The organism is Acinetobacter sp. AR2-3 (assembly GCF_001878775.1).
GTDB lineage: Bacteria > Pseudomonadota > Gammaproteobacteria > Pseudomonadales > Moraxellaceae > Acinetobacter > Acinetobacter lwoffii_D.
This window is the reverse complement of record NZ_MJIQ01000029.1, coordinates 1-57,671: the sequence shown is the minus strand read 5'-3', so window position 1 is coordinate 57,671 and position 57,671 is coordinate 1. Positions and strand designations below refer to the sequence as shown.

The 57,671-nt window shown below is 38.6% G+C and carries 44 protein-coding genes, 5 pseudogenes and 3 CRISPR repeat arrays (1 of these 52 running past the window's edge); of the genes and pseudogenes, 27 read left to right on the top strand and 22 right to left on the bottom strand.

Annotated elements, in window-relative coordinates:
- From thiL to BFN00_RS03930, 6 genes are all read right to left on the bottom strand, one after another.
- Positions 1 to 287, bottom strand: the beginning of a protein-coding gene (gene thiL, locus BFN00_RS03955; protein ID WP_071850527.1) for a thiamine-phosphate kinase. The gene continues 631 nt to the left of window position 1, outside the view; 287 of the gene's 918 nt are visible here — the first part of the coding sequence; it begins with the start codon at positions 285 to 287; its stop codon lies off the left edge, out of view.
- A gap of 17 nt (positions 288 to 304) precedes the next feature.
- Positions 305 to 754 (bottom strand): transcription antitermination factor NusB, encoded by a 450-nt coding sequence (gene nusB, locus BFN00_RS03950; RefSeq protein ID WP_004280924.1) that lies wholly within the window; start codon positions 752 to 754, stop codon positions 305 to 307.
- 4 nt (positions 755 to 758) lie between these two features.
- Complete coding sequence (gene ribH, locus BFN00_RS03945; protein WP_004280926.1) at positions 759 to 1,229, bottom strand: 6,7-dimethyl-8-ribityllumazine synthase; 471 nt, start codon at positions 1,227 to 1,229, stop codon at positions 759 to 761.
- Positions 1,230 to 1,247: 18 nt separating this feature from the next.
- On the bottom strand, positions 1,248 to 2,363 hold the full coding sequence (gene ribBA, locus BFN00_RS03940; RefSeq protein ID WP_004280927.1) for a bifunctional 3,4-dihydroxy-2-butanone-4-phosphate synthase/GTP cyclohydrolase II: 1,116 nt from the start codon (positions 2,361 to 2,363) through the stop codon (positions 1,248 to 1,250).
- Positions 2,364 to 2,761: 398 nt separating this feature from the next.
- The gene (exaC, locus tag BFN00_RS03935) at positions 2,762 to 4,273 is read right to left on the bottom strand and encodes an acetaldehyde dehydrogenase ExaC (protein ID WP_071850526.1); all 1,512 of its coding nucleotides are present in this window, start codon (positions 4,271 to 4,273) and stop codon (positions 2,762 to 2,764) included.
- A 345-nt stretch (positions 4,274 to 4,618) separates the two neighbouring features.
- Positions 4,619 to 5,581 carry an alpha/beta hydrolase gene (locus tag BFN00_RS03930; RefSeq protein WP_071850525.1) on the bottom strand — a complete coding sequence of 321 codons (963 nt, stop codon included), beginning with the start codon at positions 5,579 to 5,581 and terminating at the stop codon, positions 4,619 to 4,621.
- Positions 5,582 to 5,875: 294 nt separating this feature from the next.
- Here BFN00_RS03930 and BFN00_RS03925 point away from each other — a divergent pair, with 294 nt between their 5' ends.
- Complete coding sequence (locus tag BFN00_RS03925) at positions 5,876 to 7,576, top strand: NAD-dependent malic enzyme (RefSeq protein ID WP_071850524.1); 1,701 nt, start codon at positions 5,876 to 5,878, stop codon at positions 7,574 to 7,576.
- Positions 7,577 to 8,220: 644 nt separating this feature from the next.
- Here the strand turns inward: BFN00_RS03925 and BFN00_RS03920 are convergent.
- Together BFN00_RS03920 and BFN00_RS03915 are read right to left on the bottom strand one after the other, a co-directional pair.
- On the bottom strand, positions 8,221 to 8,946 hold the full coding sequence (locus BFN00_RS03920) for an alpha-ketoglutarate-dependent dioxygenase AlkB family protein (protein WP_071850523.1): 726 nt from the start codon (positions 8,944 to 8,946) through the stop codon (positions 8,221 to 8,223).
- Between the two features lie 15 nt (positions 8,947 to 8,961).
- Positions 8,962 to 9,813, bottom strand: coding sequence for a class I SAM-dependent methyltransferase (locus BFN00_RS03915; RefSeq protein ID WP_071850522.1), 852 nt, complete (start codon positions 9,811 to 9,813; stop codon positions 8,962 to 8,964).
- A 235-nt stretch (positions 9,814 to 10,048) separates the two neighbouring features.
- Positions 10,049 to 11,607: a CRISPR direct-repeat array (repeat unit 37 nt; unit sequence GTCTTAATCCCTTATCTACAGGGAAGTCTGTTCAGAC).
- 821 nt (positions 11,608 to 12,428) lie between these two features.
- Between BFN00_RS03915 and cas2 (BFN00_RS03905) the strand changes: the two genes are divergently transcribed.
- The 16 genes from cas2 (BFN00_RS03905) (at position 12,429) to cas6 (ending at position 26,393) form a co-directional block, all read left to right on the top strand.
- The gene (gene cas2, locus BFN00_RS03905; protein WP_071850521.1) at positions 12,429 to 12,707 is read left to right on the top strand and encodes a CRISPR-associated endonuclease Cas2; all 279 of its coding nucleotides are present in this window, start codon (positions 12,429 to 12,431) and stop codon (positions 12,705 to 12,707) included.
- Positions 12,708 to 12,738: 31 nt separating this feature from the next.
- Complete coding sequence (gene cas1 / locus BFN00_RS03900; protein ID WP_071850520.1) at positions 12,739 to 13,689, top strand: CRISPR-associated endonuclease Cas1; 951 nt, start codon at positions 12,739 to 12,741, stop codon at positions 13,687 to 13,689.
- A 10-nt stretch (positions 13,690 to 13,699) separates the two neighbouring features.
- Positions 13,700 to 13,993: a CRISPR-associated endonuclease Cas2 gene (gene cas2 / locus BFN00_RS03895; protein ID WP_004780541.1), complete on the top strand. Its 294-nt coding sequence runs from the start codon at positions 13,700 to 13,702 to the stop codon at positions 13,991 to 13,993.
- A gap of 88 nt (positions 13,994 to 14,081) precedes the next feature.
- Positions 14,082 to 14,810, top strand: a complete 729-nt coding sequence (locus BFN00_RS03890) for a hypothetical protein (protein WP_004780543.1) — start codon at positions 14,082 to 14,084, stop codon at positions 14,808 to 14,810.
- Positions 14,800 to 15,198, top strand: coding sequence for a hypothetical protein (locus tag BFN00_RS03885; protein WP_071850519.1), 399 nt, complete (start codon positions 14,800 to 14,802; stop codon positions 15,196 to 15,198). The genes BFN00_RS03890 and BFN00_RS03885 overlap by 11 nt, the downstream gene beginning before the upstream one ends.
- Positions 15,199 to 15,248: 50 nt before the next feature.
- Positions 15,249 to 15,776 carry a GreA/GreB family elongation factor gene (locus BFN00_RS03880; protein WP_071850518.1) on the top strand — a complete coding sequence of 176 codons (528 nt, stop codon included), beginning with the start codon at positions 15,249 to 15,251 and terminating at the stop codon, positions 15,774 to 15,776.
- A 17-nt stretch (positions 15,777 to 15,793) separates the two neighbouring features.
- Complete coding sequence (locus tag BFN00_RS03875) at positions 15,794 to 16,426, top strand: AAA family ATPase (RefSeq protein WP_071850517.1); 633 nt, start codon at positions 15,794 to 15,796, stop codon at positions 16,424 to 16,426.
- Between the two features lie 27 nt (positions 16,427 to 16,453).
- Positions 16,454 to 17,593 (top strand): CRISPR-associated ring nuclease Csm6, encoded by a 1,140-nt coding sequence (gene csm6, locus BFN00_RS03870; protein ID WP_143115413.1) that lies wholly within the window; start codon positions 16,454 to 16,456, stop codon positions 17,591 to 17,593.
- A gap of 18 nt (positions 17,594 to 17,611) precedes the next feature.
- Positions 17,612 to 18,865: a type III-B CRISPR module RAMP protein Cmr1 gene (gene cmr1 / locus BFN00_RS03865; RefSeq protein WP_071850516.1), complete on the top strand. Its 1,254-nt coding sequence runs from the start codon at positions 17,612 to 17,614 to the stop codon at positions 18,863 to 18,865.
- 11 nt (positions 18,866 to 18,876) lie between these two features.
- Complete coding sequence (gene cas10, locus BFN00_RS03860) at positions 18,877 to 20,688, top strand: type III-B CRISPR-associated protein Cas10/Cmr2 (protein ID WP_071850544.1); 1,812 nt, start codon at positions 18,877 to 18,879, stop codon at positions 20,686 to 20,688.
- A complete protein-coding gene (locus BFN00_RS03855; protein ID WP_071850515.1) occupies positions 20,685 to 21,872 on the top strand; it encodes a type III-B CRISPR module-associated Cmr3 family protein in 1,188 nt (395 codons plus the stop codon). Before cas10 ends, BFN00_RS03855 begins: the two co-directional genes overlap by 4 nt.
- Positions 21,873 to 21,902: 30 nt before the next feature.
- Positions 21,903 to 22,784, top strand: coding sequence for a type III-B CRISPR module RAMP protein Cmr4 (cmr4, locus tag BFN00_RS03850; protein WP_071850514.1), 882 nt, complete (start codon positions 21,903 to 21,905; stop codon positions 22,782 to 22,784).
- A 10-nt stretch (positions 22,785 to 22,794) separates the two neighbouring features.
- Positions 22,795 to 23,148, top strand: coding sequence for a type III-B CRISPR module-associated protein Cmr5 (gene cmr5 / locus BFN00_RS03845; RefSeq protein ID WP_071850513.1), 354 nt, complete (start codon positions 22,795 to 22,797; stop codon positions 23,146 to 23,148).
- Positions 23,145 to 24,308, top strand: coding sequence for a type III-B CRISPR module RAMP protein Cmr6 (gene cmr6, locus BFN00_RS03840; protein WP_071850512.1), 1,164 nt, complete (start codon positions 23,145 to 23,147; stop codon positions 24,306 to 24,308). Before cmr5 ends, cmr6 begins: the two co-directional genes overlap by 4 nt.
- Before the next feature lie 55 nt (positions 24,309 to 24,363).
- Positions 24,364 to 25,479, top strand: a complete 1,116-nt coding sequence (locus tag BFN00_RS03835; RefSeq protein ID WP_071850511.1) for a Card1-like endonuclease domain-containing protein — start codon at positions 24,364 to 24,366, stop codon at positions 25,477 to 25,479.
- A 5-nt stretch (positions 25,480 to 25,484) separates the two neighbouring features.
- Positions 25,485 to 26,393, top strand: coding sequence for a CRISPR system precrRNA processing endoribonuclease RAMP protein Cas6 (gene cas6 / locus BFN00_RS03830; protein WP_071850510.1), 909 nt, complete (start codon positions 25,485 to 25,487; stop codon positions 26,391 to 26,393).
- On the opposite strand, the gene BFN00_RS03825 is transcribed toward cas6, so the two are convergent.
- The 11 genes and pseudogenes from BFN00_RS03825 to BFN00_RS03775 all read right to left on the bottom strand — a co-directional run bounded on the left by BFN00_RS03825 (position 26,382) and on the right by BFN00_RS03775 (position 40,231).
- Positions 26,382 to 26,948, bottom strand: coding sequence for a hypothetical protein (locus tag BFN00_RS03825; RefSeq protein ID WP_071850509.1), 567 nt, complete (start codon positions 26,946 to 26,948; stop codon positions 26,382 to 26,384). The two genes, cas6 and BFN00_RS03825, sit on opposite strands and share 12 nt — an antisense overlap.
- Positions 26,949 to 26,964: 16 nt before the next feature.
- Positions 26,965 to 27,462: a hypothetical protein gene (locus BFN00_RS03820; protein ID WP_004681133.1), complete on the bottom strand. Its 498-nt coding sequence runs from the start codon at positions 27,460 to 27,462 to the stop codon at positions 26,965 to 26,967.
- Between the two features lie 110 nt (positions 27,463 to 27,572).
- Positions 27,573 to 27,866, bottom strand: coding sequence for a hypothetical protein (locus tag BFN00_RS03815; RefSeq protein ID WP_004681132.1), 294 nt, complete (start codon positions 27,864 to 27,866; stop codon positions 27,573 to 27,575).
- Positions 27,867 to 28,786: 920 nt separating this feature from the next.
- Positions 28,787 to 29,176: a CRISPR direct-repeat array (repeat unit 37 nt; unit sequence GTCTTAATCCCTTATCTACAGGGAAGTCTGTTCAGAC).
- 446 nt (positions 29,177 to 29,622) lie between these two features.
- Positions 29,623 to 30,577: direct repeats of the CRISPR family, unit length 37 nt; unit sequence GTCTTAATCCCTTATCTACAGGGAAGTCTGTTCAGAC.
- A 196-nt stretch (positions 30,578 to 30,773) separates the two neighbouring features.
- Positions 30,774 to 31,076, bottom strand: coding sequence for a CRISPR-associated protein Csx16 (gene csx16 / locus BFN00_RS03810; protein WP_071850508.1), 303 nt, complete (start codon positions 31,074 to 31,076; stop codon positions 30,774 to 30,776).
- Between the two features lie 61 nt (positions 31,077 to 31,137).
- Positions 31,138 to 32,346 (bottom strand): Card1-like endonuclease domain-containing protein, encoded by a 1,209-nt coding sequence (locus BFN00_RS03805; protein WP_071850507.1) that lies wholly within the window; start codon positions 32,344 to 32,346, stop codon positions 31,138 to 31,140.
- A 241-nt stretch (positions 32,347 to 32,587) separates the two neighbouring features.
- Positions 32,588 to 32,736, bottom strand: a pseudogene (locus BFN00_RS15665) (IS3 family transposase); the annotation flags it as partial.
- Positions 32,737 to 32,927: 191 nt separating this feature from the next.
- Positions 32,928 to 35,393 (bottom strand): annotated as a pseudogene (locus BFN00_RS03795) (tyrosine-type recombinase/integrase); the annotation flags it as partial.
- 17 nt (positions 35,394 to 35,410) lie between these two features.
- Complete coding sequence (locus BFN00_RS03790; RefSeq protein ID WP_082180550.1) at positions 35,411 to 36,439, bottom strand: IS701 family transposase; 1,029 nt, start codon at positions 36,437 to 36,439, stop codon at positions 35,411 to 35,413.
- 48 nt (positions 36,440 to 36,487) lie between these two features.
- Positions 36,488 to 37,249: pseudogene (locus tag BFN00_RS03785) on the bottom strand (site-specific integrase); the annotation flags it as partial.
- A complete protein-coding gene (locus BFN00_RS03780) occupies positions 37,233 to 39,560 on the bottom strand; it encodes a hypothetical protein (RefSeq protein ID WP_071850504.1) in 2,328 nt (775 codons plus the stop codon). The gene BFN00_RS03780 and the pseudogene BFN00_RS03785, both read right to left, overlap by 17 nt.
- Positions 39,560 to 40,231, bottom strand: coding sequence for a hypothetical protein (locus tag BFN00_RS03775; RefSeq protein ID WP_071850503.1), 672 nt, complete (start codon positions 40,229 to 40,231; stop codon positions 39,560 to 39,562). Before BFN00_RS03775 ends, BFN00_RS03780 begins: the two co-directional genes overlap by 1 nt.
- A 195-nt stretch (positions 40,232 to 40,426) precedes the next feature.
- Here BFN00_RS03775 and BFN00_RS03770 point away from each other — a divergent pair, with 195 nt between their 5' ends.
- On the top strand, positions 40,427 to 40,690 hold the full coding sequence (locus tag BFN00_RS03770; protein ID WP_071850502.1) for a hypothetical protein: 264 nt from the start codon (positions 40,427 to 40,429) through the stop codon (positions 40,688 to 40,690).
- A 69-nt stretch (positions 40,691 to 40,759) separates the two neighbouring features.
- Here BFN00_RS03770 and BFN00_RS03765 read toward each other — a convergent pair whose 3' ends face one another.
- The gene (locus BFN00_RS03765; RefSeq protein WP_071850501.1) at positions 40,760 to 41,074 is read right to left on the bottom strand and encodes a hypothetical protein; all 315 of its coding nucleotides are present in this window, start codon (positions 41,072 to 41,074) and stop codon (positions 40,760 to 40,762) included.
- A 99-nt stretch (positions 41,075 to 41,173) separates the two neighbouring features.
- On the bottom strand, positions 41,174 to 41,503 hold the full coding sequence (locus BFN00_RS03760) for a DUF4236 domain-containing protein (RefSeq protein WP_005108364.1): 330 nt from the start codon (positions 41,501 to 41,503) through the stop codon (positions 41,174 to 41,176).
- Positions 41,504 to 41,654: 151 nt separating this feature from the next.
- Here BFN00_RS03760 and BFN00_RS16305 point away from each other — a divergent pair.
- The 9 genes and pseudogenes from BFN00_RS16305 to BFN00_RS03715 form a co-directional block, all read left to right on the top strand.
- A pseudogene (locus tag BFN00_RS16305) lies at positions 41,655 to 42,233 on the top strand (class I SAM-dependent methyltransferase); the annotation flags it as partial.
- A gap of 54 nt (positions 42,234 to 42,287) precedes the next feature.
- Positions 42,288 to 42,854: a GIY-YIG nuclease family protein gene (locus BFN00_RS16300; protein ID WP_071850543.1), complete on the top strand. Its 567-nt coding sequence runs from the start codon at positions 42,288 to 42,290 to the stop codon at positions 42,852 to 42,854.
- Positions 42,841 to 43,893, top strand: coding sequence for an HNH endonuclease (locus BFN00_RS03745; protein ID WP_071850500.1), 1,053 nt, complete (start codon positions 42,841 to 42,843; stop codon positions 43,891 to 43,893). Before BFN00_RS16300 ends, BFN00_RS03745 begins: the two co-directional genes overlap by 14 nt.
- A 95-nt stretch (positions 43,894 to 43,988) precedes the next feature.
- Complete coding sequence (locus BFN00_RS03740; RefSeq protein ID WP_071850499.1) at positions 43,989 to 47,264, top strand: helicase-related protein; 3,276 nt, start codon at positions 43,989 to 43,991, stop codon at positions 47,262 to 47,264.
- Between the two features lie 2 nt (positions 47,265 to 47,266).
- Complete coding sequence (locus BFN00_RS03735) at positions 47,267 to 47,947, top strand: DUF4391 domain-containing protein (RefSeq protein ID WP_071850498.1); 681 nt, start codon at positions 47,267 to 47,269, stop codon at positions 47,945 to 47,947.
- A gap of 2 nt (positions 47,948 to 47,949) precedes the next feature.
- Positions 47,950 to 50,667 carry an ATP-binding domain-containing protein gene (locus tag BFN00_RS03730; RefSeq protein WP_071850497.1) on the top strand — a complete coding sequence of 906 codons (2,718 nt, stop codon included), beginning with the start codon at positions 47,950 to 47,952 and terminating at the stop codon, positions 50,665 to 50,667.
- A 24-nt stretch (positions 50,668 to 50,691) separates the two neighbouring features.
- Positions 50,692 to 52,584 (top strand): site-specific DNA-methyltransferase, encoded by a 1,893-nt coding sequence (locus BFN00_RS03725; protein ID WP_071850542.1) that lies wholly within the window; start codon positions 50,692 to 50,694, stop codon positions 52,582 to 52,584.
- Between the two features lie 13 nt (positions 52,585 to 52,597).
- Entirely contained in the window at positions 52,598 to 55,768 is a 3,171-nt protein-coding gene (locus tag BFN00_RS03720) for a type III restriction-modification system endonuclease (protein WP_071850496.1), read from the top strand.
- 109 nt (positions 55,769 to 55,877) lie between these two features.
- Positions 55,878 to 56,741, top strand: coding sequence for a hypothetical protein (locus BFN00_RS03715; protein ID WP_249449781.1), 864 nt, complete (start codon positions 55,878 to 55,880; stop codon positions 56,739 to 56,741).
- A 186-nt stretch (positions 56,742 to 56,927) separates the two neighbouring features.
- Here the strand turns inward: BFN00_RS03715 and BFN00_RS03710 are convergent.
- Positions 56,928 to 57,515, bottom strand: a pseudogene (locus BFN00_RS03710) (ATP-binding protein); the annotation flags it as partial.
- Positions 57,516 to 57,671: the final 156 nt, after the last annotated feature.

Here is a 57,671-nt window from a genome sequence, read left to right as displayed (position 1 = left end):
AGCCAGTCATGATCAATTTGGGGTAGGCTCAATGCGAGTAAAATACTGTGCGGGGTTGCGCCCATCGCGGCAATATCAGATAAATTGACAGCCACAGCTTTCCAGCCAATCGCATGAGGATCGGTATTCATTGGAAAATGGCGTCCAGCAACCAGGGTGTCGGCACAGATGACCAGTTGTTGCTGAGGAGGAGGGGTGAGCAAGGCTGAATCGTCACCGACGCCCAGATCGACAGAATTGGCATTCTTGCGATTGAAATAGGTGTCGATAATCGAAAATTCAGCCATACAACGAATCTACGCTATTAGTTAGACTGCTGTTTTTCTGCTGCACGCAAAGTTGTCGCTAAACGATCCAATACACCATTGATGTATTTATGGCTATCGGCACCGCCAAAATGTTTAGCCAACTCGATCGCTTCATCTAGAACGACGCGATATGGAATCTCAAGATGTTCTTTAAGTTCATATGCACCAAGACGAAGGGTCGCAAGTTCAACACCGTCAAGTGCAGAAAGTTCGCGATCGAGTACCGGGATTAAGAGCGCATCCAATGCTTCATGATTGGCAACCACTTGAGTCAACAATTCATGATAATAGCTCAGATCCACTTTGTGCATGGCATTTTCCACACGCGTACGTGCTTCAATCTCATGCACCGGATTGTGGCTCATTTGCCATTCATAAATTCCTTGTACAGCAAAGCGACGTGCTTTACGTTTTGCTGCATAAGTTGCTTGAAGTGTTTGCGACATAGCGTTAAATAGCCTTTAACAAGTTAACCATTTCAATCGCAGTCAGGGCAGCTTCGCTACCTTTATTGCCTGCTTTTGTTCCAGAGCGTTCAATCGCTTGTTCAATACTGTCCGTAGTGAGTACACCGTTAATGACAGGTAAGCCAGTGTCCAGGCCAACCACGCCTAAACCTTTGGCACATTCGCCTGCAACGAAATCGAAGTGAGGCGTGCTACCACGAATCACGGCGCCAAGCGCGATGATGGCATCGAAACGATCTGAAGCTGCCAGTTTTTTCGCAACTACAGGAAGTTCCCAGGCACCAGGTGCATGAACAACAGTGATATTATCCTCTGATACACCATGACGTTTCAATGTATCAATGGCACCTTCTAACAGATGTTCAACCACAAAGCTGTTAAAACGACCAACTAAAATCGCATAACGGTCTTCGTTCGCGAGATGTAACATACCTTCAATACGGCGAACTGCCATAACAACCTCGATAATTTCTTAAGATGTTTGTTGTGCGGTGATGTATTCCACCACTTCTAAGTTAAAGCCTGACAGGGCATTGAAACGCAATGGAGAGCTGAGCAGCTTCATTTTTTCAACGCCTAGATCACGCAAAATTTGTGCACCCACACCAATGGTCTGATACTGCTGAGACAGTGCAGAATTTGATTTTACATTTTTTGGTGCTTTAAGGGTATCTAATGCTGGACCCAAATCCTGTAAATGGCGTTGACCAATCCAGACCAGTACACCACGATCACTGTTGGAAATTTCTTTCAGGGCGCGATCCAGGTTCCAGGCCGGCTCGCCATCCTGTTTTTTCAGTTTGAGCAAGTCGCGGGTCGGGTTAAAACCATGTACACGCACCGTGGTCACGCCCTCTTTAGGCTCACCTTTGACCAAGGCCAGATGGATATCCGGATTGCCCAGTTCACGATAGCGGTACAGGTCAAAGCTGCCGTATTCAGTCTCAATACTTTGCTGATCGATACGCTCAACCGTCTGTTCATTGGTCATGCGGTAATGAATCAGATCGGCGATCGTCCCGATTTTCAGGCCATGCTTTTCAGCAAACACTTCCAGATCCGGACGGCGCGCCATCGTGCCATCTTCATTGATGATTTCACAAATCACAGAAGCCGGTTCCAGTCCTGCCAAACGGGAAAGATCACAACCTGCCTCAGTATGTCCGGCACGGTGCAATACACCACCTGGTTGCGCCATCAGCGGGAAGATATGTCCTGGCTGTACAATATCTGCCGGTTTGGCATGAGCAGCCACAGCAGTTTGAATTGTGTGCGCACGTTCAGCCGGAGAAATGCCGGTAGAAATGCCTTCAGCCGCTTCAATCGACAGGGTGAAATTGGTCCCGTGCTGGGCGCCGTTGGCATCCACCATCAACGGCAGATTCAACTGCTGGCAACGCTCTTTACTTAGAGTCAGGCAGACCAGACCACGTGCATGGGTGATCATGAAGTTGATGTCTTCAGGACGTACGTGTGTGGCAGCAATCACCAAATCGCCTTCATTTTCACGGTCTTCATCATCCATCAGGATGACCATTTTTCCTGCACGGATATCTGCTACAAGCTCTTCAACAGTATTGAGCGGCATCAACCTTCACCTTCTTTTTTGATCTTGATCAGACCGAATCATGACATTATTGGGTACATAGTCTAACGCTTTTTGCGCAATTTTGCCTATGCTTATTGCTTTCCCTCTAGTAGTTCATTGTTATACACAGTCTTGATAAACATGAAAAGCCGACTTTAAATGAAAGCCTGAGCTTTATGCAGGTTTTTTGAGCAATTAAAAAGCATAAAAAATGAGAAACTTAGGTGAAATCAACATAAGCCCAGACATTAAGGCGTTTTCAGAAAGTATTTTAATTTATTGTCAGTCATTCAATGGAATTCTGGACGAACAATGCTGGAAAATTTTACCTAGTATTAAAATTTTAAAAAATATCAGGTTAAAAGCGAACCGAAGTCCGCTTTTAATCATCAGGTTGTTTAGAAAAAACCTGCCGGTTTGGTTGAATAGCTCACCAGCAAGTTTTTGGTTTGCTGATAATGATCTAGCATCATTCTGTGATTCTCACGACCAATGCCTGATTTTTTATAGCCACCGAAAGCCGCATGCGCAGGGTAGATATGATAACAGTTGGTCCAGACCCGACCGGCCTGAATGGCACGACCGGCACGATAGGAGGTATGTGCTGAGCGTGACCAGACACCGGCACCTAAACCATAAATCGTATCATTGGCAATCTTGATCGCGTCATCAAAGTCTTTAAAGGTGGTCACAGCCAGTACAGGCCCGAAGATTTCTTCCTGGAAGGTCTTCATGTCATTGGTGCCTTTAAAGATGGTCGGTTCAATATAGAAACCTTGACCCACTTCCTGACGTGCTTCACCACCGGTGAGAATCTGTGCGCCCTCTTCACGGCCAGTGGCAATACAACCCAGAATCTTGTCTTGCTGTTCCTGTGAGGCTTGCGCGCCAATCATGGTGTCGGTATCTAGGGGATGCCCGGTTTTAATGCGTTGTACGCGTTCTACCGCACGCGCCAAAAACTCATCGGCAATACTTTCCTGTACCAAGGCACGGGAAGGACAGGTACAGATTTCACCCTGGTTCAGGGCAAACATGGCAAAGCCTTCCAGTGCCTTGTCCAGATAATCGTCTTCCTGATCCATGATGTCAGCAAAGAACAGATTCGGTGATTTACCGCCAAGTTCCAGAGTCACCGGAATAATATTTTCAGTCGCATATTGCATGATCATCTGACCCACTGCGGTTGAACCGGTAAAAGCAATCTTGGCAATACGAGGATTGGTCGCCAGTGGACGGCCGACTTCGACCCCGTAGCCATTGACGATGTTCAACACGCCCGGTAGCAAAATGTCCTGAATCAGTTCAGCGAGCACCAGAATACTGACTGGAGTCTGTTCTGCAGGTTTCAGCACAATACAGTTACCTGCAGCCAAGGCTGGCGCGAGTTTCCAGGCGGCCATCAGAATCGGGAAGTTCCAGGGAATGATTTGTCCGACTACACCAAGCGGTTCATGAAAATGGTAGGCGATCGTATCTTCGTCGATTTCGGAAATGCCGCCTTCCTGGGCACGGATACAGCCGGCAAAATAACGGAAATGGTCAATGGCCAATGGAATATCGGCAGCCAGCGTTTCACGGATCGGTTTGCCATTGTCCCAGGTTTCTGCCACAGCCAGCAGTTCCAGATTTTGTTCTAAGCGATCTGCAATTTTCAACAGAATATTGGAACGGGTGGTCGGCGATGACCGGTTCCATTGTTCTTTGGCTTTGTGCGCTGCATCTAAGGCCAATTCAATGTCTTCTACAGAAGAGCGCGGCACTTTGGTAAAGACTTTGCCATCTACCGGAGAGAGATTGTCAAAGTATTCACCTTTGACCGGAGCGACCCATTCGCCGCCAATAAAATTATCGTATTGTGCTTTAAATTGAATTTTTGAACCGTCAGTATTGGGGTCTGCATAACGCATAATCTATTCCTTTATATGATTGTTAGTGGTGCAGGCTGCGCGCATGTTGCCGATCAAAAAATATAGGCGCTTCTGCATTCAGCTCTACTATAAAGAGGGAAAAAGACGGACGGTTGTTTGTTTACAGGCTTGCTACAAAAGACAATATTTGGAGACAAGCAGTAGAAGAATAAAAGTTATAAATTTTAAATTTTTAAATTTAAAAACAAGGGTTTATAGCACTTATAAACCATCGAAAGATTGGCATATTTTCAATGTGCTTAATTACATTCCAACCTAATAAGGATTCAAAAGAAGCCAAGCAGGAGAAATGAGGGTAAGTTTCATTTCTCCTTCCACGTTTATCTAAAGCCCTTTGTCATGCAGCCATTGAAACAGTTGCTGATAAACCTTCTCACGTACAGATTGCTCTGAAAGTACCAGATCATGTAAACCGTTCTGGATACTTTGAACCGTGACATCGCCTTTAATTTTTTTGGCATATTTTTGAATGTCTTTAATGCCTAAAATCACATCACTGCTTTGTGCGGCTTTGCCCCATTTTTTAGGATATAAAGTCTGATGCGAATGCATGATCAGTACCGGAACATCGAGCTGAACACCGCGATGAATTTCTTTCTGTGCCTCATGAATGGCACGAATAAAACTGATCCGAACCATCGGGTAGCGGGTCTTTTTCCAGTCCAGACTGAAGTCCCATTCGCCTTTTAAATCCTTATGAAGGCTGGTGGCATACCACTTGTTCAGCTCGCTTGGAAATTTAAGATTGGGAAAAATTTTAGCCAGTCTGCTCAATTGCGGGATGCCGAGCGCGCGCTTGATCGGATTCATGTTGAAGTCATAAAACGGACTGTTGACCCAAAGCGCTTTGATTAAAGGATGCTGCGGATGATGTGCCGCATACAAGGTTGTGGTCAGGCCGCCGGTAGAATGACCACAGAGCAGGGCAGCATCGTGACCCTCGGCTGCTATAATGTCGAGTGCCTGGGTAATTTCTGCATCATATTCAGCAAGGTCATACACGTTATAATATTTTTGATGCGGCAGAATCGAACGGCCGTATTTTCTCAAATCCAGCGCATAAAAATCAAAACCATGCTGATTAAAGCGCTCTGCCATTTCGGTCTGAAAAAAATAATCGATAAAGCCGTGAATATATAAAACTGCTTTTTTTGTGGGTTGAGCTGCTTTTTTACGGATCAGGGTTGCTACGACTTTTCCCTCATAATCATCGGGAAATTTTAAGGTCGCTTGCTCATAGCCTATCCCCAAAATATCGGGCTGATAAAGCGGTTGCAGTTCACTCATTTTTATACTCGTTCATCTTATTAAATTTATGCTTTATCCTTGATGAGCTGAGGTTTTTTGTCAAATAGATCTTACTGCCGATTTAAATTAAAAAATACGAATACGGGTTAATTTTAGAAACCGTCCAAAACCTAGGCTGAAAATGAGTGTTATCAGATTATAAAATCCTGCTACAAGTATTATAAATTTGCTAAATGACCTAACAGCTTAAAATCAGGCTAAGCTATATAAAATAAACAAAGTGATGTGACTATTTTGGCAGAACTGCCGAAGATTGATTAGATGAGTTAAATAATGCCCAGAGAAAATTTGAACAGTAAACGCCCTTTATATATTCCTTATGCTGGAAATACTCTGCTAGAACTCCCACTACTCAATAAAGGCTCTGCATTTTCTGAAGAAGAGCGTAGAAGCTTTAACTTGCATGGCTTGATTCCTCATGTCACCGAGACGATTGAGGAGCAAAGTCAGCGTTCTTATCAGCAGTATTGTGCTTTTAGCAGTGATATTAACAAGCATATTTATTTGCGGAATATTCAGGATACCAATGAGACCCTGTTTTACCATCTGATTGAAAATCACCTCAGTGAGATGATGCCGATTATCTATACCCCGACTGTGGGTGAGGCATGTCAGCGCTTTTCTGATATTTATCGCCGTCATCGTGGGATTTTTATTTCCTATCCTGACCGTGATCAGATCGACCAGATTATTCACAATATCAATAAAAAGAACGTGAAAGTGATTGTGATTACAGATGGTGAGCGCATTTTGGGTCTTGGAGATCAAGGCATTGGTGGTATGGGGATTCCAATTGGAAAACTGGCACTCTACACCGCGTGTGGCGGGATTAGCCCGGCTTATACCTTGCCAATTACCCTTGATGTCGGTACCAATAATCAGCAGTTGTTGAATGACCCGATTTATATGGGCTGGCGTGAACCGCGAATCAGCGGCGATGAATACTATGCCTTTGTTGAGATGGTGATTCAGGCGATTCAACAGCGCTGGCCAGATGCCTTAATTCAGTTTGAAGACTTTGCACAGAAAAATGCCATGCCTTTACTGGAAAAATACCGTGATCGAATCTGTTGTTTTAATGATGATATTCAGGGCACCGCAGCAGTGTCTGTGGGCAGCCTGATTGCTGCTTCGCGCGCAGCAGGCAAACTGCTCAAAGATCAGGTGGTTACTTTCCTGGGCGCAGGTTCAGCCGGTTGCGGGATTGCAGAACAGATTATTAAGCAAATGGTTGCTGAGGGCTTAAGTGATGCCGAAGCACGCGCACGTGTATTTATGGTCGACCGCTTTGGTCTGATCACTGAGAATCAGCCGAATTTACTGGACTTCCAGCGAAAACTGGCACAGCCGCTTGAAAATGTAGAAAGCTGGGCAGATGCAGAGAGTATGATTTCTCTACTGGATGTGGTCAAACGTGCCAAACCGACGGTATTGATTGGCGTATCTGGACAGCCAGGTCTATTCACTCAGGAAGTGATTGAAGCCATGGCTGAAAACAGCGTACAACCGATTGTTTTCCCTTTATCTAACCCAACTTCCCGCGTAGAAGCTGTTCCGGCAGACATCTTGCAATGGACCAAAGGCAGAGCATTGATTGCAACGGGTAGTCCATTTGCCCCGGTGAATTATCAGGGACAGATTCATCATATTTCCCAATGCAATAACTCTTATATTTTTCCGGGTATCGGTCTGGGTGTAGTTGCTTCAGGTGCAAAACGTGTCACGGATAATATGCTGATGGCTTCAAGTAATGCCTTAGCGGACTGTTCTCCGAAACTGAAAGACCCTCAGGCGGATTTATTGCCAAATCTGGATTGTTTACAGTCAATTTCGAAGCAGATTGCATTAAAAGTGGCACTTGCTGCGATTAAAGACGGAGTAGCACCGAAAATCAGTGTAGAAGAATTACAGCTAGCAATAGAGCATAATTTTTGGACACCGCAATACCGTGATTATCAGCGGATTACCTTTTAATTGTATTGAAGAGGAACTCTTTATCATGGCCAATTTTTTATGCTAACTAGAGTTCATCTGATGCGTGGGTGAAATATAAAAAGCCCAGATCTTTTGATTAGGGCTTTTTTATTGTCGTAGGGGTGCCATGGTCACACCTTGGTTATAAAATCAGAAAGTACTTTAAGAATTTTTTATTGAGTGAAATAAAAATGAAAGGATCATTTAAAGAAAATAACATCAGCATAAAAAAATCCCCGATCTTTCGATCAGGGCTTTTTTAGAATCTGGAGCGGGAAAGGAGACTCGAACTCCCGACCCCAACCTTGGCAAGAGTCACCGACATAAAATGCATTAAATTACATAATTAGTATTTTAATAAACCCTATATATAACAGTTACATAGGGTTTTTATTTTTGTGTGGTGTAATTTAAGGTAGGGTGGGTACTTTTATTTTTGGTCACTAATTTATTGTGATATTCAACAATAATAACCAACATATAATTTTTGTTTTTAAGGGTATTTTACTATTTGGTAAAATTTTATTGATGGTGTTTATCATAAAGATAATGAGGAATGAACTCAGTGCCAATTTAAACGGATTCTTCTAACGCTTATTTGAAAGTCCAGATTGAATGGCAGCAGCTTTTAAGATGAGCTGCTCTTATAAGATATGTCGAAACGTCATGTTTAATCGACCATCTTTAATTTTGGCTTGTTTAGGGACACTATGCTGCCAGAAGTGTTGTAGCTCTCCATGCATAATCAATAAATCACCATGAGCTAAACGAATTTCAATTTTATCTTCATGATCATCATTACGACGCAATAAGAAACGACGAGATTCACCAAAGTTCAGTGATGCAATAGTTGGGTTTAGTCCCAATTCTTTTTCGGCATCAGTATGCCAAGAAATATAGTCTTGACCACTTCGATACCAATTTAATAACACACTATTAAATGGAGTGTCGCATACGGTTGCTAACTGTTGTTTCATCCACAGTAAAGCTGAGTTCCAAGGATTAGGGTGTAATAATATGCCTGAATATTTATAGGCTTTTCCTGTATCTCCATACCATGCAGATATGCGAGGTAAGGTGTGAGATTTACCATACATTTTGATGGTGTCTTGATGCCATTGGATATTTTTCCAATCAATTTGATTAATATCTTGTACCTGATGCCAATTGGTATGATTCCAATCATATTGGCTATTTTCAAAAAATACAGCCAATGTTCGATCAGCTATTTTTTTTTCAATAAATTGAGGAATGTAGCGTAAAGTTCCATGTGGCACTTCGATATCATACCCACGTCCACAAGGACTGGGTTGCATTGGATATGTCTGCTGACTAAACAAAACTTCTGGTTCATTAAACAGATTATTCATATTGATTAGCTCCCATTAAATACATGCAGCATAGGCACGAATCGGTGCTGGGCGTTCCTGTATGCATCGGCTATTTAAGTTATATTCCGTAATACGGACTGTACCATGATGATTGAGGTAAAGTTGTTGAGGAGAAAGTAGTTGATGAAATGTATCGAAGCCCTTATTTCCTGTAATAAAGTCTGGGCTTACAGCATAAACATAGTGTTTGCTATGGCGTGCATATTGTTTCATTTCATGGCATAAGTGACTCATGCTGAATTGCACACTTAAATACATGTCTAATACATTGCTCAGTAAATGAATACTTGGCAATTGATTTATATTGGCGGCCATAAAATCTGGTTCCAGTTCATCTAGAGTGCAGGCATGATGGATGATATTCAGCTTAATATCGTGATGTTGGGCTTTCTGCGTAATCCAGTGTGATGCACGTGCTAATGCAGCAGCAGAAGGTTCCACAAGAATGACATCCAAACGATCGATGCTATAGCCTTGATCCAACACGTATTCAATCCAAGCCAATGTGGCAATACCTTGCCCACATCCATAATCGACGATGCAGGCTTGAATAGGAATATGCTTTTCAAATGTACTGTATTGAAAACTATGAGCAAATACAGCTTGCATGCGCAGATAATGTCCCCAACCATAAAGTGCCATATAGCTGATTAAGTCATCAGAATGATGTAGAGGGTTCTTTGCACGAGCTGTCTTTTTACTGAACTGATGGTAGTCAAATTGTGGTTGTAGATTATTTTGAAAGAAATCAACATGCTCTGCACAGAGTTGTTCAAAGTCGTGTGCCAGAAAAGATTGTAAAAATTGATCTTCTTGTTGTGCTTGGAATTTGAGGAGAGCGTTCATTTATAGTATCCAAAGTCATGATGTCTTTGAATACAAGATAGAGCGCTTTGGTCATAAATTTAGATTTCATAAGCTTATAGTGTCAACGGCATTCTAAAATTGACCCCTCTTAACTTATAAATGGCAAAGTAAAATTGACCCCTTTGATCGGGTAGTCTGTTCAGACTTAAACCAAGATTTACTTAAAGCAAAAGTATTCGTCTTGCACTCGGGCAAAGCAGTGCTTTGCTGATCCTCGTTCATCCCTTATCTACAGGGAAGTCTGTTCAGACGAAGATGAGTGATAATTGTGCCACCAATGGCATTGTCTTAATCCCTTATCTACAGGGAAGTCTGTTCAGACTAGATAAGATCCAAAAGAAACGTGAACTAGAATTGTCTTAATCCCTTATCTACAGGGAAGTCTGTTCAGACTTAGCAACGACGAGCGCATAATGACACTCGTAAAGTCTTAATCCCTTATCTACAGGGAAGTCTGTTCAGACCTTTCAGCTCTTTTCGCTTCTATCGATTCAAACAGTCTTAATCCCTTATCTACAGGGAAGTCTTTTCAGACTAATCATCATCGCTAAATGCTTACCAAAGATCTGGTCTTAATCCCTTATCTACAGGGAAGTCTGTTCAGACAGATGAAAATGCCCGAATATCGCCCCTGCTTGAGTCTTAATCCCTTATCTACAGGGAAGTCTGTTCAGACTCATCGCCGAGTTCGCATCACTTAGCCGCCAATAGTCTTAATCCCTTATCTACAGGGAAGTCTGTTCAGACTCTTGTCGGGAGAATCTCATGTTTAAACAATCCGTCTTAATCCCTTATCTACAGGGAAGTCTGTTCAGACATACAGGAACAACTCATGGAGGAATCGCCAACAGTCTTAATCCCTTATCTACAGGGAAGTCTGTTCAGACTATATAGAACTAATATGGTTGGCGGTGAAGCTACAGTCTTAATCCCTTATCTACAGGGAAGTCTGTTCAGACATAACCCACACATCCGCAATAATGTTCAGAACTGTCTTAATCCCTTATCTACAGGGAAGTCTGTTCAGACATGTTCGAGAATATCGTAGCAACTACGCACCCGTCTTAATCCCTTATCTACAGGGAAGTCTGTTCAGACTTAAGATAGTATTTTCTCAGACCTCATTGTTTGTCTTAATCCCTTATCTACAGGGAAGTCTGTTCAGACACACACGGGGGGAGAGCATCTGTGGTTATGACGTCTTAATCCCTTATCTACAGGGAAGTCTGTTCAGACTAAACTAAACAGGAATGCTGCAAGGATACTAGAGTCTTAATCCCTTATCTATAGGGAAGTCTGTTCAGACGTTTCCAGAATGGCGAGCTGCAAGCCCTACTTATGTCTTAATCCCTTATCTACAGGGAAGTCTGTTCAGACAAAGCGCGAGTGGTTGATGACACCGAGGAAAAGGTCTTAATCCCTTATCTACAGGGAAGTCTGTTCAGACTTCGATATCCCGATGATTGACAGCCGCGCATTGGTCTTAATCCCTTATCTACAGGGAAGTCTGTTCAGACCTTAGCTGCGCATCACGCACATCCTCCGGCATCGTCTTAATCCCTTATCTACAGGGAAGTCTGTTCAGACCAATTAGGTACTGATGGTCTGTTACACACATTCTTGTCTTAATCCCTTATCTACAGGGAAGTATCTAAAAAAGATACTATCGAGGGTTCACGTCTAACTCAAGCGAAGCTTTCGTCTTGCACTCGGGCAAAGCAGTGCTTTGCTGATCCTCGTTCATCCCTTATCTACAGGGAAGTCTGTTCAGACCGTAGTTTTGGTAAACCTTTAAGCCAAGTACCGTCTTAATCCCTTATCTACAGGGAAGAATCTAAAATAGATACTATCGAGGGTTCACGTCTAACTCAAGCAAAGCTTTCGTCTTGCACTCGGGCAAAGCAGTGCTTTGCTGATCCTCGTTCATCCCTTATCTACAGGGAAGTCTGTTCAGACCGTAGTTTTGGTAAACCTTTAAGCCAAGTACCGTCTTAATCCCTTATCTACAGGGAAGTCTGTTCAGACGAAGCAGAAATCGTTCTTAAGATTCGTGCAATTTGTCTTAATCCCTTATCTACAGGGAAGTATCTAAAACAGATACTATCGAGGGTTCACGTCTAACTCAAGCAAAGCTTTCGTCTTGCACTCGGGCAAAGCAGTGCTTTGCTGATCCTCGTTCATCCCTTATCTACAGGGAAGTCTGTTTAGACTACTATTTTTGTAAAGATGGGTATGTCATCGTGTCTTAATCCCTTATCTACAGGGAAGTCTGTTCAGACCTTCAACCGTGAACGCGAAGTGCAGTTACAGGTGTCTTAATCCCTTATCTACAGGGAAGTCTGTTCAGACTCTACCTCTATTTTTTTCTTTTGTAAAGCAAAGACTTATAGAGGCTAAATATTTCAAAGTATGTATCAGTAAAGTTGCTGTATGATAAAATGTTTCACAATTATTCTTATTAATATAAAAATCAATGATATAGGTTGGTTTTCTGACTTTAAGGTTATCAACCTGAATTTCGTAAGCTTGCATTTTATCTACTATCTCATTTTTTAGGTTTAGGGTGACAGTCAATCCTCCAAAGTGAGATTGATATGCGTAGTTATCTTGGTATGTATGATGTGAGTTGTCCGCGCCGTAGAAGCACTTTATTTCGAATACTGAGTGCGTATGGAATTCATCAGCAGAAGTCAGTATTTGAATGCAGATTGAACTCAGATTTTAGGCTACAACTTATTCAGCAACTAGCTGTTTTGCCAAATGATACCTTTCAACGAATTGTGTTAATACAAGTTTATCCAAATCATCCAGATAGCATCATGTTAGGTGCAGCTAAACAGCACCCTGCAAGTCATTGCTTATATATTGCTTAAATTATTATACTTCATATAGGACAAATTGATCATGCAAACTTTATATATAGATCGCCGTGATACAAAACTCGATATAGATCGGGAAAGAATATTAGTACACAGCCCTTCGTTACCTAAACCTTTATCTATTGCATTTGCTTATCTTTCTTCTATTGTAATAAGCGCTAAAACTCAATTACATAGTCATGTTCTACTCGCATGTGCGAGTCGAGGAATTCCAGTGATTATTCTTGATCCTAGAACTTGTGAATCACATGCACAGTATATTCCCCCCTCAAGTAAAGTTGTGCATCGTAAAATTAAACAGTTTGAGGTATTGGATCAAGATGAGCGTAGGCTAGGGTATGCCAAGCAATTGGTCTATGCTCAAAGCATACAGCAGTTTAAACTGATAAAGTACTGGTTCAAAACACATCAGATTGAAGCAAAATTACAAGAACAGATCATTGAACGAATTAAAACGATTATCACAATGATCAATGCTTGCCAAAGTCTTGAACAGTTGCGTGGACTGGAAGGGGCAAGCGCTAAGATTGTTTTTTATGTAATGTCACTCATTGCTCCTGCATGGGCTAAATTCCAAGGCCGTAACCGTAGACCACCCAAAGATCCGATTAATGTACTGCTGTCTTTATCTTATAGTTTAATTTATGCCGAATGTACTCGCGCTTTAACTGCGCATGCCCTCGACCCGATGCTAGGCTTTTACCATGAACCAGTACATGGGCGTTATTCTTTGGCATGTGATCTTACTGAGCGTATACGATGCGATATTGAAAAATGGGTCATGCAATTACTGTTCAATGAGCAATTGAGGCCCGTGCATTTTGCCTCATCTGAACAATACCCTTGTGTTTTAAACAAAGAAGGACGCGCAATTTTTTATCCTTTATGGGAACGACGTTTTCAGGTATGGAAGAAATATATTCGAATGAATGCATCCCAATGGGCAAAAACGATTGATCAGTGTGTTCCGTGTTGAGTCAAGTCTTATGTCAGCAAAGCGAATGCATTGGATTTGTAGCTATGATATTTGCCACCCGAAGCGCTTGAGAAAAGTGCATCAGACCTTGTCGAATCAAGGCATTTCAATTAATTACTCAGTCTTCTATTTAGCATTAAGTATCACTGAGTTTAAACAGCTGATCAGAAAGATAGAAAGGATGATTACTGTTGAAGATGATGTGCGTTTTTATAAGAGCATGCCTCTGCACCGAGCAGTGGTGTTGGGTAGAATAAGTCCTTCAGGTATTCAATTGCTAGGTCCGCAGGGGCAATCTCTATAATTTATAACACTGTAAGCTTGTGAAATCTGAGCCAAAACTAAATTAATTATTAAATAGCTTCACCAACGATAAGAACAAGGTGAAGCACATGATGAAGACTAAAGCACAAGATTTATTACACAGCTATGCAACACAGCTAGATCAGTTTTTTGCTGTTCATCAGGATGCCAATACAGCTTTATCTGATTGGCTTGCTTCACACTTTTCTAATACACAAATGATCGAATTGCTAGAAGCAATTTTAAAAGATACGTCTAGCTTGAAGCAGATTTGTCAGCGTTCATATCAGCATGGAAATGGCTTTCTTAAAGTGGTGTTGTTGGACCGTGGCTATAAATTACGTCTACACATTTGGTTTGCGGGTCAATCATGTGAAGAAAATATTCATGATCACCGCTGGAGTTTTTCGTCTCTCATCTTGGCAGGTTCATTAAAAAGTGAGATTTGGAAAGATCATGCAGAAGGTCAGGTGTTTCAAGAATATGAATATCATGCTGCGACTGCTGAACGGTCTGCTTTTAAAACCGAAATGGGATGTCAGCCATTACAGTTAGATCATGTTCAATTGAACACAGTCGGTGATCATTATGTCATGCCAAAAGGCAAGCTTCATCGAATTATCAATCCTGGACACCAATTGGTTGCAACCATGATGTGCAGTGCCCCAACCGAACAAGGCACAACACGCTTAATTCCGATCCATGCAGGGATTGATCCAAATATTCAGCCGCCAAAAGCCAATAAAGATCAGTTGGCAGGCGCACTTTTACAATTTCTTCAGCATTTAAAGGCACAGGAGTTTGATTATGCTGCCTAAGCACTCTCTTTTTATCGATCTTCTTCAAATGAAGCGTATTCAATCTGTCAATCAACTGCAGGTGGAACTACGTTATCAGCAGGAGATGAATAGTTTATCTAGGTTGTGTCAGCAAAAGTCGTCTTATCTAAATCGTTATGATCAGCTGTTTCGATATATCACGTTGTGGCTGTTACAGCATGGATATGACCTGACGGATTATCAACCACATCAAACATTGAAAGCGGTATGTTTGTCACATTTCCCTAACTGGGATATTGAGGAAGTCGTTCGACAAAGGCATTTGTTGAAAAAAGGTTTAAAGCTGAATCCCGAATCAGATGTAGATCAGGAGCTGCAACAGTGTGTGAATGCTTTTCAAGCATTACTGCAAGCTTATGAATTCTGATAACAACGATAAAACTAGGCAAAATTTAAAAAAATCACAAGGGTAATGTAATGATGACATTAGCAGAAACGATTCTTATGACTCAAATAGGATATGAAAACTTACTTGCGAAAATTGCTGAAAAAGAAAAGGAATATGACCAAGTTCGTGATCATCGCCAAGTCGCTTTTGAACTGTCAGGTGATGGCTGGCATGACAATCCAGAATTTAATCGTATGCAACAGCTCGAAGCGAATTTGAACCATACGCTTAAAACACTCAATGACCGTTTAGATGTCATGAAATTTATTGATATTCATGATGGTATGCGTAATGTCCAGCAAGTTGAAATTGGTAGTATTGTGAAATTACGTCGCTATGATTTAGCGGATGACTCAGAAACAGAAGAAATATGGGAAATTCGTGGTTTTGATGAAACCAATATCAAACTCAAGCATTTGGCATATAACGCACCCTTAGCAGAAAAAATCATGCATCTTCATGTTGCTGATATTGCTGAAGAGGTTCAAATAGGCTCGCGTCATTTTGATATTGAAGTTGTGGCGTTGTTTAAAACACGCCTGCTTGCTGATATTTAAATTAGAGAATCGGGTAGATGTATATTGCAATTGAAGGAACAAAAGGAACAGGAAAATCGACTTTGCTTGAAAATTTAAAAAGGAAGTTGCAACAAGATGGAATTGATTTCCAAATGTTCGCACCGACCAAAGCAATGCCGAAAGAGATTTGGTGGGAAAAAGCATATTGCTACTATTGTCAGGATGATGTTTTTCTTGACTCTTTATACACCGCCCGTGCAAATTACCATGCATCTCAAATTGATTTTGATGGATCACTGGTTTTAGGTGATCGTAGTATTTTAACAAGTTATGTAACACGTTGGCCGCGTGATGATCTGAAGTGTTTGTTGCCATATCTGGATCAAATTCGTCAAAAAGAATTTCTAGTGCCATTGCCTGATTTGGTATTGTATTTAGATTTACCGTTAGATATTACGCTTTCACGTCTTGCACAAAGAGGAAGAAATTATGGTTTGCACGACGAACAAGAAGATCAGTTGATGCGAGCAAAAAAAGCTTATACAACACTGTTAAGTTATAAAAATGAGCTGGGTATGGCTGATTTACAATATCAATGGGTTGATGCAAACCAAAAGCCAGAAGATTTGCTTGAAAATGTTTACGCTTTAGTTGTAAAACAACTAGAAAAATGTGATTTATTTCAATAATATTATTTTACTTTGGGGTTGATAATCATGAAAAAAAATATTTTATTACTTGTAACGGGCGGAACACCTCAAATCATTACAGAAACGATTTGGGCGTTAGCATGTGATCCACAGCATAATGAACAATGGGTTCCAGATGAAGTTCATATCATCAGTACACGTTATGGTTTAAATGAAGTAAAAAATAAACTTTTGGGCAAGGATAAGATTCTCACTCGAATGAAAAACGAATATGCTCAAATTGCTAATCTGAGATTAGAGGAGAACTTTCTGCACTGTTTTACCGATCAAGAAGGTAATGAGCTTGAAGACTTAAGAACGCCCGAAGAAAATGAATTTGCAGCTAATTTAATTTGTGAAAAAATTCGCCATTTTAGTTCTGATGAAAAAGTGAGCTTGCATGTTTCAATTGCAGGTGGTCGTAAAACCATGGGGTTCTATGCAGGTTATGCGTTATCCCTATATGGACGTGCGCAAGACCGTATGTCACATGTGTTGGTTGATGAAAAATTTGAAAAAGGAATTAATTTCTACTATCCATCAATAAATGAAAACGATTTCATTATTGATCGAGAAAATAAAACCATCGGTCTTTCTAAAGATGCTCAAGTGTGGTTGGCGCAGATTCCTTTTGTACGTTTAAAAGAGGCGGTAAAAGATAAACATCAATTAAAAGGTGAAGATAGCTTTAGTACAGTTGTCCATAAAATTAACGAATCTTTTAATGATGTGAAATTAAAAATTTTAGTGCATAGCCGTGAAGTTGTGATCAATGATAAGTTTGTCATTAAAAACTTAGCACCACGTGAATTTGCAATGTTGCATTGGTTTGCCGATCTTCGTCAGAAAGGTTTCGATGGTATTGTTGCACCGACTAAAAAAATTAACAGTAAAGATATACCACCGCAGGAAGCAAAATATATTGCGCAACTTTCTGAACAGTTTAAACAATATTATGAAGAGTTTAAAAATACAGATGACATTCAGTTAGACGTAGATAAGCAATTTTTTGAAAGTGTAAAGTCACTTTTAAATACAGCTTTATTGGGCCATTTAGGTTTGGAATTGGCTGAAAAAATTAGTCTGACGCAAAACAAGAAAGGGCAACCTTTTTATCTGAATGTCAAACCAGAAAATATTGAAATTATTGATCGCTTTAAAAATTAAAAAATAGAGGGAAATATCATGGGATTACGTAGCCCAAGTGAGGCTATTCAGCTTCCTATATTAGAGGAATTAAAAGCTTTAAAGTGGCACACTTTAGAGTGTGAATTGGTTACGCCTATGTACGGTGGTGGAGTAGATGCTGCTACTGTAGATTTAAAAATGCCGATTCGTGTCAGTGCCATTAAAGGGCAACTTCGTTTTTGGTGGCGTTTACTTGCAAAGAATAAGAAAGATGACACTTGGGATTTTAATGGTAATTTAAAAAATATCCGTGATGCAGAGTTTGCGTTATGGGGTGGACAAGGTGATGATGATGGTGGAAGAGCAAGCCAGGTATTCTTAAAAGTCACTCAACCTAAAGTAACACATCATGATTTAGTCGAATACACAGAATATTTAGATGCAAATCCGAGTAACAAGAAGCTTTCTTATGTGTTATTTCCAGCATCAAATGCTGAAGACAAAGTTAGTAATCCTCATAAATTGCTGAATGCTGAGAAAGCAAAATTTAAACTCAGCTTTTCCCTTTCAAATACTTTAAAAAATCAAGAGAAGATGACCCAGCAAATTGTAGAAACATTGCGATGGTGGGCGAATTTTGGTGGTGTTGGTGCAAGAACACGTAAGGGGTTAGGTGCAATACACATTTCTGAATCTTGGGATTATCCAATGATTTGTCAGCCTTTAACTGAATCTGAAATTACTGCAGCGAACTGTGCTATGAGTTTGAAAGGAAAGTCTGCTAATGCATTAGCACAGCTTTATAGTGGTATTCAAAAGCTGAGTGATTTTAGACAAAAAGCTGAAGTTGGGCGTAATAAAGGGCAGGCACCTAAGCCAGCAGGTCGAAGCCGTTGGCCTGAACCCGATGCCTTAAGACGTATTCAAAAAACCCACCATGAAAATCATGCACCTGAACATCAAGCAGGTAATGTTTTCCCACGTGCTTTTTTTGGCTTGCCCATTATTTTCCACTTCGTTGGTCGTGGTGAGCCTAGGGATAGCCAACTTGCACCAATCGATGGTGATCGTTTAGCAAGCCCATTATTTATCCGTCCTTTTTATTTAGGCAAAAATGGAAAAGGAGAGAAAGAATGGGCAAGTTGTGCCTTAGTCACACCATATGAACATATTAAAAATATGAATGTATCACTTGGTCGAAATGAAACCTATCCTGTTTGGAAAAGTGATACCGCTCAACATATTCGCCCAATTCAAGATCAACAAGGAACAGATCCATTAGATGCTTTCCTTAAATATTTTGCAAAATAATGGATTATAAAATGACAGAATATGTAGTAATTCTTTCCATAGGTCCAGTGCAGAGCATGATTGCTGCTGCTCGTAAAAGTCGTGATTTATGGAGTGGTTCAGCACTTTTATCTGAACTTGCCAAAGCATGTGCTTTATCCCTTAAAAATAATGGAGCAGAACTGATTTTTCCTGCTATTGCGAGTAATGATCTTACAAGTTTGGAAAAAAACTCAGATTTTTCTGTAGGTAACAAAATTCAAGTATGCCTCAATGCTGAAAATGAGCAGCAATTGCGTGAAGTTATCGAACAAGCGAAACAAGCAACAAAACAGCGTTTTTTAGATGAAGTCGAAGAGGTATATCAAGATTTAAAATCATCTGAAATACGTGTAGATATTTGGAATGCGCAGCGTAATGACTATGTTGAAGTGCAAGCAGCATGGGCGATTATTTCTGATCAGCAAAGTTATAGTGATGCTGTTGCACTAGCATCTAAGGTGCTTGCTGCACGTAAGGCAACACGGGACTTTACGCAAATTATTGCAAATCCTTATGCTGAGGAATTTATGATTCCAAAATCTTCATTAGATGGTGCACGTGAAACCGTTCTAAAGGAAGATAAAAAGCATGCCTTAAGTAATCAAACACGTGCAAAATTAGGGTTATCTGCCTCAGAACAACTTGATTGTTTAGGTATCGTAAAACGTTTAGGTTTAAAAAAACAAGCGGATCGTTTTACTGCTTTCACACGAATTACAGCACATGCATGGATCGAGAAAATAAAATTAGATCCAAAATTCGTAGATGTAAAAGAGTGCTATGAACGCTTAGTGAAAAATGATCTAGCAACACGTGTACGTGGTAATCAGGGAGTTTATGATGATTTTCCATATGATGCACAGTTTTTGTATCGCTCTCGCTTAGAAGCTGAGTTACGTAATTATCCAGATGCGGATTCTTTCAATGATGCATTAAATGCGTTATTAAAAATGCTAAAACCTTTTTGGAAAACATATGGTGAACCATCAGCATACGGTGTTCTATTACTAGCAGATGGCGATCGTATGGGTGAGCTTTTAGATAAAGCTCAGGACAAAAAAGCACATCAACAAATCACAGTTACATTGTCAGAATTTGCAGGTGGTGTTGCTGAAAAAATGCGTCAATATGATGGACATTGTGTTTATGCTGGGGGAGATGATGTACTTGGTTTTGTACCATTGCACAGAGCTTATGATTGTGCCAAAGCCTTAAGTGAGTCTTTTAAAGAGAAACTACAGACTATTGCACAAACACTAAATGCTGATCAAGTACCAACATTATCAGTGGGGCTTGCTATTGCACATCATACAACACCACTTAGTGTCATACGTGAATATGCCAGCCAAGCTGAAAAGTTTGCGAAAGGTGATCATATTTCGGAGCCAAATCAGCGACGTAATGCATTGGGTATTTTATTAGATGTACGTTCTGGCAACCAAACGAAACTTCGCTTTAGTTGGAGTGATCAAACAGCGCATCACGCTTTTGCTGAATGGGTAAATTTATATCTGAATAAAGATATTCCATCTCGTATAGCATATGACACACGTGCGATTGACTTAAGAACTAAAAATATTGCACCTGGCAAAAATATCCAGAAAGATATTCAAACTGCTGAACTGACGTTAATGCTAAAAAAAGCCCGACTTGCAAATGGTGCTGAGATTAAGAAGGTTCATGTCGATAAACTTACAAATCGTGCGACTGAAATTAATTTACAGGCTTTATCTGATGAGTTGATTGTCGCACGTTGGTTTGCCGCAAAAACACAACAAGATTTAGGGAAAGATGGGCAATGATAAATCAAGCATATTTAATTGAATCACTTGCACCTTTAGTATTTCGTTCAGGAAAACCTTTTGGATCTGTTGCATCTGCGCAAGATGCAACATTCCCTTTGCCATCTGCAACAGCGGGGATGATCCGAGCAATGCAGATTGAACAACATGCGGGGCAATATCAAGATTATCAAGGACGTTTAAATCATGAGGATTACCAGAAGATTCTTAGTATTCAATCTCAAGGGCCTTTTTTAGTTCGTTTTAATCCTGATCGTTTAGATGATTATACAATTTTGGTTCCTAAACCTGCGAATGCACTTTATTTTGAAAGTCGAGAAGATAAAAAAACACATTTAGTACGTTTAGCACCAAATGCATTTGATTCTGAACGTTGTGGTAGTGACTTGCCAACAGGCTTGTTACCTGTACAGATGCAAAAAAAATTAAAAGGTAAGCCTCAAAGTGGGGTGACATATTGGACTTTAGAACATTTTTTGGCCTGGCAACAAGGGCAAGAATTTAGCTTTGAAAGTATTGAGGCCACAGGTTTAAAAACCTTAGCTATTGACATTCGAACACATGTCAAAATCGATTCTACTAGTGCATCAAGTGAAGATGGAAAACTCTTCCAAACAGCCAGTTTGGACTTAAACCATCAATTACAAGGACAACGGATTGCAGGTAAAAAGTGGGATGATGAACGTTATGGCTTTGTTGTATTTACAGAGCAACAACTTACTCAAGACTTAGCGACTTTAGGTGGAGAACGACGTTTATCATACTTTAAACCAGTCAAATCCACTCAATATCTAAAGCCCTCAGATGATTTGCTAGAAAAAATTAACCAAAACAAAGGTTTTAGTCTAAGTTTGCTTACACCTGCTGTTTTTGAAAATGGCTATTTACCTGCATGGTTGGATCACAATACCTTATGTGGAAAACTGCCTCAATCTGATGTTGAAGTGAAACTAGAGTCGGTCGCTATTGATCGCTGGTTACCTGTATCGGGTTGGGATTCTATAGTATGGAAACCTAAAGCAACCCGTAAAGCTGTGGGGGCAGGGGCTGTGTATTGGTTCAGCCTAACGACTCAGATGGATGAAGAAACGTTGCAACAATTGTGGGCGAAACCAATTTCAGATCATTCACAAGATCGAAATGATGGCTTTGGTGTCGCAATCGTTAGTGCTTGGTCAAAATAAATTACTTAAAAAATCATTAGGAATATAAATATGCAAACTCGTATTTTTCATTTACAAGCATTATCGGCATTACATGTTGGGACAGGCCAAGGTGTGGGTATCGTTGACTTACCGATTGCACGCGCAAAAGCGACAAATTTACCGATTGTTGCAGGCTCAGCACTCAAAGGTGTACTACGTGATGAAGCTGAAACGCAATTATCTTTAAATCAAGAGCAAATTAAAACACTATTTGGTCCTGTAGACGCTGATGCAACACATGCTGGTGCAGTTGCATTTGGTGATGCGCAATTATTATTACTGCCAATTCGTTCTTTTGCGGGCACAGTGGCATACGCAACATGTCCATATATCTTGCGTCAATATCAACGCGATGTAGGAAGTGATTTAGATATTCCTCAACTAGAGGCAGATAAGGCACGCGTGACAGAAGACAGTGCGTTATATGTCGCTAATGGAAAAATGGCATTAGAAGATTTGGATATTGAAGCATATTCAACAGGACTTGCTGCGCAGTGGGCAGATCAAATTACAGCACAGTTATATCCTGAATCTGTTGCGCAGTATCAACAATGGCGTGATGCGGTCAAAGCACGTTTTGTGATTTTACCTGATGATATTTTTTCATTTTTAGCGGATACCGCAACTGAAATACGAACACGTATTCGTATTGATCGTGAAACACGTGTTGTGATGAACGGTGCACTCTGGACTGAAGAAAATTTACCTGCTGAAACAGTACTATGGGGTGTTATTGGTATTTCTGCATCCAGAAATAAAGACAATAAAAAAACAGCAGAAGAGCTTTCTGGACTGTTACCAACAGCACAAGAATTATCAATACAGCTAGGCGGTAAACATACCGTAGGGCGTGGTTTCTGCCGTCTTTTATTAGACCAAGCACAAGTCTGAGGATTTAATCATGCAGATTCGTACTCATAAATATGCAGAAGATGCTTTCCCTTTAGTGAAAGCAATGCAAAAAGATAATTTTGAAGCTAAATATCGTACCTTGGCACTTAACTTTCCAACCATGGTTATGCAATCAGGTTTGGCTCAAGCGATTGGCTTTCTAATGGCGAAGGGTAAAGATAAGCCTGAGCATAAAATTATCTTACAGCACATTCAGACTATTTTAGATCGCCCAAATTTACATGCGGATATTTTAGCCTCTGACATAGGGCAATATCAGTTGTTGACTCGTCAAACCTTAGATGCAACGGCATGGTTGAAACGTTATACACAAGCCCTACTGAAAAAAGAAGGTGAGGCATGACAGCACTTGTACGTAAACAACTCATTCCGTTATTAAATGCAACACATGCGAATGATGATCCAAATCCGGGTTTGCTGATCCAAAGAGGACTACGTGTATGGGACTCTACAGATAAAGCCAAAGCAGATAAAAAAGATTTGATAGATGTCATTACCAATCTAAAACCATCAGACTTATACCAATTGGCGTTTGATCGATGGTTATTACAAACTCAACAAAAACAGAATTTCGCTGCTCTACCTGCAACAATTGATGGTCGCTTAATGACGGGTTTAGCATTAGGTGGAACGCTTGAAACAGGTGTTACGACCCAGCATAGTTATGGTATGCCAATGCTGGCAGGTTCTTCTGTAAAAGGTGCAGTACGCGCTTATGCAGAAAATCTGTTTAGTCAAAAAGATGCTGATGGTAAGGTCATTCTAGATGAAAAAGGTAAAACGCAAATTGATGTTGCGATGATGCCGATTTTAGATACTTTATTTGGGGCAGATGAAGATGCTGAAGCAAACGCTGGTTATTTGGTTTGGCATGATGCTTGGTATATTCCAGCTTTAACCAAAGAAGGAAAATATAGTTCAGCTGAAGAAGCTAAACCATTTGTTGGTGAAATTGTCACAGTACATCATCAAAAATATTATGCAGGTCAGTCAAACGAAGCACTTGATATGGAATCTCCTGTCCCTAATCAGCAGCTAGCAGTACAAGGGAGTTTCTATTTTGTAATTGAGGGTGCAAATCAGCAGTGGCTCGATTTTGCAAAGCAACTTCTTGAAAACATGCTCAATCAGTTTGGCATAGGGGCTAAAGGGGCTTCAGGTTATGGTTATTTTAAACCTGCTAGTGATTTAGAATCTTTAATGACATCACTAAAAAAACGATTTGTGAGCTTGCAGTCAGAAAGTGTCGATACAACGGATGACCCTTATGCGAAATTAAGACTTCAGATTAGTAGTATGGTTGCATCTGATTTAGTTGAATCACTTTCTAAAAATTTAAATAAGTTTTTAAAATCTCTTGATTTAACTAAAGAGAATGAAGAACACTGTAAAGCATTAGCGGACATTACTTGGGCAGAACACGAAAGTTTAGTAATGTCTTGGTCTGGGCAATCGGGCAACAAAGAAAAAGCATTTAAGTTTATTCATAAATTTAAATCTTAAAGACCTAATAGCAATAAAGTATTTCAAACTTTATTGCTTTTTTATGAGATAGAACATGAAAATATTACTTTGCTCTGCAACAGATCATAATCCGGTTAATCTTTTGCCCTTAGAGTCGGTGCAAATTAACCCAGATATAATCTATGTAGCGGTAAGTACACAAAAACGTCAGCAGGGTGATAACTTAATTGCAGAGTTAAAGGCTATTGGTAAAAAAGTCGAAGTATTAAAGATAGAAAATGAACACAGTTTGCAGTCTTTAACACAGCAATATGAGCAATGGTTATTACAACATCAAGATGATGAAATTGTCGTAAATCTGACTGGTGGAACTAAACTGATGAGTATCGCTGCTTATCAAATCTTTAGTGGCTATGGCTTTCGATGTTTTTATCAAAACTTAAACCCTAATCAGCTAATTTGGCTCGACGATGAAAGTATTATTTCTGATATTGGAACGAAGATTAGCCTAGAGCGATATTTAAAAAGCTATCAGTTTGATGTGGTTAAAAAACAAAAATTGAATGAAGTCCACCAGTCTTATAAAAAATACACTAAACTTATATATCAAGAGCTTTCTAAAGCAGGGCGTTGGCAACAAACCTGTCAACTCATTAGTAAATTAAATGCTCATACTGCAAAACCCAAATTATCTGATTTAAAGAATTTTACGTTAGATTATGACGAAGAGTCCTTTTTAACACATCTAAGCTATGAAACTGATTTATTTGAATTGACTGCAAAGAGCATTGAATGGCAAACCGAGCAGGATCGTGCTTTTATTGCAGGAGGCTGGCTTGAATATCTTACAGCAAGTTTGCTGGTTGCCGAGAATATTCGAGACATATCATTGAGTGTGGAAATTGCGAAAAGCACTCAGCGGGTTCATGCAAAAACACACCAAGAAATCGATGTAATGGCGATGCAGCAGCAACAGCTTTTAATTATTGAGTGCAAAACAGTAAATTGGAAAAATGCCACACAGGCATCAGAGGCAATTTATAAATTAAGCGCATTACGTGATATTGGTGGATTGAATACAAAAGCAGTTTTTGTATCTTTATATGATTTACCTGATGCTGCAAAAACACGTGCCGCTGAACATAACATTCAAGTAGTTGCAGGGCAGAATGCAATTGTGCAACTCAAACAACGTCTTTTATCGATATAAACTGAATGTGTAATCTTACAATCTCCCGCTACCGCATTAAATTTAAAGCCAATCAAAATATCCAATTGCCCGAATATGCAGGCTCCTCGCTACGTGGTGCTTTTGGACATGCCTTGAAAAATATTGCATGTTTAACAGCAGGCTTGAACAAAGGTCATTGTAAATGCCAACCTGTTGAGAGTTGTTTATATCGTCGTATCTTTGACCCAGCGAAGCAGAAATTGTTTTTGCAAGATCGTTTGCAGGATGTTGCACCTCCATTCGTGATAGAAGCGCATTCACTTTCAACAAAAGTTTTAGCAGGTCAGGAAGCTTATTTTTATATGACCTTAGTAGGTGACTTTGCACATAACCAGCAAATGATGATTCAAATGGCATGGCAACGTGCATTAGCTGTAGGAATTGGTAGTTACCACAATACAGGTCAAGCACAGTCACAGCTTATCTCTTTCGAATTGTGTGATCGCCCACAGCTGAATTGGCAAACAAGTGAAAATTTAAGAGTACAATTTTTAAGTCATGCGCGCATTCAGCATCATGGTGAAATCTTAACAGTAGAAAATTTTGATCCTGTTATTTTCTGTAGATCTGTTGTTCGACGCTATCTCACCTTAACGGAAGCATATTCAGAACAGAGTTTGTCCAGCCCATTTGTGAAATCATTATTTGACGATGTAAATCATGTACAAGGAGAATATCGGGTCGATCACAGACGTTGGTCTCGTTGGTCAAATCGTCAAAAGCAAAAAATGCAAATGGATGGTTTGTTAGGAGAGGTGATACTGCAGCATGTCTCTAATCAATTGGCAGATATTTTGTATTTAGGGCAATGGTTGCATGTAGGCAAAGGGAGTGTCTTTGGTTTAGGGCAATACGTTTTGCAACATACTCAAGAAGAGCAGTTAAGCGCCTAAACGGCGCTGTTCAAGTCGAGCAAACCATTCACGTCCAGGTTTTCCAGTATGTAAACGTATATGCTGTTTAAGTTGAGCAGTAGCTTCATTTAAGCTACGTAGATCTTTTAAAAAGCTCTCACTCTCAGCTTTATATCCGTCGATTGCTGTTTTTATTTGGGCATGGATGTCACGTTGCTGCCTAAGCATCTGTTGAATTTGCTCTTTTTCAGCCCCCGAAGCTTCTTCACGCTGTTGTTTGAGTTGGCCAATGGTCTCTCCTGAGCATTTTAGTTGAGTATATAAACCATTCAGCACTTTTTTTGTACTTGCATATAATTCAAATGCTTGATCTGCAGTTTGTTTAGACGCATGATGCATCTCAATGTATTTTTTATATTCCTGATATTCTGCTGTACTTTTTAACGCGGCTTGAATTTTTTCACGTTGTTGTGCAGTTTCACGACGTACTTGGCTACGTTTACGTTGCCAACGATCATGCTGTGATTGGGTTTCGGCATCAAGTAAATAAAGAACGGCTGCTCCGATAGCAACACCTGCGAGTATTGGTAGCATTTCATTTCCCCTTTGTTCAACCAACATCTTTTAGATCTAATTGTGGACGAGATAGATCAATACCAAATTGATGATACGCATCCATGAGTGTTTGATTTAAACGTGAGGTTTCTTCACGGTTTAACTCAATTTGTTTAAGCATCTGTTGCCACACTGACATCAATGTCGTTTTGTTCGTTGGATCTTGTTCTTGTGCAATCAAATTTAAGATCATTATGCATTGCTCTTGGGCATGATCTTGCTGTTGTTTTTGCAAGGCAATAAATTGCTTATTGTGTTTTAAGCAAGTTTTGAATGCGCTAGATAATGCATCAATACGTTTGATTTCTTTCTTATGATTGAGCTCAATCTCTGCACGTATGATCTTTGACTGCTCATGCATTTGTTTGCGTTGAAATTCTAATTCAGCAACAGCACGTTTATAGTGCGCAATTTCACTCACCATATTACTAACGGCTTTAATGCCTTCTTGTACTGCCATTAAGCCCGCAGTTTGTGGAACTAAAGGATTCATTAATATTTCTCCATACGCTTTTAAACGTCAAATGAATGGTGCGATTTAGCAACTGAAAAAGGATGTAAATAATCAATGGATACAATACAAAATCCATGGTTTTCCTGTTTTTATTTTTTGAGCAGGCTGAAGTCCCGGTTGCGGAACATGGTCAGGACTTTGCCATTGGTGGCTGTGACCAAATGCATGCCATTCATATTTTTAAGCATCGGGCAAATATCGGCATACTTATTTATTTCTTTATGACCAATGCTGTAGTAAATCGCATGGCGGTGAAATTGTTTACGACCAAAACGTAATAAATGTGCAATATGTTGTTGCTGTATACCGCGTTGTGTACGTCGTTTATAGGCATGTACGCTTAAGCCTAATGCAATATCTTCGAAATTCAAATAACACGTCATTTTCTTACCCTCTAGTTCGCTTGGTGTATAGAGAATAAGAGATATTTTTGATTTATTTTTTAAACGTAAGCTTATAAAAAGCCATCAAGATGGTGTCTTGATGGCTTTTAAAATTGCTTATTTAGGGAAGAATCTAAAAGATACTATCGAGGGTTCACGTTTAACTCAAGCAAAGCTTTGGTCTTGCACTCGGGCAAAGCAGTGCTTTGCTGTTTCTCGTTCATCCCTTATCAGCAGGGAAGTCTGTTCAGACTGTAGATGTTGTTCTTAAAATTACAAACGCTTTGTCTTAATCCCTTATCTACAGGGAAGTCTGTTCAGACTCGTGCGGGTGAACGCATAACATACATCGCAGCGTCTTAATCCCTTATTTTACGCCTTCTTCGAAACAGTGTTTCTCAGAAAGGCTCAGGAAGTCTGTTCAGACTCAATTCTGTGGATGTGGTGCGGCAATGCGACCGTCTTAATCCCTTATTTTACGCCTTCTTCGAAACAGTGTTTCTCAGAAAGGCTCAGGAAGTCTGTTCAGACACTACTGCTAACTCAATCGTAGCTAATATTAACGTCTTAATCCCTTATCTACAGGGAAGTCTGTTCAGACATTAACTTTGATAAACTTCAAGAAGAAAATTAGTCTTAATCCCTTATCTACAGGGAAGTATCTAAAAAAGATACTATCGAGGGTTCACGTCTAACTCAAGCAAAGCTTTCGTCTTGCACTCGGGCAAAGCAGTGCTTTGCTGATCCTCGTTCATCCCTTATCTACAGGGAAGTCTGTTCAGACTTATTAATTAAGTTTTAAACCCGGCTACCAAACAGTCTTAATCCCTTATTTTACGCCTTCTTCGAAACAGTGTTTCTCAGAAAGGCTCAGGAAGTCTGTTCAGACCGTAATGTTGAATTCAGTAAAGCAAGACTTACGTCTTAATCCCTTATCTACAGGGAAGTCTGTTCAGACACTTGAAAACTTTAAATCTTTTCGTGTTATGCGTCTTAATCCCTTATCTACAGGGAAGTCTGTTCAGACCAATCCAATTCAGTGAGAAAACTGGTATGTCGACGTCTTAATCCCTTATCTACAGGGAAGTCTGTTCAGACTGCAGGTGTTGTATATACCGAGCAATGGGAAGAGTCTTAATCCCTTATCAGCAGGGAAGTCTGTTCAGACGAATTCCTAAACACAGCTCTTCCTTTTGCGAATAAGTCTTAATCCCTTATCTACAGGGAAGTCTGTTCAGACGCGAGGTGCTGCACGAGCAGGTGTTGTATACACGTCTTAATCCCTTATCTACAGGGAAGTCTGTTCAGACTAGGTAGCTTCTATCACTGGAATGAAGGCACGTGGGTCTTAATCCCTTATCTACAGGGAAGTATCCAAAACAGATACTATCGAGGGTTCACGTCTAACTCAAGCAAAGCTTTCGTCTTGCACTCGGGCAAAGCAGTGCTTTGCTGATCCTCGTTCATCCCTTATCTACAGGGAAGTATCCAAAACAGATACTATCGAGGGTTCACGTCTAACTCAAGCAAAGCTTTCGTCTTGCACTCGGACAAAGCAGTGCTTTGCTGTTCCTCGTTCATCCCTTATCAGCAGGGAAGTCTGTTCAGACTAGTTAATTACTACAATAGCAATAAATCTAAAGGTCTTAATCCCTTATCTACAGGGAAGTATCCAAAACAAATACTATCGAGGGTTCACGTCTAACTCAAGCAAAGCTTTCGTCTTGCACTCGGGCAAAGCAGTGCTTTGCTGTTCCTCGCTCATCCCTTATCTACAGGGAAGTCTGTTCAGACACCAGATGACTGCCGTACCGACAATGGAAAGAAGTCTTAATCCCTTATCTACAGGGAAGTCTGTTCAGACAACGTGAACTATTTGCACTTATTAATCTTAATATCGTCTTAATCCCTTATCTACAGGGAAGTCTGTTCAGACAGATTAAAAAGGGGTATTGAAAAATGAATTTTAGTCTTAATCCCTTATCTACAGGGAAGTCTGTTCAGACTTAATCTGGAAAGTTCATTTCTGGCTGACATACTTGTCTTAATCCCTTATCTACAGGGAAGTCTGTTCAGACCCAGAATGGATCGAGATTGATTGGACTAACGAGTCTTAATCCCTTATCTACAGGGAAGTCTGTTCAGACTTTAATTAAAGCTCTTATTATTCATCTGAATAAGTCTTAATCCCTTATCTACAGGGAAGTCTGTTCAGACGTAATGAAAGAAGTTGTAGAGCGTCTTAAAGCTGCGTCTTAATCCCTTATCTACAGGGAAGTCTGTTCAGACACTGTGTTACAAGGTGTTGAGAGTTTTGTTACAAGTGTTAATCCCTTATCTACAGGGAAGTCTGTTCAGACTTAGTTCGTAAATTCGGTAACGTTTAATATAAGTCTTAATCCCTTATCTACAGGGAAGTCTGTTCAGACGTTAACTAAAAGGCAGAAGTGTAATGCGTATGTCTTAATCCCTTATCTACAGGGAAGTCTGTTCAGACCTATTAATGCAAACAACTATGTATTACTAGGTGAGTCTTAATCCCTTATCTACAGGGAAGTCTGTTCAGACAGAAGGAGTAATGATCGGAGGTATGCCCTCTTTCAGTCTTAATCCCTTATCTACAGGGAAGTCTGTTCAGACGTACCTCTCTATGCCACACCAGCTCTAGCCTTGAGTCTTAATCCCTTATCTACAGGGAAGTCTGTTCAGACTCTACCTCTATTTTTTTCTTTTGTAAAGCAAAGACTTATAGAGGCTAAATATTTCAAAGTATGTATCAGCAAAGTTGCTGTATGACGAAATATTTCACAGTTTTTCTTATAAATATAAAAAACAATATGTTGCGATAATTTTTGTGCGAATACCATGTCAATATATGAATTGTAATCCCATACACGGGCGTGCTGATCAAACTGGGTTAGGGCGTACAACATAAAATTCCTCCAATCGGATACGACAATCGCGTAACTGTTGTGCGCTTAATTCTAAACCTCTGAAATGTGCAGGCACATGCATGGATAAATGAACATATCGAATACCTCGCACATGCAAGTCTGCAACCAAATGAATAGGTAAAGTCCCGATTACCGTATCTTCAGCACGCAGTTCATCAAAATTTGCTAAATGGGTAACATGCACATCGTAATGTACATGCTCCTCTTTAGCCCATTCTAATGCACCTGTATGGCGAGTAATAAAGTAAACGGTCATCTTATTTTCCACATCATTCAATATGTAAAAGCATGCCATAGATCAACTACAAACGTATGATCTATAAGCTTATACCTTGACTGATATTTATCGATTTAGGCTGTAGCCATTCTGAAATAAGCTGACTTAAATTGAGTAAATCACGTTCTTGGAATATGCGAATTTCAGAATTATTGGCACGAGTTAAGTTGTAATCTTTCAGACTATACAGCGAAACAACCGCTTGTTTTTGGTTGATTCCACCAAAATCTTGCAAAGAAGATAATTTATATAAAACATCTTTAGCTTGTTCATGTGCCATCGTTTTGGCTGTTTTACATTCTATACAATATAAATGAGCATGATGAATAAACATGACATCCATTTCATTTGGAGTATCTTTCTTTTTTAATTCAACATTAATCGCAAGTTCTGCCTGTGGGTTTAAACCAATAAGTGCTTTATAGCATTCATAGCCACTGTAGACTTCCAACCAGCCACCTTTCATATAATCTCGTGTTTCTTCACATTTAAATTGAATTACACTTGAGCTACTATCAAATGAAAAGAAAGCTTCTTGAGTAATTTGTGCTAGGACCTCTAAACCTTCGGCTTGTTCCGCTTGAATATTGTCAAAATGAACATTCAAACTATTTTCATCATCCGATATAGAAGCCAATTTATTAATGAATGAGCAAAAGCGTCGTCCTTTTTGAAAATCATTTTTCATTACATCAATTAAGATTTGTGCATAGCGCAATTGTTCAAGTGAAATATCGGTGATTGGCTGTTGCTTTGTAATCTGGTAGCCGCGTGACAGCACACGTTGCTGCAGATTTAGATTGCTGTTGATTGGGTAGACAATTTGGTTGGTCTGCCTTTGGTACCAAACAACGTGCTGACCACGACTTTGGTAAAAACTTTCGGCACGTGCTGAACCTAAAAGCATGGAAGCACGGTCCATTGCAATACTCATCAGTTTTGTGCCACCTGTAATATTAAAGATAAAACGATCTTTAGCTGGATGTTGGTTTGCCCAATTTAAAATCATTTCTTGGATGGCAAACATATTGGATTCTTCATAACCGTTTGGAATATTTAATATCTCAATAGCTGCTTGGCTAATAAGTTTTAAACTTTGCACTAAAAGATCAGTCTTACCTTGTTCATCCATATACGTGGTGCTGAGCACTGTAATTTTATCAATATTGCTCTTATTTTCGATGAAATAACGGGCAGATTCTAAATTTGCTTCAGGATGGCCAGTAGTACTAAGAACTAAGATTCGCATATATTTTATGTGTTTATCATGGGCTTATGAATAATTATATCTGATAACTTATTTGAGTACTAAATCAAAAAAAGACCACTAACTTAAGGTGGTCTGAGTTTTAAGGACCAATGTTTTTATTGATGTGTGCACCGTACCGAGTCTATCGGAGAATTTTTTATTTAAGTTAGGCCGCCTGACCTAATGGGTTAATCTTATCATCGAACATTTTTTCAAACACAAAAGGTGGCACATAACCTAGCGCACTTGTACAGCGCGCAATAACATAACTTCTCGTTGCAGTTGTTGCCAGACCTTACGAACGCCATATCGCCCCGAACTTTCTTTCCAAATTCGTATGATTTGCTCAGCATGATGAAAATCATGTAGATGTCGTTTTGCTCGATGTTTCCTTGCGAAGCGATGCTTCTTATCTCAGGGAAAGTTGGTCTCCGACAAACCCGGTACGGTTCATTCTGCCGTATACGTCTTGTGTTTCTTGCTCATGGTAAACTCCTGATGAGTATGTATAGTTTACCAAGTTAAAACCTCTTGTTTTTTCAGCACACATCATTTAGATAAGGCAGCAACGGTTAAATTATTTAATCGCATGTAGTGATTTTTAGACCTTCAACTTGCAGTTCAAGAGATCGAGGTCTGCCAATACAAGCTAGATGTAAGCAAAATTTAAATGCGGCCAGTGCTTTGGCATCTTTTGTCGAGTAAAGCTGGAGACGAACATAATCTTCTTGAGTCGTAGGATGCTCTGTTGTGCTCGATTTAGCCAGCTTCAGTAATAAAGGTTGTTTCTTTTTATCTAGCAATTGTACCAAGTCTTGTCCAAGCAAATGCCAAAATTGATGGGGAAACAGGTCTTTTACCTTGCAATAAAATGATTCCAATTGATCAATTTTATTCCAGCGATAATGAATGCCGGTATGCGAAACTGTAACACGACTTAAAAATGTCTCAAGCACCGCTTTTATTTGATCTGGCTTTTTTTCAAAGATATTTTGAATATTTTCAAAGAAATAGTTCCTTGCTTTGCGCTCTTCAACGGTATCTATCATCGAGGGTTTCAAAGGTTTATCCAGATGATTTGTGTTGTTGAGATCAAATAACCTTGGGTTGTTTTTTTGAGACTTGAGTTGGCCCAGTTGTTTGGCATTTTCATACCAGTAGTTAACCAGTTCGACAGGTAAACTCATTTCTTGTGATACCCGATCTGGATCATGATGAATTTCCAGTAAATTTAGGCACTTAAAAAACCATGCAAATGAAACTTTGGATTCTTTTGTTCCCGCGAAATATTTAAAAAAATCATGATGCTTTGAGTTAAATGAAACCTCATCTAGAATGTCTTCTACGTTACTTTTTAACCAGTCAGTTTGATCGTTGAGTAACTGCTGACTTAAATGACCAGCATGCTTTTCGAAATTGAATGGAGCAGAATCTTTTACTGTGTTTAAAAATTTGAAAGAAGGTAGGTAGCCCATCATCTTTTTTGCCAGTTGAGTATCGATGTCTGGGTGATATTTCAGTATTTTATGCCCAGCGATCAGGTAGCTTAGATGAATATAACTTTTAAAAGTTTCTGTAGGGTCAATGTGACCCAGTAAATGGGCAATCATAAACCAATGATTTTGACCATGTGTATGACGGAGTAACTCTGTCCGAATGGACTGATATTGTTCTTCAGTATAATCCGTCAGATTCTTGACTAGGGGAGCGTAATCGCAGTTGAGCAGAACGGATAAGTGATTGGCAGCCGTGTGTCGAAATGAGTGAAAAGAATAATCATGAGTTTTAAAAAGCTCGTTCATAATCATTCTAAAAGGTGTTGTCACCGTATGTTTGTTCAGCTTGCTATTTTCATTCCAATTACGGAATAAGTATAAGTTTTGCTGATTGAGTAAACGTTGCTCGACTACATGATTATGAAATAGTTGATATTCATCGGTTTTTAATAAGCAATACACAGGAACTTTGCGTTCAGCACTATCTGTTTTAAGTTGATGTAAGTTTCCTTTCTTTTTTGAGCCGTAGGGCTGAATCCATACTGATAGACAGCTCAAGCCCTCGATATCCCGCACACGTAAGCCTAGAATTTCATTAATACGCATACCGGTACGGTAAGCTAAGATATAGATGATTTTTAATGTCTTATAAGTGTTTTCTTGACTATTAGCACCTGAAAATAAGGTATCTAATTTGTTCATGAAAGCTTGATAAGTCAAAGGGCCAATAATACGGGCTCTAGGCCTATTTTGTATGGTGAGTGATTCTAATTCGAGAGATTCAGCTTCGAAAACTGTTCGTTGAAAGCTATGGAAGCGCTTCAACATCCTGCTGGTTTGACCTCTGGATTTTTTAAATTCAGGTTGGCCTGCTTCATCTGCGAGACGGGTGTTCGTAATAATTTGTGTGTAGATATTTGCCAGATTCGTATTCAGATCATCTTCGCTATCTAGATATTGTAAAGAATGTGTTAGCCAAGGCTCGGCAATCCGGGAGTAATAAGTGTAAATCGAACTATCTGCTAATGGTCTATTCTGCTGAAACGATTTTTGAAATTGGTTAGCGCAAAAATTAAAATGTTCAGCCAGTTGCTGAATCTGTTCTAATTCTGGTTTATAAAGGCTGATGAGCCATAATGCGACACGTTTACTGTACTCATTAAATTTATCAGTATTTTCAAGACAATATTTAATGATTAATACATCAATGGCTTGATCAGTTTGTGATGTACGAATCAGTTGTAAAAGGTCTTTGTGAATCTTTATAACATCATCCAAAGCTTGCTGAATGTCATCATTGGAGTAAGATTTACCCACAATAGATGGTGATTTTTCTACATCTGAATCAGTAAGAGTGTCCTGCTGATATTTAAATTTTGGATGAAGAAATCTTTCAAATTCTATTTCTGATAAGCCACAGGTTGCAGTATTTTCTATAAGACATTGTGAGAGAGCAGGATCAATGTCAACTTTCGGGAGTTGCATCCAGTTAAAGTTGGCGTAGTCGCGTAATAATTTATAAGTTTTAAGATTAAATGGTAACTTAATCTTATAGGACTTACGCACTATTATTTATAGATTCTCTGTGGTAGCAGATGATTTTTATCGAGAATAAAGTCATCAATGAAGTTTTTGATAACTGGTCTAAATAATTTCTTCTGCCAACGATATACATTTTCAAAGATCCGCTCAAACTGGTTCTTTTGTATCTCAACGTAGGCCATCAAGGCTGAAAAAATATGATTCAAAATCAGTTTAGATCGTCTTACTTGAAACTTTTCAATATGACAAACCTGTTTAATCACCCGGTGATATTGCTCTATTTTCCAATGACTTGAATGTAATTCATGAAAACCCTCAAAGGACAATAAATCATCTTCATCTTGATGCACAATATAAAACCTCTGCTGTTCTTTTAACTGAGTCTTAAATAATTGTACAAAGCCAAAATCTTTGAGCCAGACCACTTGACCCTGATGGAAATCTGGCAATAAACGCAGTTGAAACCATTGTCCTTTTTCTGGGGAAACCTTACGGTTACAGTCGATACCAAACATAAATCGAATACCATATTTTCTTATGGTTTTTAGATTTCCAGTCGATGAATACCAACTATCACCTGTAATAAATTGAATCTTTGCACCCCAACTGAGTACTTCACTTAACATATCCATAAAGTAATCATTCTTGGTTTTACTTTCAGATTTGTCATAAATTCGGAAATTAATTGGAATATTTTGACCATTTTGATCTGTCGCATACAAGGTAATGAGATTAATACCCTTGACGGATCGGTGGTGTTTGCCTGACCAAAAATAGCTAACCAAGTCCATATGTTGACTATATGGTTTATCTAAAACAGTATCATCAATACTGACTATAAGTTTATTATTATCAATATGTTGAATTGATTCTTGATATAGGTCGTGAGGTGTGTAGTCTTCACGCTCTAGAAAGCGATTTACACTATCATGCGAGATGTTATAAGTCTCGGCAAGTTGTGTGCAGCTAATAGAGTTCGGTTCTGTCATGAGAAAGCCCATATAAATGGGTAATGTACAAGTTGCTGTAGAAGCATGTCTAATTCGTCTGATCACAGATACTTTATAAAGTATTTTAATACTTTTTTGAATCCGTCAATGCGTAAGTCCTATCTTATTAAAAATAAGCTGTAGATAATCTTCTACATTCTGGTTTACTGTACGAATATTTCTGCTATTAAAATGAATTAACCATAAGCGGGTGATTTGATCAGGAATAAAATTACGCGATTTACGAATGGTTTTTTCATCAATAAATAGATCTCCATAAGAGGGAGAGAGCGGTTCTAAAAATATAATATTCAGATCTTCGATCTTTCTGATTTTTGCCGGATCTTTTAAGTGTTCAAGCAAAGCTTCTAAAGAGGCTTTTTGATTTAAGCCGGAATAGAGCAGGGCAGAAATAACAATATTTCCAATGATTTCATCATCAGAAAATGTCTTGCTATCTTTCGCTAGAATCCAGTAGTCCCAAAGCTTATCAAGAACTTCATCAACCTGCTGTCCCTTCTCGATCCAGTCCATGGTAAAAACTGGTTGATCACGCTTCATCTCAAATGTCAGATTCGGTGGGGGCAAAGTCTCACGACGATTTAAATTGATTTGCTTGATATATGACCGAAAAAACTCATGTGCATATTTTTTCCAGGCCAAGCTTGGAGCTTTGCGTTTAATAAACTCATAAATTGCGGGATATAAGGATTCAAGATGTTCTTTTTGTTCTAGTTCTATTTCTTGGAAATATTGAATTAATTCCTTTTCTACATCCGATCGAGGAGATTTCTCTTTCTCAAGACGAATTTGTTTTCTACGATTTTCTGCATATAGTGGTCGAGCTTGCTTAGTTCGTTTATTGAGTGAGGACATCGAGTTCAATACCGGTAATTTGAAAATGATCTTTCATTTGTTCAAGAACATGGGCAATGCTTGAATATTGTGAAATAGATAAGCTGGAATAAGGATGAGCAGCTTCTTGCTGCATCGGTTCATGACCGAATAAAGCTAAAATTTCAATTTCGCTAATTTTATGGCTGAGAAACGCACGGGCAGTATGCCGGTGCCAGTTTTCATGTAGCAAACTTAACTCAGGGTTAGATTTTTTTATAATCGAAGGCCTTAAGGGGTACCATTGACCATCCTGAAAGATATTCAATAGTGGGAGCTTGCTCTCTAAAATTTGTTGAATATGTTGTGGAATTTCTGGCTGACTAGGAGCAATTTGAGTTTTAAAATAGTGTAAAAAATCTATAAATTTCTGGAGTTCTTGTACAACAAAATGACCTAGTGGAATTAAACGTCCATAGCCTTGACGCCCACCCACCTCCTTATCAGAAACCATGCATATTTTTCTTTTCAGGTTAAAGCTTTTTAAAAAACCTGGAAATTCAGCGACGGGTCGTGCAGCAGTAAAGAGCAACAAGAAATGCCACATCCACAGATTATAGTGATTAAAAATTGCTATCCAGTCGTCTTCTTTTTGTGAAATTATTCTGAATTTGAGAGTTGCAAAGATATTTTGAATCACATTTGAAGTAGGTGCTTTGCGGCTTCCAAAGTTTTTTTCTGCAGCATATTCAATATTCTGGTATTCATCGGATAACGACTCACACAGCTCTTTTAAAATCGAGACATACTCGGTCTGTAAAGTCAGGATATTTTGATGACAATAAGAAGTAGAAGAAGACTTATTGGCATCAATACCAGTGAGAAGGTCAGCAAGCTGTTTATTTCCAGTGCGTTGCAAAATAGTCTGATGTAAAAGAGAGCCAATTCTTATTAGTGATAGTTTTGGAATATGAAATTTGGCTCTCAGCTGTTTCAAATGTTGCTGAAGGTCCTCTTCCTTAACGGGGTCACCGTCCCGCAGAGATTCAATAAATGAATTCGGGATCGGGATGTCCAGATGAACTGTTTGGTTGAGCAAGCCCTCTGGATAAGCAAAATCCTTATTTTCAAAAATTGAAAATTTACTTCTCAGATAATATTGTCCATTGCTTTGCTTGATCTGTTGGCGAGCATTTAAATTTTTAGCACGTTTACTTTGTAGACGGAGCCACTCCTGGATTTTATTTCCTGTCAGAAATGACAGCATCATGATCAAGGATGCCTTCTTTTTTTTGATTTCGTTATCCTTGTCTTTAGAGTCTTCTTTAATCTCAACAATGTGATTTTTATATAGTTCAGTAATTAGGGCACTTATGCTTGTGGTATTAGGAAAGAGGCTGCTGTATGCCAGCAAATGTTCTTTCCGTTGAATATGTTTGGCAACCAGAGGCAGAACATAGCTTTGGCCGGATTCTGAATATGCAGCAAGGGGGGTAACGATGGTTGGGTCTACTAATATTTGACGTGTATCTTGGTCATCTAGTTGTTGTTCTATATTGAGTGCTTTAGATTTTTGCCCTTTTTTAATTTCTGAACTTTCTGCAATCAGCTGATCTTCGTCTAAAAATTCATGTTGCAGTTGCGTCTCGATGCTCGCTTTGGCAATTTTTGCCTTATTTTCCAACACATAATTAAAGGTGATGCGGATCACGTTTAGCAGGTTTTGCATAAAATCATTAGATGACTCTTTATCACGTTCTTCATCAATAACCTCATTCAAATACCGAATAAATTCAACTAAGGAAAGGGAGGGATCTTTAAGATACTTTTCCCAAAGGAGTCTATATTCAGGAGTATTTTGATATTCTTTTTCGGAAATTAGAATCCGATTGGCGGTACGGAAGCGTTGGAATAAACGTTTTACAGTATTGAAATGTTCAGTGTGATCCTCTTTAAAAAGTTCAGGTTTAATGTCTGGCAGTGCAATTAAATAGATTGCTGCTTTTAAGATTAGGATATTCCAGATTAAAGCATTTTTTTCTGATTCTGCTAATTGTGCAATTGAGTTCACATACCAAGTGAATGGTGTTGTGCTAACAGTATGTTTCCGAGAGGAGACTAAGGCAGCTGGTCTAGCAACAACAGAATTGGTTTCTAGATCAAAATCTAATAGATCGAGATTCAGCCCTTCCAGACATTGATCAGTTGGATGTGAAGTCAGTAAATCAACAACATATTGAATATGTTCTGCACGGTTGAACTGCTCGTCACCAAAGAGTTTTTCCAGTGTCTGTTTTAATGATACCCGCGGAATATCAGCAGCATTTTGACGGCTTGGGTTAGATTCTGACATTATGCTTTCCATAACTGATCTGGCGTGAGAACGAAGTCCACATTGTTTAAAAGCTGTTGAACAACTTCACTGGTTTGTTGCAGTTGATCTAGCACATTTTGTCTTTTCCGGTTTATAACTTTATTGCGATAATTCAGCTGATTTCGTGTATATGACAGCAGATACGCAAGCAGATCCAAACTCATTGTACGGTGAGGTTTGAAAGAATTTTCTTTGTTTAACTTGTAAATAGCCTCGGCAGAAATGTATTCATTTATTAAGTTATGTAACCTTTTGGGATTTAATCGATTAAGATCATAATAAGTAGATGATAGAAATTTTAGAAATTCGGAACTAGCCACATTTTTTAATAGTTCGATTTTTTTGTTATCTTTGGGAAGAGAATGGATAATTAGATTAATTTCTTTGGGTGCATTCTGAGTCCAGTATAGGAACCATTGGAAATTACTGGCGATGGTATAACCGGATAGATTAGTATCTTTCCAGACGTGAATTTCGGGACGTGGATTCAAGATACCTAGATCTGTTTTTAAAGCTTTGAAAGCCTCTTGATAGCAAAGATAAATTCCAGAAAAATCAGGGTGTATACTGATTTGGATTTTATTAAAATTTTTGCACAACAATTTTTTAGGTGCGCCAAATTTTTCATTGAAATCAAAAGCCGTTTCCATAGTCCTTCATAAGTGTAAAAAATAATCAAGTGAATATTCTTATAATTTTTTGAAATATTAAACAAGATCGATCTACCCTATATTTTGTGTATATTTACAAACTATATACAATATATTGTGATTTTTTTATATTTTTAAGAACGGGGTCACAACTTATAGCAATGCTATTTATTTTAAAACTAAGAGGTTCTTAATATGGAAATTAAACAACTGAAACAGGTAGAAGTCGTTACAGATGTTGTATGTGATGTATGCAACCAATCAACGAAACTGGAGTTTGGAACTTTATCGGCGCATTGGGGCTATGGTTCTAAGCATGACGGGGAAAGATATGAATTGCAGTTATGTGAAAAATGTTTCTTTTATGCCCTGACGACATTAAAAAAAGAGCGAGCAGATGAGTTTATGTTTGATGAAAATTTTGACCCTTCAACCCTGGATGGGTTTGGTTTGAAGTGAACCTATCATCGCGACAGGTTCTAAGAATCTAGAAAATACTGATTCAGATCCAAGCCAGCAGTTTCATTTTTAATAGCGAGTAAGGGATTCAGGAAAAATATTGTTCTTTGCTTCAAGGTCACTGAGCTCTGAAAAGGCCTGAATACCGCCTACGGCTTTAATTCCATCTAAAGCGACAGATAGAGCTTCCTGATCTGACGGGAATGTTTCATCCCATACCGTAGAAGTACCATTTTGGTTTACCACTTCCAGTGTCCAGTCACTATCAGGTAATCGATAAATTAGAACTTCAATTTGCTCATTATCCTCTTGTAAAATTTGAGATAAGGGAGAATCGATTAAATCATTTTCATCATAATCCAGAGTATTGTCATTATCAGACATTAGCGGCAGCCTTTATTGTATTTAACATCCGTCCATAGTAATGAATGAATTAAATTTTGCCTAGCAGTGGATATTATGGGGTACAAAGAATAGCTAAATTCAAAAAATAATTGCCCCGACAATAAAACAAAATAATCCAAAAATTACCCAAATCCAGACATTCGATTTGGGTTGCTCGGTATCTGATGTATAGAACGGTTGTTGTTCCTGAGCAGAATTCTCTGGGTTGCCAGCTCTATTTTTATAGGGTTGGCGCTTGGAATAGGATAGGCCTGTGCCAGGAATACCAACACTGGTTCGGGTGCCTTTTTTACCAATATTTAAAGAAGCACCGGGTTTGCCAATGCTTGCACTGCTGATGCCTTTATGCGTCAGATTGATTTTTAATCCAGGTAATATTTTAATACTCTTGCGAAATCTGAAGCCCATATTTTTTCCATTTACAAGAACCAGTTTGGTTTCTATCTGAGTTGTCCGGATACAGTGAAATAAGAGTTTGATTCATTCATAGGACTGATCATTTGACTTATCTAGTGAAATATCAGTATGTTCTTTAACATAAGATATTGGCTTTTAGACAATGAATCAAACATCAAATTATTACAATCAACATGCTCAAGCATTTTTTGAAAATACCTATCAGGTTGAGATGGAAAGTCTTTACGCACCATTTCTAAGATATTTGCCCGAACAGGCATTGATCTTGGATTTGGGCTGTGGCTCGGGGCGGGACACTTTGGCATTTAAGAAAAAAGGCTATCAAGTTGAGGCAATTGATTATTCTACCGAGCTGGTTGAAAAGGCGAGAGAGCTGACTGGCCTCGAGGTACGTCAGCAAAGTTTTTATGAGCTGAATGAAGTAGCTAAGTATGATGGGATTTGGGCTTGTGCTTCTCTTTTGCACTGTGAAAGAGATCGCCTGACTGAAGTGCTGGCGCGCATATTTAAAGCATTAAAGCCAAATGGTGTGTGTTATATGTCTTTTAAATATGGCGATACAGACCGTGAGAAAGAAGGGCGCAGCTTTACTGACTTGAATGAGCAGCAAGCTTACGACTTACTTAAACAAATAGATCAGGCTTTACTGTTACAGCAATGGATTACTGTAGATAAACGTCCAGACCGTACAGAAGAGTGGATCAACGTAATATGGAAAAAGCAATCACATGCTTTTGATTATTATCCACAGCGTTTATACAATCGTGCCGAGTTAATGAAAGAGCCCTCTTTGATTCCTGCAGAACACGGGATTTATTTTTGGTGGTTCAAAACAAATCCACCGGGAATCCCAACAAAAAACTGTATAACGTATCAAGAATATACTTTGTTGTATGTTGGCATATCGCCTGACAAAAAGACTAAACCAAATAGTAAATCAAACTTGAGAATACGGCTTAAAACACACTTTGCAGGTAACGCAGAAGGTTCAACGCTAAGACGAACATTGGGCATACTTCTGGCTGAGATGAGTGGGTATCCGCTTAGAAGAGTAGGTACAGGTAATCGCATGACTTTCACGCATTCAGGTGAACAATGGCTGGATGCATGGCTTGAAGATAATGCATATGTGTCCTGGATAATTTGTGAAGAACCTTGGAATGTTGAGGAAAAGGTTTTTGAACAAACGATACTGCCACTCAATTTGAAAGGTAATCAGCACGAGTTTAAAGAAACCCTTTCAGCTATGCGTAAAAAAGCCATTCAAAATGCGAAAATGATGGAAATCGCTACGGAAGCAGGATTACAAAGACGGGTGAAGCTTCAACATGTGGCAGGATGATCACTTAATAGAAAATAATAAACCTACACCCAACGAGCAGCTGAAATTTTTGAAGCATATTCAGCAGATATTGCAGTCAGGGACTTTTACTTCGACATATAAGTTTGCTTTGCTGATAAGTATCACACGTCTGGCGATTGAACAGGGTCAAGATACTGGTGCTGCCTTGCATTTAGAATATCAAGATATTGCTGAAAAGTTTATTGACCTATACTGGAAACAGTCACTGCCGTTTCAGTTTAACCAGTATGAGCCTTTTACTATTCATCAAAGCACTGGTAAGCAGGCAAAGATCATCACTGAAATCCAGAATGCACAGCAACAATTCAAGACCTTGGCTGCGTTGAGAAAGGATGTACTTTACTGGAACAGGTTGAAGCGAGCAGTTGCAACAACGGTAAAGCAAATGCCGGTGGTATATTTGCAGAATCTGAATGGTCAAACGGTAGAATTTCTCTATTGCCTTGAAGACTCCAAACGGTCCCTCAACTTGTTGCCCAAGGTGATGTATTGCTTAAGACAATTTAGTGAAATCATTGAAGAGTTGTGCCAGAAGCGCTGGATTGATTTTGTTCGGCTAAACAAGCAGAACCTGGTGGTACTGGATGGTTTGCCTGACCTAGATGAATTCATGTTTGCTCCAAGTCGTAATCAATTGGGGCAGGTCGCGGACTTCTTAATTGACTTACAGCAATGCCAGTGTTTTTATTGCGGTAAAAGCCTAAAAAACTCCAAATATGCCGTGGATCATTTTATTCCATGGTCTTTATATCCTGCCGATACCGGACATAACTTTGTCCTAGCGGATGAAAAATGCAACTCACAAAAAAGTAATTATTTGGCATCAGAAAAATTCCTGCAGCAGTGGCAGGAGCGTAATCATCTGCATAATCAATCCATTATTCGAGAGATTTCTCAATTAGGTTTTCTAACCGATCTGCAACGTTCGCATCGGGTTGCCGACTGGGCGTATAAGCAGGCAGTAGAGAATGAGTATTTAGTTTGGTTAGGTGGTAGTGAAAAAAAAACTAGTTTCTAAAACTATAGAATTTTTTGTGAGAACTAAATGATAATTTAATCAATAAGAAAAATATCGGCTATCATCAATATTGTCTTAATTACTGTATTTGACAAATGAAACTCATTGATAACATTAATAACACTTTAGGTTCAGATATTGGGGATAGTTTAAGTAGTAAATCGAGATTAAAGATAGCGGCCTCATACTTTTCCATTTATGCGTATGCCGCCTTAAAAAAAGAATTAGAAAAGATCGAAGAACTACAATTTGTCTTTACGTCCCCAACCTTTGTCGCTGATAACGTCACAGATAAGCTAAAAAAGGAAAAACGTGAATTTGTAATTCCTAAACAAGATCGTGAAAGTAGTCTGTATGGAACTGAATTTGAGATTCACTTGAAAAATCAGTTATCACAAAAGGCAATTGCTAAAGAGTGTGCAGATTGGATACGACGAAAAGCAACATTTAAGTCGAACAATAGCAATGCACCGATGCAGGAATTTATCAGCATCCAAAAACCTGAGCAGTCTTTAACGTATATGCCTATTCAGGGGTTTACCCCGATGGGACTTGGCTTTGAAAAAGGCAATGCCATTTCCAACATGGTGAACTGCTTTGATGAGCAGCCGATGGTACAAACCTATATTCAGCTATTCAATCAAATTTGGAATGACCCATCAAAAGTTGAAGATGTCACTAGTGAAATTATTCGACACATTGAGTCTGTCTATCAGGAAAATCCACCTGAACGCATTTATTTCTTAATGCTTTACAACATCTTCAAAGACTTCTTGGAAGATATCAATGCAGATGTCATGCCTAATGACCTGACAGGTTATCAAGATACCTTAGTATGGAATAAGCTGTTCAATTTTCAAAAAGATGCAGCAGTGGGCATTATCAATAAACTCGAAACGTATAATGGTTGTATCTTGGCGGATAGTGTTGGTTTGGGTAAGACCTTTACTGCATTGGCTGTAATCAAATACTATGAATTACGCAATAAGAGCGTTCTGGTTTTATGTCCTAAGAAATTGGGAGCAAACTGGACGAATTATAACGCCAACCTAGTCACGAACATTTTTGCTAAAGACCGTTTTAGCTACGATGTGCTGTATCACACGGATCTCTCTCGTAAAGGTGGTGAAACCCTAGGCATAGATTTGGCGAAAATCAATTGGGGGAACTATGACTTAGTTGTGATTGATGAGTCGCATAACTTCCGTAACCGTGGCACGTTTAAGGATCGTGAAACACGTTATGACCGCTTAATGAATCAAGTGATTCGTCAGGGCGTGAAAACCAAAGTGCTAATGTTGTCTGCTACGCCAGTGAATAACCATTTTACCGATCTCAAGAATCAGCTTGCCCTTGCTTATGAAGGAAATGCAGCTTTATTGGAAAATAAGCTCGATACTGAACGTGATATAGAAACCATATTCCGTAGAGCACAGACCAGCTTTAATGCCTGGGCAAAACTAGATCCTGCCCAACGGACAACTCAAGCAATTCTTAACCTTCTAGATTTCGATTTCTTTAAGCTGTTAGATAGCGTGACGATTGCTCGTTCAAGAAAGCACATTCAAACCTTCTATGACACCAAAGATATTGGACAGTTTCCTCAACGACTCAAGCCAATTTCATTCCGTTGTGCATTATCGACCGATCAGGATAGTGTTTCTCTGAATCAAATTTATGCAGATCTGTCTTTAATTAAGATGTCAGTCTATGCACCAGTCAGTTATATCTTTCCAAGTGTTTTAAAAAAGTATGAAGAAATTTTTGATACTCGTGTAGAAGGCAAAGGTAAATTAAGGCAGGTAGACCGTGAAAAAAGTTTACAGGCCTTAATGACGGTCAACTTGCTGAAACGCCTGGAAAGTTCTGTCCATGCGTTTAGGCTGACGCTGAACGTTTTAAAGAAAAATATTGAAAATGTACTCGCTAAAATTGCGGACTTTGAAGCTCGTCAGGCGGATGATGAAGTCAGTATTTCACCAGACTTTGGCTACGATGAAGATGAGAATGGCGAATTGCTCAATACTGAAGACCTTATTGGTAATAAGCTAAAAATTCATTTGGCTGATATGGATCTGTTGAGCTGGAAAACGGATCTAGACGGTGATTACCACATTATTCTCGGTTTATTGCGAATGATTCAGCCAATTAACGCTGAAAAGGATGCCAAACTACAACATCTTAAAGCGCATGTTGTTGAGAAAATTCAGAACCCAATTAATGCCAATAACCGTAAAGTCATCATATTTACTGCCTTTGCGGATACAGCGAATTATATCTATGAGCATATTGCTCCGATTTTGCTAGAAACCTATGGTCTGCACAGTGCCAAAGTGATCGGCAGTGATAATACTTCAACGATTAAGACCAGAGTGGGAAGCCGTCAAAGTTATGATATGCAGGGCTTGCTCACTCTATTCTCTCCACAATCAAAGCAAAAAGCAGACGTATTCCCTGAAGAATCCAGAGAAATTGATGTGCTCATTGCAACGGACTGTATTTCTGAAGGACAAAACTTACAGGACTGTGATTATTTGATTAATTTCGATATTCACTGGAATCCTGTACGCATCATTCAACGCTTTGGGCGTGTGGATCGTATTGGCTCATCAAACAGCGTCATTCAGCTCGTTAATTACTGGCCTGACATTAGCCTAGATGAATATATTAACTTGCGAGAACGGGTCGAGAATCGCATGGTGATCGTCGATATGACCAGTACGGGAGATGACAACGTTCTCAGTGCTCAAGCCAATGATATTGCCTATCGTCGTGAACAATTACAGAAGCTACAAACTGAAGTTTTAGACTTGGAAGATGCCAACACAGGGGTTTCTATTACTGATTTAGGTTTGAATGACTTCCGTATGGATTTGCTTGGCTATATGGAAGAGCATCCTGAATTGGAGCGATTACCGAATGGACTACATACTGTTGTGCCTGCACAGCCAGAACTCGGTTTAAATGCGGGAGTAATTTTCACCCTAAGAGCACGACATCCTGAGTCGCCTAACAGCCAAAGCAACCGCCTATATCCATATTACTTAGTTTATATTAATCAAGGCGGTGAAGTCGTTTATGACTACACCCAAGCCAAATATTTATTGGATGTAGCACGTAAAGCATGTCGAGGAAAAGATCATCCAATTCCTGAAGCGTATGAAAAGTTTAATGAGAAAACCAATGATGGACGAGATATGAGCCAATATTCAGAATTGTTGGATATTGTGATTCATACCATTCAGGACGTAAAAGCGGAAAAGGATATTGATAGCCTTTTCTCAGGTTTGAGTACTTCTGCGTTAGTGGATGTAGTTTCTGGATTAAATGACTTTGAGCTTATTAGTTTTATTGTGATTGAAGAATCTTGATCATGAAGTTATATAAATTTCCACCCCAGGCTAAAGTTGATCGGTTAATTCCGAAAAATAAGTTTTATGAGCAAGGAAAAGCCAATACCAAAATCGAACAGCTATTTGTTGATCAAGTGGAAAATATACGGTGGGCTTACAAGTTGGCCTCATCTACAATTCACCTGCAAGATCAGGAAGATTTGAAGGAAATTCAAATCTTTCGGGTGAAAAGTCGGGTTGAAGATTTAGATGTGTCGATTCTATCTTTCATTGATAAACTCATTCTAACTCCAATTGTTTTTGAAGTTGTTTATCAAGATAAAGTGAAAGTTGTTGCAACCTATAAGCGTTTGAACCAAGCAGACAAAACTAAAGCGGTGCTAGGTCAATATTATGCTTCTGATTGGTTGGAAGATGCAGATCGTGTTGAATTGCCTCTTTACTTAAAACTGGCTGATCTATATGAACATTTCATCGCACAGATATTGCCGATTGCATTAAGTAAAGATCAGGAAAACGATAATGAATCGGTTTCTATTGAACTTCAATTACAAAAAGTTCAACAACTTGAAAGCTTGCAAAAGCAGCTTAATCAGTTGCAGTCTAAGTTAAGAAATGAAAGGCAATTTAATCGGAAGGTTGAATTAAATAAAAAAATGAGTGAATTAGAATCGCAACTCGCTCAAGTAAGAAGGGGGTAAGCATGTTAGATAAAGGAATTCAAGAGATTGCGCAAGATACAGTGGATATTCTTGCTGATATTTCAAATAAAGCAAAAGATGCATTAAAACTGTCAGGTTATTCACAGGATGTAATTACTGCTAACTCATTTACTGATAATGCTTTTTTGGCTTTAGAAACTGCTTCTGATTCTATTCGACGAGATAGTTTAATTTTAGCTTCTGAACCTGTATTTATGCGTGTGGATTTGGAAGATGTTGACGGAAATTATTGTCGGAGTATTTATATTTCACAGGTTGCTCCACCAACAGGCTTGAGTGTTTGGCGGACAAAACTGATTGATTTTGTTAGTTATCGTGCCCCTATGGGGCGAATTGCATCTTTATCGCCAGGTGCAGATTTTCCGATTAAGGAACAAGAATATTATATTGGTCAAAAAATTAAATTTACACCACGCCAAGTTGAACAATTATGGGATGGATTTGCAGTTGAAATTTTTTCAGAAGAAGAAAAAATTAACCTAGAGTCTTTTAGAGCATTGCTTGATAATTTAGAAGAGCAAGGTATAGATGTAGAAGCATATTTACAAGCAATTGCCGAAGAAGAACAGACCACAGCAGGTAAAATTAAAAATTTGACCCGTAATATACGCTCAGGCATGTCTTTACGTAACCAAGCAGCGCTTGATGAATACCAAGATGAAATTTTTCGTTTACCCGTAAACTCACAACGTATTATTTTAGGGCCACCAGGTACAGGTAAAACCACAACTTTAATTAAACGTCTAGGACAAAAACTTGATAAATCTCAAGGGGTACTATCTGAGATTGAAGAAGGACTTTTAAAAAAATTAGGTAGGGATGGTCAAGGATTTAATGATTGGCTGATGTTTACGCCTTCAGAGCTATTAAAAGAATATTTATTTAAAGCATTTAATATAGAAGGCATAGCCATTAGAGATAATCTAAAGACCTGGTTAGATTATTCTAAAAATATTGCACGTAAGAACTTTAGCATTTTAAGAAGCTCGACAAATGGCTCAGGATTCTCGATAGAAACAAGTGAAAATATCAAACAACAATATGTTGATGATCCACAGTTTTTATATAGTAGTTTTCAATCTTATATAGAAAATGCTTTAAATTTAGAGTTAAACAACGGCATTAAAATTTTACAGCAAGCCTCGGGTTTAAATGATGAAAAACTCATTGTAAAAATTCGTAACATTATTGAAAGTGATACGAAAGTATTGAGTAAATATCGCCAACTTTTTGAACTAGAAAATCAAATTAAAAAAATGATTGAAAGTGAAAAATTAGTGAGCGATAAAATTATTCAAGAAGAGCGGAATTTACTGATTAACAAGAATGAAGATATTTTGAAAGATTTAGCTCGCTTTTTAAATAACTTCAAAAATGTAGATGCTGAAGAAGATGATGAAGAGGCTGATTACGATGATGATGAAGTAGAAGCTGGCTCTGTCACGCATTCACAAGAAGCAAAAGCTTTAGTTGAATATCAAAAGTTTTTAAAAAAATTAGCACGTTATCACTATTTGAAAAAAACGTTTAAGAAAGGTAGTAAGGATGCCAAAATTGCTGAATGGTTAGGGGAAAAGCTTCCTTCAGAAGAGCGATTACTACAATTGGGGCGAAGTATTACTTTACAAAATGGTTTACGTCATAATCTAAACTGTTGGAAACGTGTTTATAAAAAACCTGTAGGATTGTATAAAAAATTTAGGAAAGAAGAGCATTACCAACATTTTTATAGCAAAGAAAAATTAGAGGTACAAAAGATCTCACAAGCAGAATTAGATTTAATTTTGTTGGTGATTTTACGTAATTTAAAAGATTTGTTGAAAGAGCCATACATTGTTAGAAACCTTAATGAAATTGCTTTTCAAGAGCTTAAGGGTTTACGTGAAGGTTTGTTTAAAGACCAAATTATGGTGGATGAAGCCACAGATTTTTCTGCGCTACAACTTGCTTGTATGCAAGCCATGACGAATCCATTACTTAATTCATTTTTTGCGTGTGGTGACTTTAACCAACGATTAACTACCCAAGGGATTAAAGATCTAGTTTTACTCGAGTGGATTTCACCTGATTTAAAAATTGCACGTATTAATACAGTGTATCGTCAGAGTCCAAAATTAAATGAATTTACCCATGCCATTTTAGATTTAATGGATGAACAAGATACACAGGCACGTTCTGAATTGCCAAAGTTTACAGACTTTGAGGGTTTAGCCCCCGTGATTGCAGAATATCATGATGATTTAGATGATATTGCTTACTGGATTACTCAACGCATTGGGGAAATTGAGCGTTTGGTGAATACCAATCATACAGAAGAACAAATTTTACCTTCTATTGTAGTTTTGGTAAAAGATGAAGCTGATGTACAGCCGATGGCGAAAAAACTTACAGAAAATTTAGATGAGTTTAATTTAAAAGCGATTGCATGTTTGCAAGGTCAAAGTGTAGGCAATGCAACGGATGTACGTGTATGTAGTATCGAGTATATTAAAGGGCTAGAGTTTGAGGCTGTATTTTTTGTTGGCGTAGATCAACTGTTACAGCAGTATCCTGATTTATATCAGAAGTTTTTATATGTCGGTGCAACCCGAGCAGCCAATTATTTAGGGGTGACTTGTACTGGTGAGTTGCCATCAGCACTTGAACAATTACGTCCATATTTTGGTGAAAACTGGGATATGGAAAGTTTAGATTTTTAAGATTAAATGATTGAGATGATGAAGATGTCAAACCAAGACCAGTTAAAAATGCACAGCCCTAACCTAGTCGATAGCAACATCGAAAAGATTGCAGCACTATTCCCAAACTGCATTACCGAAACCAAAGATGAAAATAGTGAATTGAAAAAAGCTGTTGATTTTGACTTGCTTAAACAAGAACTTTCACAAGTTTTGGTTGAAGGTGAGCAGGAACGCTATCGTCTTGATTGGGTGGGTAAAAAAGAAGCGATTTTAACAGCGAATGCACCGATTGCAAAAACTTTGCGTCCATGCCGTGATGAAAGCATTAATTTTGATAAGACAGAAAACTTGTTTATCGAAGGTGATAACCTCGAAGCACTAAAGCTTCTGCAAGAGAATTACTTGGGCAAAGTCAAAATGATTTACATTGACCCACCCTATAACACAGGTAATGACTTTATTTATGAAGACAATTTTGCTGAAAGCACCGAAGCGTTTTTTGAAAAATCCAATCAAGTCGATGAAGAGGGAAATCGCTTAATTGCGAATACTGAAAGCAATGGCCGTTTCCATTCAGATTGGTTGAGTATGATGTATAGCCGCTTAAAGTTGGCTAGAAATTTATTAAAAGAAAATGGCGTTATATGTATAAGTATTGATGATAACGAGCAAGCAACTCTAAAGAAAATTTGTGATGAAATTTTTGGAGAAAATAATTTTGTAAATAATATTATTTGGCAAAAAAAATATGCTGCATCGAATGACGCTAAATATTTGTCTGATATGCATGATTTTATATTGGTTTATACTAAGAATAAAGAATTATGGCGGCCAAACCTATTCCCAAGACCAGAAGAATTAGATAATAAATATTCTAATCCAGATAATGATCCTAGAGGTCCTTGGTATGCTACAAATTTATCCGTTAAAACTTATAGCTCTAAAAATGACTATATTATAGTTGGCCCAACTGGAATAGAATTTTCTCCTCCACCTAGTCGATGTTGGGTAGTTTCGGAAGAAAAATATAAAGAATTGTTAGCTGATAATCGGATTACATTTGGTAAAGATGGAAAATCTAGACCTTATCAAAAAAAGTTTTTAAGCGAAGTTCAACAAGGTATTGTTCCAACCACCTTGTGGTTCCACGAGGATGCAGGTCATAACATTGGTGCAAAATCTGAAATTAGAGATCTTTTTTCTGAATATACAGGACTATTTGACACACCTAAGCCTACAAAATTAATGGAACGGTTAATTGCTTTAGTTGAAAGTAAAGATGAAGATGATATTTATCTCGATTTCTTTGCTGGATCAGCGACTTTAGCACATGGAATTTTGTCTTATAATATAAAAAATAATTCAAGTCATCATTTTATTCTTATTCAAATTGATGAGCAGAATAATGAAAAATCTTTAGCCTATAAACAAGGGTTTAATACAATTTCTTCAATTTCAAAAGAACGTATCCGAAGATCAGGTAAAAAAATCCTAGAAGATAATGCTGGTAAAGAAGGCATAGAAAATTTAGATATTGGTTTCAGAGTCCTAAAAATAGACTCCACCAATATGAAGGATGTGTATTACACCCCAGATGCCTATACCCAAGCGGATATTTTAGATTTAGCAGACCATATTAAAGCAGATCGTACTTCTGAAGACTTATTATTCCAAGTCATGCTAGATTGGGGGCTTGAACTTTCTTTACCGATTGAACGTAAAACTGTTGCAGGAAAAGAAGTGTTTTACGTTGCAGGCAATAGCCTTGTCGCATGTTTTGATGATTTGACTTTCGATATCGTTGATGAAGTTGCCAAAGATTATCCTTTACGTTTCGTATCGGCAGAAAAGGCCATTCATCTAGACCATGATAAAACCAATATCAAAGAACGCTTTAAACAGCTCTCTCCTGATACCGAAGTCAAGTTTCTTTAAGAGGGTTTAAATAATGGAAATCCGTTTTAAAACCCTTGCTTATCAAAGAGACTCTGTACAAGCGATTGTAGATTGCTTTAAAGGACAACCACGTTCTGAAGGTCATCGTTATATGATTGACCAAGGTGCAACCAAAGTAAAAAAAGCAACGGCACAGGTTGATATGCTTGAAGAAACCTTGGACTTACAAGGTGGCAAGGCTAAAAAAGTGATTGCAGATGTTGGTTTTGAGAATGCCCATATTTTTGATCTGCAAGCTGTACTGAAAAACATTCAGGAAGTACAAGCAGCAAGTGGATTACAAAGATCATCTCAACTCATCACGGATGATAATGGCAAAGGCAAGAACCTGACCAAAAGCCCATTAAACCTTGATATTGAAATGGAAACTGGTACAGGTAAGACCTATTGTTATATCCGTACCATGTTTGAACTGCATAAACAGTATGGCTGGTCAAAATTTATTGTGGTCGTACCAAGCATTGCCATTCGTGAGGGCGTTTACAAAAGCCTAAATATGATGGCTGATCACTTTCAGGAACAGTACGGCAAAAAGGCCCGTTTCTTTATCTATGATTCCAAAGCATTACACCATTTGGAAAGCTTTAGCTCGAATGGTGGGATCAACGTCATGGTGATTAACGTTCAAGCGTTTAATGCGACAGGTAAAGATAACCGTCGTATTTATGATGAACTGGATGAATTCCAATCGCGTCGTCCAATTGATGTGATTAGTCGTAACCGTCCAATTTTGATCTTGGATGAACCGCAAAAGATGGGCGCGGATAAAACCCTAGAGTCTTTATCTAACTTCAACCCGTTATTTATTTTGCGCTATTCCGCGACACATAAGCGCAACTATAACCTTGTTTACCGTTTGGATGCTTTGGATGCTTATAACCAAAAACTGGTGAAAAAAATCACTGTAAAAGGTGTGGAAGTACAAGGCTTAACGGGCACACATGGTTATTTATACTTACAGGACATCATTGTATCTAAATCTTCACCTGTCGCTCGCCTAGAGGTTGAGATTGAAACCAAGAATGGTTTTAAACGTGAAGTAAGGAAGGTTAGTCAAGGTGATAACCTTTATGATATTTCCAATAAAGCTGAGCAATACAATGACCGTTACGTAGTTTCAGACATTGATGCACGAGATAATTCGGTTACTTTCTTGAATGGCACAAAAATTCATGTTGGTGAAGCATTGGGGCATGTTGATGAAAAAATCATGCGAACCATTCAGATCCGTGAAACGATTCGTGCACACATTCAAAAAGAGCGTCAGTTATACAATCAGGGTATTAAAGTCTTAAGCCTTTTCTTCATTGATGAAGTGGCTAAATATCGTCAATATGATGAAGATAATAATCCTGTAGATGGCGAATATGTTCAAATTTTCAAGGAACAGTATCAACAGGTACTCAATGAAATTGAGGATCTAAATTTAGAAAATGACCCATATTTTGACTATCTGAAAGCAATTGAGGTAGACCGTACTCACAACGGTTATTTCTCAATTGATAAGAAATCAAAACGTCTTGCCAATCCAGCAATTGATAAGAAAGCTGAAGAAGCTCAGGTATCCAATGATACAGACGCTTATGACCTCATTTTAAAAGATAAAGAACGCCTACTTTCCTTTGAAGAGCCAACTCGTTTTATTTTCTCTCACTCAGCGTTACGGGAAGGTTGGGATAACCCGAACGTGTTTGTGATCTGTACTTTAAAGCATTCAGATAATGTAATTTCTCGTCGCCAAGAAGTTGGCCGTGGTATGCGCCTTGCAGTGAATAAATTTGGCGAACGTATGGATACCAACCATTTCCAAGGGGCCTTAGGAGAAATTCATAAACTGAATAATCTCACAGTTGTGACCAATGAAAGTTACAAAGAGTTTGTGTCGAATCTACAATCAGAAATTCTGAATACGATTCAGAACCGCCCGACACAAGCGACGCCTGATTACTTTAAAGGGAAAATCTTTAAGTTATCAGATGGTTCTAGTGTTGAAGTCACTGAATTGATGGCAAAGCAAATCAATAAGCATTTGTCTAAGCATGATTATATTGATGACAATGATCAGTTAACGCCAAAGTATCACGAAGCGAAAGAGCAAGGCACGCTGGCTGAATTGCCTGAAAACTTGGTTGGATATACTGAGCAAATTCACAAGCTGATTGATGGGCTGTTTGATCCTAAAGCTCTGGAAGGCATTGCAGACGATGGCAATAAGAAGCTGACCAATAACATCAATCAAACCAATTTAGAACGTAAAGAATTCCAGGCTTTATGGTCTCGTATTAACCGTAAAGCAGTTTATCAAATTCATTTAGATTCTGAAAAACTCATTGAGCAAAGCATTAGTGCTGTTGAACGTACGGCTAAAGAGCGTAACAACAAATTTGTGGAAACGCTGAGTTATAAACTTGCGGAAGCAACGCAGAATGATGAATCCACCTATGAGCAAGTCAAAGCCAAAGAAATGTTTGGGAAAGTGACTTCAAAAACTGAGGTTGCGAATATTTCTATTCAGTCTCAAGTGACCTATGACCTAATTGGCAATATTGCCGATGATACCAATCTCACTCGTAAAACGGTTGCCCGAATCTTACAGGGAATTAACGCTGCGGTATTTGCACAGTTTAAGTTGAATCCAGAAGCTTTCATTCGTGAAATGAGTCGTATCATCAACGAACAGCAAGCAAAAATGGTCATTCAAGGACTGAAATATAATCCTTTAGATAGCACTTATCCTGACAATGAAATATTTGTAAGTAATGAGAATATTCCATTACAGGCATACAAGGCAGAGCGCCATATCTGGGATTACGTAGTCACTGACTCTGATAATGAGCGTAAATTTGTTGAAGAGTTGGATGGTGCAGATGAGGTGGTCGTCTACGCTAAACTCCCTGATCGTTTCCAGATCCCTACGCCTTTCGGTAGCTATAATCCCGACTGGGCAATTGCTTTCAATAAGGATAAAGTGCGCCAAATCTATTTCGTTGCAGAAACTAAAGGCTCAATGCTAGACAGTGACCTACGGGAAAAAGAGAAACGTAAAATTGAAAGTGCTGAAAAGTTCTTCACTACTTTAAATCAAGAAAATCAAACATTAGGTGATGCAGTGCAATATTCTGTGATTGATAGTTTTGGTAGTTTGATGAATTTAGTGAAATAAGCAATCGAAAGTCTATGACTAAGTCATAGACTTTCTTTTATGAGGAAATTATGGGCTTTTTTGATATGTTGTTTTTTGGCATTGGATCTTTTTCAGTGCAGCAGTGAGTGTGGTTTCTGAAGTGGTTTCTACAGTCAAAACTTATTTCACTGCAAAAGAAATCGTAACAAAGACTGTCTATGATGAACGAGACAAAAAACAAGATCAAATACATGAGCTTAATCAAGAAATTCAATTTTTGCGTAGAAAACTGAATGAATCAGGACGTATTACTGAACAACAACGTAAAAGGTTGTATAAGCTTGATGAAGAAAGAAATTTTCTAAAACAAGGTATTAAAAGTGATAGTCAAATTATTGCTGCTGATAGATTTCAACAGAATGAAAATAATATTCATAAAGTAGATATTGATCTAGAAACAACACATATTCTTCAATGGAATGCTTTTGCAGATACAATGGCAAAGACATGCCCTAAATGTCAAAGACCTATGAAATTGCAGTGGGCACGTAATTTAGTTCATGTTAATCCACAAGATTTCTATTGGGGATGTACAGGTTGGTATTTCAATAATAAGCAGGTTCGTTTATGTGAATATCGTGAAAATTTATCTCGACAAGACTTAGCATTAATGACAGATACATCCGCACCTGAATTTAGTCTTTCAGCTCAAGAATTTAATATTATTATTCAGGATCAGAGTACTTCAGAAAGTATTATAGAACGTATGGAGGATTTAAAATCTGATTTGCAAAATAAAAAACAAGGTATTGATATTGTTTGTTGTCCTATTCATGCTGAACCAATGATTTTAGAAAAGAAAAAGAATGGGATGAGTCTTTTAGATCAGTATTATTTGCGTTGCCCACATTGGGCTCCTAATAATCAAGGGTGCTCTTATATGGAAAAGTTTAAATCAGGTTCTCAATTGGCTGCTTTGTTAAAGAATCAGACTGGTACAGGTATACTCTAACAATTCATGGAAATTTATCTAAGAGTTAATTTTCTGAGGTGTCCATGTAAAATAAGAACGGGTGTTCAGCTTCAAATAAGAATATCTGTCCATTTAATAAGAATATGCAATTAATGCAATTTTGAAAAATCTAATTATAAAAAGCCAATTATCTCGGAAGATAATTGGCTTGAGCAAAGAGTTTGGCTATCCGCTTATTCGTCGATCATCCCAATAACACGGTACTACAATCAAATTGTTTTCATGTAATCGTGACCATAATCTTACACCTAAATCCCGCTGCATATTTTGGACTGTGAAATTGGAAATCAGCAGGGTAGATTTCATATTGTCATAACGACTATACAAAACCTTATGCACCATCTCCAGGCGTTTTTCATGCCGGTCATGCAGGCCATATTCATCAATCACCAATAAATCAAAACTGGAGAAATGGTCGATGACTTCTTTCTCAGAGCGTGAAGCATCTGACCAGGTATCCATCATTTTTTGAGCAATTTCTGCACTGGTATAGTAGCGTGCAGATTTTGTACTGTTATGCAGAATGTTGCGAATAATTGATGCACTCAGATGGGTTTTACCTGTACCCGGTGTACCAATCATCAACATGTTCGGGTTGTGGTCAGAAATAATTTGCTGTGCAAAGGCCTGACATAGTTTGATGGCATTGTCTTGTGCAGGACATGCAACTACATAATTCTTGAAGCCACGATCCAGGTAGCGTTTATTGAGCCCTGAATTTTTAATTTTCTGTTGTAGCAATCGCTGTTGCAGTGATGTGGTTCTAGGATTTTAGACCACGCCTATAAGTGATAATCTACTCCCCAATAAGCATGGGAAATGCTTGTTTTTGGAGCTGTCTCTTATACACATCTGACGCTGCCGACGATCTTACGCGTGTAGACCTGTGTGGATGCCTATTGGATCAAA

What these genes read in the sequence shown, in the direction of transcription:
- BFN00_RS03760 (WP_005108364.1), bottom strand. Translation starts at nt 41,503, where the DNA reads ATGGGCTTCAGATTTCGCAAGAGTATTAAAATATTACCTGGATTAAAA.
- BFN00_RS03915 (WP_071850522.1), bottom strand. Translation starts at nt 9,813, where the DNA reads ATGAACGCTCTCCTCAAATTCCAAGCACAACAAGAAGATCAATTTTTA.
- BFN00_RS03875 (WP_071850517.1), top strand. Translation starts at nt 15,794, where the DNA reads ATGTATATTGCAATTGAAGGAACAAAAGGAACAGGAAAATCGACTTTG.
- BFN00_RS03805 (WP_071850507.1), bottom strand. Translation starts at nt 32,346, where the DNA reads ATGCGAATCTTAGTTCTTAGTACTACTGGCCATCCTGAAGCAAATTTA.
- cmr5 (WP_071850513.1), top strand. Translation starts at nt 22,795, where the DNA reads ATGCAGATTCGTACTCATAAATATGCAGAAGATGCTTTCCCTTTAGTG.
- BFN00_RS03720 (WP_071850496.1), top strand. Translation starts at nt 52,598, where the DNA reads ATGGAAATCCGTTTTAAAACCCTTGCTTATCAAAGAGACTCTGTACAA.
- nusB (WP_004280924.1), bottom strand. Translation starts at nt 754, where the DNA reads ATGTCGCAAACACTTCAAGCAACTTATGCAGCAAAACGTAAAGCACGT.
- BFN00_RS03780 (WP_071850504.1), bottom strand. Translation starts at nt 39,560, where the DNA reads ATGTCAGAATCTAACCCAAGCCGTCAAAATGCTGCTGATATTCCGCGG.
- cas10 (WP_071850544.1), top strand. Translation starts at nt 18,877, where the DNA reads ATGACAGAATATGTAGTAATTCTTTCCATAGGTCCAGTGCAGAGCATG.
- BFN00_RS03735 (WP_071850498.1), top strand. Translation starts at nt 47,267, where the DNA reads ATGAAGTTATATAAATTTCCACCCCAGGCTAAAGTTGATCGGTTAATT.
- BFN00_RS03890 (WP_004780543.1), top strand. Translation starts at nt 14,082, where the DNA reads ATGATGAAGACTAAAGCACAAGATTTATTACACAGCTATGCAACACAG.
- csx16 (WP_071850508.1), bottom strand. Translation starts at nt 31,076, where the DNA reads ATGACCGTTTACTTTATTACTCGCCATACAGGTGCATTAGAATGGGCT.
- BFN00_RS03730 (WP_071850497.1), top strand. Translation starts at nt 47,950, where the DNA reads ATGTTAGATAAAGGAATTCAAGAGATTGCGCAAGATACAGTGGATATT.
- BFN00_RS03740 (WP_071850499.1), top strand. Translation starts at nt 43,989, where the DNA reads ATGAAACTCATTGATAACATTAATAACACTTTAGGTTCAGATATTGGG.
- BFN00_RS03815 (WP_004681132.1), bottom strand. Translation starts at nt 27,866, where the DNA reads ATGACGTGTTATTTGAATTTCGAAGATATTGCATTAGGCTTAAGCGTA.
- BFN00_RS03880 (WP_071850518.1), top strand. Translation starts at nt 15,249, where the DNA reads ATGATGACATTAGCAGAAACGATTCTTATGACTCAAATAGGATATGAA.
- BFN00_RS03835 (WP_071850511.1), top strand. Translation starts at nt 24,364, where the DNA reads ATGAAAATATTACTTTGCTCTGCAACAGATCATAATCCGGTTAATCTT.
- BFN00_RS03775 (WP_071850503.1), bottom strand. Translation starts at nt 40,231, where the DNA reads ATGGAAACGGCTTTTGATTTCAATGAAAAATTTGGCGCACCTAAAAAA.
- BFN00_RS03765 (WP_071850501.1), bottom strand. Translation starts at nt 41,074, where the DNA reads ATGTCTGATAATGACAATACTCTGGATTATGATGAAAATGATTTAATC.
- BFN00_RS03930 (WP_071850525.1), bottom strand. Translation starts at nt 5,581, where the DNA reads ATGAGTGAACTGCAACCGCTTTATCAGCCCGATATTTTGGGGATAGGC.
- cas6 (WP_071850510.1), top strand. Translation starts at nt 25,485, where the DNA reads ATGTGTAATCTTACAATCTCCCGCTACCGCATTAAATTTAAAGCCAAT.
- BFN00_RS03885 (WP_071850519.1), top strand. Translation starts at nt 14,800, where the DNA reads ATGCTGCCTAAGCACTCTCTTTTTATCGATCTTCTTCAAATGAAGCGT.
- cas2 (WP_004780541.1), top strand. Translation starts at nt 13,700, where the DNA reads ATGTCAGCAAAGCGAATGCATTGGATTTGTAGCTATGATATTTGCCAC.
- exaC (WP_071850526.1), bottom strand. Translation starts at nt 4,273, where the DNA reads ATGCGTTATGCAGACCCCAATACTGACGGTTCAAAAATTCAATTTAAA.
- BFN00_RS03770 (WP_071850502.1), top strand. Translation starts at nt 40,427, where the DNA reads ATGGAAATTAAACAACTGAAACAGGTAGAAGTCGTTACAGATGTTGTA.
- BFN00_RS16300 (WP_071850543.1), top strand. Translation starts at nt 42,288, where the DNA reads ATGAAAGAGCCCTCTTTGATTCCTGCAGAACACGGGATTTATTTTTGG.
- BFN00_RS03745 (WP_071850500.1), top strand. Translation starts at nt 42,841, where the DNA reads ATGTGGCAGGATGATCACTTAATAGAAAATAATAAACCTACACCCAAC.
- cmr4 (WP_071850514.1), top strand. Translation starts at nt 21,903, where the DNA reads ATGCAAACTCGTATTTTTCATTTACAAGCATTATCGGCATTACATGTT.
- BFN00_RS03920 (WP_071850523.1), bottom strand. Translation starts at nt 8,946, where the DNA reads ATGAATAATCTGTTTAATGAACCAGAAGTTTTGTTTAGTCAGCAGACA.
- cmr1 (WP_071850516.1), top strand. Translation starts at nt 17,612, where the DNA reads ATGGGATTACGTAGCCCAAGTGAGGCTATTCAGCTTCCTATATTAGAG.
- BFN00_RS03855 (WP_071850515.1), top strand. Translation starts at nt 20,685, where the DNA reads ATGATAAATCAAGCATATTTAATTGAATCACTTGCACCTTTAGTATTT.
- ribH (WP_004280926.1), bottom strand. Translation starts at nt 1,229, where the DNA reads ATGGCAGTTCGCCGTATTGAAGGTATGTTACATCTCGCGAACGAAGAC.
- BFN00_RS03925 (WP_071850524.1), top strand. Translation starts at nt 5,876, where the DNA reads ATGCCCAGAGAAAATTTGAACAGTAAACGCCCTTTATATATTCCTTAT.
- cmr6 (WP_071850512.1), top strand. Translation starts at nt 23,145, where the DNA reads ATGACAGCACTTGTACGTAAACAACTCATTCCGTTATTAAATGCAACA.
- ribBA (WP_004280927.1), bottom strand. Translation starts at nt 2,363, where the DNA reads ATGCCGCTCAATACTGTTGAAGAGCTTGTAGCAGATATCCGTGCAGGA.
- cas1 (WP_071850520.1), top strand. Translation starts at nt 12,739, where the DNA reads ATGCAAACTTTATATATAGATCGCCGTGATACAAAACTCGATATAGAT.
- csm6 (WP_143115413.1), top strand. Translation starts at nt 16,454, where the DNA reads ATGAAAAAAAATATTTTATTACTTGTAACGGGCGGAACACCTCAAATC.
- cas2 (WP_071850521.1), top strand. Translation starts at nt 12,429, where the DNA reads ATGCGTAGTTATCTTGGTATGTATGATGTGAGTTGTCCGCGCCGTAGA.
- BFN00_RS03820 (WP_004681133.1), bottom strand. Translation starts at nt 27,462, where the DNA reads ATGAATCCTTTAGTTCCACAAACTGCGGGCTTAATGGCAGTACAAGAA.
- BFN00_RS03725 (WP_071850542.1), top strand. Translation starts at nt 50,692, where the DNA reads ATGTCAAACCAAGACCAGTTAAAAATGCACAGCCCTAACCTAGTCGAT.
- BFN00_RS03825 (WP_071850509.1), bottom strand. Translation starts at nt 26,948, where the DNA reads ATGCTACCAATACTCGCAGGTGTTGCTATCGGAGCAGCCGTTCTTTAT.